Origin of the sequence: Nocardia coffeae (assembly GCF_019890715.1) — a bacterium.
GTDB lineage: Bacteria > Actinomycetota > Actinomycetes > Mycobacteriales > Mycobacteriaceae > Nocardia > Nocardia jiangxiensis.
On the sequence record NZ_JAINZY010000023.1, the window covers coordinates 57672 to 101785 of the forward strand.

Sequence of the window (44114 nt, forward strand, 5' to 3'; positions counted from 1 at the left end):
CGGCCCGCTGGAGTCATCGACCGAGCAGCGGGTTCGAACAGCCGATATCGAACGGCTGAAGGTGTGGACCGGGCGCGTGCTGAGGATGGCGACTCTCGACGAAGTGCTCGTCTGAGAGCTTGACCCAGATGCCGAAGAAGCTCGTCATGACAACCGCCCAAATGCTCAGAGCCGAGGGCGAAGCACGGGGTGAAGCACGCGGCCGCGCTACTCGAGTTGCTGACCGAGAAGTTCGGCCCACTGGAGCCATCGATCGAGCAGCGGGTTCAAGCAGCTGATATCGAGCAGTTGAGGCTGTGGTCGCGGCGGGTGTTGCGGGCAGCCACCCTCGAGCAGACTCTCACCTGAGGGCTTGCGGCGCTGCGGCCGGGTCGAGCGGCGATTTCAGGGGACGAACAGAAGCGGCTCAGCGGCGGGCGGGGCCGAGTAGGTACTGGGTACAGCGGAAGATGGCGATGGTTCTCGGGGTGTCGGATTCGGCGGATTTCGCGGTTACCTTCGCGTCCCAGAACTGGGTGCTGCCGCCTCGGTGGGCTGCGGTGGCAAGGGCGGTCACGGTTTCGCCGTCGAAGGCGGTGCCGAGGTGGTTGGATTTCAGTTCCAGGGTGGTGAAGCCGGTTTTTCCCTCAGGGAGGGAGGCCAGGCATCCGTAGCCGCAGGCGGTGTCGGCCAGGGCTACGACGGTGCCTGCGTGGATGGTGCCCGCGGGGTTGAGCATGTCCTTGCGGACCAGCAGGGTTGCTTCGATATCGGGGTTCGGGCCATCCCCGACGTGGCGGAAGCGGATGCCCAGAAGTCCGGGCAGGCCCGGGAGGGGCAGGTCGACGGCCTGGTCGTCGGGCACGGTTACACCATCCTTCGTGGGAGGCCGGGAAGATCAGCTTACGCCGGCGCGGGTCGTGGAATCGGAGGCCGCGACGGGATGGCGAGCCGCGATCACCAGCTCGCCCACCCGAACATGTTGGGTATCAGGCAGATCCACGGAACGGCCGAGTACGGCCGCGAACACCCGGGCGATCCCGGGCAGTTCCGCGAGCGGGACCTCGAGCCGCGGACCGATCGGTCGGCGCGCAGCCGCCTGCACCGGATGTGGTAGTTCACCGGGCAGCGGCCGGTGCTCGACCAGTTCGGCGATGACGTCACCGCAGTAGCGCAGGCGCGCCCGACGGCCGGGCAGGATCGCTTCGACAGGCTCGAGCACCTCGGCGCCGATACCGTCGGCGATCGCGATCTGCCGGTCCAGATCGGGCACGATCAGGGAGAATCGGGTCGCGCGCTGCATCGGCGTGAAGGGGCGTTCACTCGCGATCAGCAGAATTCCACCCACCGCGGCCAGTTCGAGACCGCCGAAGTCGGGGATCGGCATGCGCAGATCGGCCCGACAACCTTGCAGCGCTTCGTAATCGGCGATCTGCCGTTCGAGCCGCGCCAACGGAACCAGGACGCGGGACAGGATGCGGGAACTCGGCAGCCGGGACGAATCCGGCACGGTGCGGAACCAGCGATCGGGAATCATGTGACGGTCCATTTCTCGGCTCGCACCGGCAGGTCACGAAGAACGAGATCGGCGGTGTCCGCGAGCCGGTCGGAACTGCCGAAGTGATCGGGGATTCCGGTGACCGACACCGACAGCGTGTCACCGAGGCGAATCATGCACAGCGACAACCGGAGTCGCGCCCGGCCGGGCACCACCCCCGGAACGCTCATCGTGCGGACGAACACCTTCGACGCACCCTGCCCGTCCAGCGCGCGCGCGACCGAATCCCCCGCCGCACCGAAATTCGATGCCACGACATCGGTGAACTGCGCTCCGGGCGTCTTCAGCGCGGCAGCCAGCCCTCGCGGCAGATGATGCCAGATCGACTGCGGCACAAGCGTTATGTCTTCCGGACTCGAGCGTTCCAGCCGCTCCCTCGCCAGGACGCGGATCTGCCGCGCGGTGGATCCGCCCGCCGCGATCCGCATCGGCACCACGACGAGCGCGTTGGCGGACAGGTCGCCGGGGCCCGCACGCAGACTGACCGGAATCCCGATATCCAACGGTCCGTCGCCGATTCGATCGACCGCCGTCCGATACAGCCGCTCGGCGAAGGTGATGAACAGACTGTTCACGGTGCCGCCCGACGCATCGGCCGCCGCCTGCCAGTCGCGCGCCGACACCGTACAGAATGCTGTCGAAAAGAACTGTGGCGCAGCGCCTTCAGTCGCAACGCGGCCAACTCCTCGCGACCGGATCGCCTGCACCAACGAGGCCCGCAAGCTCGCGTCCCGCCGCACTCTGCCCGTCCAGCGAACGGTATCGCGCAGCCCGCCGACCAGCTGATCGGCAATATCCGCCACATCGTCGGCGCACCGCGGCCGATCCGGCAGACTATCGGTCTCCGGGTTCCCCGCGGCCTCGATCGCACGCAGCAGACCCACACCGTCCACCAGCGAATGCGGCACCGTCAGCGCGACGACCGACCCCGCCTCGGTGGGCCGGTAGGCCAACGACCAGAGCCGATCCGCGTCGAGCGGCACCCGCACCTGCTGATCCAGCCAGTCCAGGATCGGCGCGCCGGGCCCGGGGTCCATCACGATCGGCCGCTGCGCATTGGGTGCGGCCGCCCACCAGCGACGCGCACCCGGAACCAACGGTGCACTCGGCCGACGACTGAGCACCCCACGATCGAGCCGCTGCCAGAACTCGTCCACACGCGCACGATCCAGCCTGCGCGGCAGCGCCCACACGAACTGGATCCGGCGCGTGGCCCCCACCGATCGCGCTGCCGCCGCGAGCATTTCGTCGGTGGGGTTGAGCCTGACCAACCTGCTCATGATTCCTCCCCCTCGACCGAAACCCGGTCGCCGAGAGCGAGTTCCGCGATCGCGGGCGCCGCCTTGAATCCCGCCCCGTTCCACCCTGCGACCACGGTCAGCCCCCGAGGCTCCACGCAGTGCCGCAACGGCGGGTCCGCGGGGTCGGGTCGGGCGACGTCGTAGGCGGTGATCCCGCCGACCAGCGGTGCGTCCGCGGCTTCCGGCAGCAATTGCGCTATCGCCGTGCGGATCTCGTGCACATCCGCATCGGAGATCTCGTGCCGGATCTCGGCCGGTACCCCGAAGATCTCCTGTCGCCGCCCGATCAGCACGAGCTCGGGATCGCGGCAGGGCCGCACCCATGTCCCGCTGACCCGATCGACGATCGTGGGCAGACCGGCTGTCCGGTCACTCCCCAGCCGGAGGTAGCAGTAACCGATCCTGCGGGTGCGCAACGGATGATCGACTCCGGCGGTGGCGGCCAGACCGGTGGTGCTCGAACCGGCCGCGACCACCACCCGGGACGCGGTGATCGACCGGCCCCCGCCGGTCACCACGCCACCGATCCGCCTCTGGTCGACCACGAGACGATCGACCCGGTCGGTCACGAATTCCACGCCCCGGTCCGCGAGCTCGGTCCGGGCCGTGGCCAGCAGCACCGGCGCGTCGACCCAGCCCGCACCATCCTCGAATACGCCGATCACGTTGGGCGGCACGGTGATCTGCGGCCACCGCTGCCGCATGGCACGGGCGGCGTAGAGCATCGTCCGGGCGCGGATATGGGTGGGCAGCGCCTGGCTGGAGTACTGCAGGGTCAGCGCCCCGGTCCGGTGGAAGGCGGCGCATGTCTGGGCCGATTCCCGCAGCCGATCGAAGCCGGCCGTCGCCAGATCACCGAGACGGCCACCGAGATCGAACCGCCGGATCAGGCCCCCGGAGGCCGCCGACACCGCGGTGGCGGCGGAACCGGGGTCCACGACCACCACGGTGTCGCCCCTGTGCACGGCCGCGGCCGCCGTGCACAGTCCGACGATCCCGCCGCCCACGATCACGGTGTCCGCGTTCATGACACGCTCAGCAACCCGTTTCGAGCGGGAACGGGCTGCTCGAACGCATCCGCGCGCAGGCGGGCGCGCATCGACTCGGCGATATCGTTCGCCCGCGCCGACAACACCGCCAGCGCCCCGGCATCGCCCATGCCGTGACTCGCCTCGCACACGCCGTTCAGATACACCGACAACGAGCCCTCGGCACTGGCGAATTCGAGCGAGTAGTCGCGGTGGACGACGGGCGTGCCGTCGGCCTCGCACGCGATCCGGTGCCGGACCGAACGCAACAGCGGGTGGCTCAACTCGTCGTCCGGACCGGTGCCGAAGTCCCGATATCCGGTGGCGAGCACGACGGCATCGACACCGAGCGAGGCGGTGTCACCGTTGTTGACGTCCGCCAGGGTCAGCAGCAGAGCTCCGTCGCCCTGCCCGACGACGGTCCGCACCTGCGAGAACGGCATCAGCGTGAAACGATCCGAGCCACGGTGCTCGTAATCGCGCTGGACCGTGGTCAATTGGTCGATGACGTCCTGATCGCAGGCGCCGTAGTTGACCGCCCGCAACTGCTCGCGCAGCCGCTTCTTGGTCTCCAGCGGCAGCGGATGGAAGTAGTCGATGAACTCCGGCAGGAAGACCCGGCGGGAGAACGGGCTGGTGTCCTTGAGCCGAAACCCGATGCCGCGCTGGATGGATACCACCCGGCCGACATCCGGCCGCGCCAGCAGATCGAGAATGATCTCGATGGCGCTCTGGCTCGAGCCGACCACCGCGACGGTGCGGAGTTCGACTCGCTCCTGCGCCAGTCGTCGCATCGTCGACAGATATCGGCCCGCGTGGAAGATCCGCGGACTGTCGATCGCGAAACAGCCCGGCACGTTCGGGGTGCGCCCGGTCCCGACGATGAGATGCCGGGCGTGCCACATGCGTTCGGCGGTACGGACTTCGAAGCATTCGCCGCCGTGGCGCTGCACCACCTCGACCGCGCGCACCTCCTGCCCGTAGGTCACCCGATCCGCGAAATGCGATGCCACCCACTGCAAGTAGCCCGCGTACTCGTTGCGCAACGCGAATTTGGCGTTGTAGTGGAGATAGTCGGTGAGCACCCCGCGACCGTGCAGGTACCGGACGAAGGTGTACTCGTGTCCCGGATCGCGCGGCATCACCAGATCCCGGAACGGATTGTTCTGGATGTCCGCGCCGGTGAGCATCTGCTCGCTCTGCCACTCGAATTCCGGTGCGCGCTCGATGAAGTGGCAGTGTTCGAGCAGGCCGTTGTCCTGCGCCGCGATCGCGGTGGACAGGTTGGCCGGCCCGAATCCGATGCCGAGCACCGGCTGCATCGGGGCGTGTTCAACAGTAGCCATGACGTCGCCGATCAGACCGTCTCGTACAGCGTGTTCGCCGGTTCCATCTGCACGATGTCCTGAATCTCGTTGTCGCCGTCGACATGTACGACCGTGGAACGGTGCGTCTGGATCTCCTGCTCGGTCAACTGCGCGTAGGAGATGACGATGATCTTGTCGCCGGGCTGCACCAGGCGCGCGGCCGCGCCGTTGACGCAGATCTGTCCGCTGCCCGGCGCACCGGCGATGGTGTAGGTCTCGAACCGCTCGCCGTTGTCGATGTCCACGATCTGGACGAGTTCGTGCACGCCGATGCCCGCCGCTCCCATCAGGTCGAGCGCGATGGTGATCGAACCGACGTAGTGCAGATTGCTCTCGGTGACGGTGGCCCGGTGAATCTTCGAGTTCATGAACGTGCGAAGCATGTGAAAGTCCTTGCGAGATTTCGGAGATGATCAGACGGCAACGGGATCGGAAACCGCGAGCCGGGCATCGAACAACGACGCCACGGTGGCCGCGATGTCGGGAACGATCGGATCGGCCAGCGTCGCCAGGGCGTGCAGGAACCGCACGGCACCAGCCTGTTCCTCGATGCGGGACATGTCACGGGTGGTGTAGCCGAGTAGGAGCACTTCGATGTGCAGGGCGAACGCCTCGGCTGCGGCCTTGGTACTGAAGGTGTCCAGGTCGTATGCCTCGTCGAAGCGGCCGGTCGAGGCGGTCAACGCCGTGGTCCACCATTGTTCGGGGTGCGGGAAGTCCCGCGCGTCCAAGCGCGGCGGCACGGCGGCGAAGGCCACGGCCAAGCGGCGCAGCGGAGTGTCGAACCGCTCGTTCAGGGTGTCCCGCGCCGATTCCATGGTGAATTCGGCGTGCTGGAAATCCGGCGCCTTCAGCGCGAGGACGAACCGGGCGCGGTCACGGCCGACGTCGGCGAGGAACTGCCGCGCCCAGATGACATCACCCTTACTGGTGGAGAATTTTCGCCCACCCAGCTGCAGGTAGTTGTTGGTGATCGTGCGACGCGCCGGCGGTTCGGCGATCCCGGCCCGCCGCGCCAGCGCGGCCAGCGCGGTGTAGACGAACGCGTTGTAGAAGCCGTTGTCGATGCCGATGAACTGTACGAGTTCGGACATACCGGGCGCGGGGTCGGTCAGCCCCAGCCAGTACAGATGCCCGACGAAGATCTCCGGCCAGGCGTTGATCGTGCCGGGGACACCGTCCCATTCGACCGGGATCCCCCACTCGATCGGGTACGTCATCGGAATCGACGGCAGCGGGGCGGCCAGGGTCTTCTCGATGATGCGGGCCAGCGATGGCCGGCCCGCGCGGTGCCGGGTGAGCAGCTCCTCGCTGATCAGCGCCCGGTGCCGCTCGAGGTCGAGCATCCAGATGCGCGCCGACCGGTACTCCACCTCGCGTTCGGCATTGTCGAGCAGCTGGCCGGGCAGGTTGTAGAGGCCGCACGCCTCACACACCCCGGCGCGGGCGTGCGCCAGGCAGTGCGGGCAGCGTCCGGTCATGAACGCCTCGGTCAGAAATGCCTGTGCCGCAACGTCATAGGGCAGGTCGACGGTGCGCAGATCGAATGCCCCGCTGCGCCAGAGACCGGTGCAGAACTCGCGGACGAACTCCTCGTACGGGGCGTCGGTCATCGTGTACCCGGTGACCGAGATCCCGGCGAGCTCCAGCGATGCCGAGGTCTGCTCGAACGCGTGCGCGATGAGGGCGTTCGGATCCTCGCCGAGCCGCCGCGCGGTGGTCACCACGTAGGTCTGGTTGTCGTCGGTACTGCAGGCGAACCGGACCTCGTGCCCGCGCCGACGCAGAGCCCGCGCGCAGACGTCGCTGCTGAGCACCGGTCCCGCGAAATGCCCGAGGTGGAAGTCACCGTTGGGCGTCGGCGGCGAGAACGTGGACCCGAAGAGTTCCCCGCTCATGCTGCGTCGATCGGGCATGAGCGGGGGGCCTGCGTGGTGACGCTTCGCTGCCGCCTCCGGCCCTGACCCGCTCATGCTGCGTCGATCGGGCATGAGCGGGGGGCCTGCGGGGTGACGCTTCGCTGCCGCCTCCGGCCCTGACCCGCTCATGCCTGCCGCTCCTCGGGCTGCAACCAGTAGATGCTGACGAAGTCCAGCGGCGCGTCCGTGCTGGTGTTGGTGACGATGTGGTCCTGGCCGTGCGGGATGTACACGACGTCACCGGGCGCGATCGGCCGCTGCTCGCCGTCGATGGTCACCGTCCCCACGCCGGAGGTGAAGATGAATGTCTCGTCGGTGGCGTGATGGTGTTCCTTGCTGGACTCCTGCGGGCGGATCGAGACCAGGGAACTGTTCCACGGCGGCACGACGACGTCCTGCCATGGATACAACCTGCGCAGGTCACAGTTGTTCTCGCGAGTGATCACATCGGTGTCGGCACTGCGGAAATGCATGGAATCGGTTTCCTCTCCTACTTTTTCATTTCTCCGACGCAAGGCTCGGATCACCGAGCCGCAGGATTCGTTCGATGACGTGTGGTTCGAAGGATTCGGCAGGGACGTTGTGCGGGCCCTTGAATGTCGCGAGCCGCGAACCGGCCAGAATCTCGTCCTTCGGCCAGGTTTCGGCGTAGGCCCTGCGACGTCGTCGTCCGAACGGCCCGAAGGTCAGCCCCATCGCCGTGCGGACCTTCGCCGACAGCAGCAGTCTGCGCATGCGGACTTCGCGTTCGGCGATGTAGTCGGCGAAGATGTCCTCGGTCCACCGCGAATGCGCCACCAACGCGTCGCGCACCAGTCGGGCATCGCGCAGTGCGATCGAAAGCCCTTGTCCGATAACGGGATCGCTCCAGCCCGCGGCATCGCCGATCAGAACCGCGCCGGGCCGGGTGATGACATCGCACCAGGAGTCGTTCATCGGGAAGAACGCACACGGTGTGCGCGGCGTGGCCGGTCGCGCATTGCCGAATATGGTGGCGCTGTCGGGTATGCAGTCGAATCGGAACGCCGCGAGGAAGTCCGCCGCCGCGGTGGGGCCCGAGAAACGCCCCTTCTGCTGCGGCGAGTGCAGCAGGTACAGCCGCGCCCGGCCGTTCGCCCGAGGGTAGACGAAGTAGAGCAGATCACCTTCGGTCCCGATACCGCTGGTGTCCTGGCGCCACCCGTCGATGCCGTCGGCGAGCAGTCCGCCACCCAGCGAGTTCGCGGGGGTCTGGGTGAGCCGGACGCCCAGCTGCCGACGCGTCGCGGACACCCGCCCGTCCGCACCGACGACCAGCCGAGCGGTACGCAGCCGGTCGCGGCCCTGGGCCCGGAAATGCACCTGCGGCTTCGCGCCCGCCGCCACCTGGGTGTCGGTCACACCGCGAAGCACCGTCGCGCCGGCGGATTCGGCGGCCGCCAGCAGGGCCGCGCAGGCCTCGGGATGACCGACGTCGAGCACTCCGGGAATACCCTCGAGCATCGACCCGACATCCAATGCCACGGCCTCGGCGTGTTCCGCGGTCACCGTCTCGTCGTAGGCGACGAATCGGTCGGCATAATTGCCGCCCGCAGCCTCGAGTATTTCGAGGACCTTCAATTCCTGCGCCTCGCGCAAACCCCAGCAGTTGATCACCTCGCCGCGCACGCGATCCTGGTGAATCGCCTGTCGCTCGAGTACCGTCGTCTCGATTCCGAAAGAGGCCAGCGCATAGGCGAGAGCGGATCCCGCCATGCCGCCACCGACGATAATCACATCCGTATCAGTGATTGCCCCATAACATCTTTCGTTCATCTGAAATTATCCTCCGGGCTTTATCGGCCGTTCGATTTCTCCACGCTACCCAGCCCGGGACATTGGACACCACAGCGGATCCTGACATCCGACGTCCTAATTCGGCCATTCGGTATGATTATGAATGGCATTTTCCTGATCCCCGACCATGAATCGGTCACCGCAGCGCCACGAACAGGGCAGACAGGATGATGCGAACAACAGCAGCGAAAAACCCGAGAAAGGCGTACCGCGCGAGGCCCGGCGTCCGTGCGGTGAATCTCCGAAATTGGTCACGCATGCTGTTCGACATCGATATTCCGGATACGACGCACGGAAACGCTATTCGGCGGCACACATCCGGCATGTGATGCAGGCCACATCGGGTGATTGTCCGATGTCCGCTAAGCTATTGCCAATCGATCGGTGTTTTCTGCTTGGGGGCAATCCATGACCGAATTCGCGAGCATCAGCACAATCGCCCCCGAGGAGGAGCATCCGCACCGTGTGGCGATTGCACTCGCACCCAAAATGTCCCTTTTGGAAGTTGCTTCCGCATACGAAGTCTTCTCCGCACCGGCGGCGAGACCGCACTACACGGTGAAGACCTGTGGAACCCCCTCGGTCCATGTCGGCGCCTGGTTGCGCGCCGACGTCGACGACACCTTCGACGGCCTGCTTTCCGCGGATACCGTGATCGTGCCGGCGTGCAGCGACGAGAATCGAAGCCAGCCGGATGTGCTCGTCGACGCGGTACGCGCGGCGCACGAGTCCGGAGCGCGGGTGGTGTCCATTTGTACCGGGGCCTTCACGCTCGCCGCGGCCGGAATACTCGACGGCCTACGGGCGACCACGCATTGGCGGCACACCGCCCGGCTGGCCGCGGAGTATCCGCGGATCACCGTCGATCCCGAAGTCCTGTACATCGACGAGAAGACGGTTCTGACCTCGGCGGGAAAAGCCGCAGGCATCGATCTGTGTCTGTATCTGGTGCGCAAGGACGTCGGCAGCGGCGTCTCCAACGCACTCGCGCGCTACCTGGTCCTGCCGCCGCATCGCGAAGGCGGGCAGGCCCAGTTCATCGCACCCATCGAGAGCGACGAGGACGACGAGACGATGACCCGGGTGCGCGACTGGCTGATGTCCTGCCTGGACATGCCGCTGACGATCTCCGATATGGCCGCCCACGCGCACATCAGCCCGCGCCAGCTGCACCGCCGATTCGTCTCCACGACCGGATCCGCGCCATTGCAATGGCTGCACTCCCAGCGCGTCTTCGCCGCCCAGAACCTTTTGGAGACAACCGATCTGAGCATCGAGCAGATCGCGTCGCGGACCGGGATGGGCACCCCGGCGAATCTACGCCGGCATTTCGTCAAACACGCGGGAGTCGCCCCGGACGCCTATCGGCGTACCTTCCGGGGCGCGGCGATGATCTGAGCGGGCGAGCCGCTCACCGCTCGACGACCAGGCGGGGGCGAATCGAGAAACCCGCGGCCAGGGCGCGGCGGCTCAACAGCGGAGTCAGCACCTGCACCCGGGTGGACGTCGCGGGCGGCGCCAACTCGGTGTAGCCGCGTTCGCCGTCCCAGGCATAGGCCGTGCCGGACCAGAGCAGCACGTCCCGGTCCTGGTACCGGATGAACGTCCCGGCGGGAAGCTCGCCGACCTCGACCTGGTCCGGCGCCGATCGCCGCTGCCGGTGCAGCAGCGTGTCGATCGCATCCACGGTCGTGCGCGCGCCGAATGTCGCCGTCTTGTACTCCCGTAATCGGTGGAACTGACACTCACCGCAGGGACGATGACCGGCCGCCAGAGCCACGGCCTCGTCGTAGAAGAACAGCTCGGTGTATTTGCGGCCGGGTTCGCGAAAAACCCGCTCCCGGCCATTGAACGCGAGCTTGCAGTAGATCCAGTGGGTATTCGCCCATTGCCTGCGCCCCGGAAGTTCCGACACGGGACCACCGCGGTTGCCCATCCAGGCACCCCGGAACCCGGCGGTGACGATCTCACCGCCGGGCAGCACACGATTCCGGTGCGGCAACGGCTAACCCCGTCCGCCCGAAGCGTTCCGCGCGGGATGCCGGACCTCGGTCGGTACCGGCGGAACCGCCGCGGCGGGCCCGGGAACCTTCGGGTCCAGCACCCGCTGCGCCCGGATCAACCAGCCGAAGCACAGCGCCGCCAGCAGGGCCGTGTAGAGCAGCAGCTGCACCGGAGTTCCCCAGGGGGCCAACAGCGCCAGCACGAACGACGCCGCGAAGCCGATGTACGTCAGTGCCTGATACACCGCGGTCAGACCGCCCAGCCGGGCCGGATCGGCGATGCTCTGCACCTCCAGCAGACCGCACACCTGCAGACATCCGTACGCGACGCCCAGCACCAGACTGCTGATCAAAGCCACTGTGGGACTGGCGAAACGCACCGCCGCGACCGCCAGCAGCAGACCCGCGACCACCAGCGAGAAACCCGTCAGGATCAGGTACTGCCGCCCGTGTGCGGCGATCGCCTTGGCCGGTTTCTGCACCAGAATGCCCGCGCCCGCGTTGAACGTCGTCACGATCGCGGCGAACAGCATCGCCCAGCTGCGCGTGCTGTCGTGGATGATCGCCGGTACGTACGCCAGGATCACCGCGACCGGAATGAACACCCACGGCGCCAACGGTGCGACGATCATCAGGAACCGCCGATCCCGGACCTCTCGAATCCGCAGTGCGGCAAGGATTCCCGCGTCCGGATTCTTGGTCAGCGTCTCCGGGGTCCGGACCACCAGGATCAGCGCGAGCCCCGCGAGCAGCAGATGCGGGATGTAGGGAACGATCGTCCGGTCCGGCGCCCACTGCGCCAGCACACCGGCGACCAACGGACCGAGTGCGAACCCGATGCCCATGGCGACGGTGAGCCTGCGCGCGCCCTGGGTGACGTCGTGGGATTCGGCGTTGGACAATTCCTTGAGCCACGCCGCACCGCTGCTGAACGCCGCGCCGCTGGCGACACCGGTGATCAGACGTCCGGCGATCAGCCAGCCGATTCCCCACGGACCGGCGATGAGCAGCAGCGATGCGAGCAGAGCGGCGAGCATCGTCGGGATCATCACCGCCTTGCGGCCGAAGCGATCCGAGAACGGACCGCCGAACAGCAGACCCGGCAGCAGACCCGCGGTGTACGCGGCGAAGGTCAGCTGGGTCATCGTATTGGTCAGGTGCAGCCGATCCTGATACACGAGTAGCAACGGCGTGAATTGCTGTGCGCCCCACCCCGCGGCCGCCACCGCGGCCGCGGGTTTGATCCACTGGCGAGGGATCGCCGAGGCACCGATGTCTGAGGTCTGCATGAACATCGCTCCTTGCCTTGATGATTCACGTTTTTCGAGGTTGACAACGAGCATCACCGGCTGGATCCGCCCGGACAAGTGGCATGAATGCCATCATGCGAACGGATCTGGCCGTCTTCGGCGATTCGACACGGCTCATCGGCCCGGCCACTGCACCCACAGCTGTTTCGGGCCGCGGAAGGAGATGTTGCGCGGGAAGGTGAACTCCTGTGGGAGCAGCGTCATCTCCGGCGCGCGCTTGGTCAACTCCTCCAGGATGACCCGGCCCTCGACCCGGGCCAGCGCCGCGCCCAGGCAGAAGTGGATGCCCTTCCCGAATGCCAGATGCGCCTTCGCGTCGGCCCGGCGGATATCCAGGACTTCGGGATCGTGGAAGTGCGACGGATCGTGGTTCGCGGCGCCCAGCAGCAGCAGAACCGTTGCGCCCTGGGGTATTTCGACTCCGGCAACGGTGACCTCCCGGGTGGTGCGGCGTCGCCAGGCGATCACCGCGCTGTCGTATCGCAGCATCTCCTCCACCGCCCCCGGAATGAGTGACGGGTCGGCGCAGATCTCCTCCCACAGCTGCCGGCGCGACAACAATCGACGCAGCGCACTACCCGCCAGACTGGTGGTGGTTTCGTGTCCGGCGAAACTCAGACCGAACGTGACATTCGCGATCTCGTATTCGGAAATGCTCTCCGGATTCTCCCGGTGCGCCGCCAGCAGATAGCTGGTGAAATCGTCCGCGGGATTCTCTTTCCGGAATTCGACGAACCGCTGACAGTATTCCCAGTAGCTCACCATATTGTTCGCGACCTCCGCCTGCTCCGCGACGGACGGCGCTCCCCAGCTGAATTCGATCCGGTTGCCACACCACGCCTTGATCCGATCGGCATCCTCCTCGGGAAAGCCGATCAGAGCGGAGACGACGAAGGCGGGCAGCGGATAGCTCAGCGCGGCGACCATATCGACCGGGCCGGGCTCGATCCGGTCGATGAGTTCGATGGTCTTGGCCCGCACCCGGGGCTCGAGCGCGGCGATCCGGCGAGCGGAGAAGCCCTTCATGTTCAGCGCCCGGATCCGCGTGTGCATCGGCGGATCGCAGTCCGACATCACGGCGGTGGTGGTGAATTTCTCCACGAGAATCTTCTTGGTCTCGGGAGCGAGATCGAATACCGGCTGCTGCTGGATGGTGGCCGAGAAGACCGACGGATTGCGGAATACCGCCTCGATATCCTCGTATCGGGTCAGGACGTACATATCGAGCCGGGGTGAATAGAAGATCGGGCCCCGATCGCGCACGGCGTTCTGATGGGCATACGGATCGTCGAGATACTCTTCGGAAAGGGGATCGAAGTCCGCATCGATGGGACAGGTACGGACATCAGGCGTGATGGTCATCGTGTGAAACCTTGTCGAATCGCAATCGGATACAAGAAAATGGTCTACCGCGGCAATACATAAGTCAATTGCAATTAATCGGATGACCACATAAAATTTCTTCATGTCCCTCAGCTTGCGGAAGCTGCAGTACTTCACCGTGGCCGCGGAAACCGGCCAGATGACCGCAGCGGCGGCCGAGTTGCACGTTTCGCAGTCCTCGATATCCATCGGCATCTCCGAACTCGAACGGGATGTCGGCACTCAACTGCTGGTCAGGCACAAGTCGCGGGGACTGACACTGACCACCGCCGGTCGCGAGCTGCTCCCGCACGCGCGGGCGCTACTACTACGAGCGGACGAACTTGTGTCCGCCGCAAGGCATTTCGGCGAATCGATCGGCGGCGATTTCACCCTGGGCTGTTTCACCACGATCGCCCCCTTCGTACTGCCCGAACTCGTCACCCAGCTGGCCACGACGAATCCGCCGATCGCCCTGCACTTCCGCGAGGGCTCCCAGGACGCGCTGCAGGAGGCCCTGTTGGCGGGCCAGTTCGAACTGGCGATCCTCTACGACACCGGTATCTTTCCCGGCATCCGGTGCACGGAGTTGTACGCAACCCGTCCGCACGCCATCGTTCCGGGCAATCATCCCCTGGCACAACAGGTCTCGATATCCCTGGCGGATCTGGCCGAGGAACCGATGATCGCCCTGGACGTCGACCCGAGCATGGGCTACTTCACCGGCCTGCTCCGCGCCGCGGGCATCGAGCCCCGAATCCGCCATGTCACAGGACAATTCGAGATGGTCCGCTCGCTGGTGGGTCGCGGCCTGGGCTACTCCCTGCTGATCCAGAAACCCGAGGTCGACTTCTCCTACGAGGGCGAACCCGTCGCCGCGAAACCTCTCTCCGACCCCATCGCCGCCCTGCCCGTGGTCCTGGCCCAGGCCGAGGAAGTTCAACTGACCAGACGAGCGCAGGCGGTGGTGTCCTACTGCCGGGAGGTGCTGTCGCGGACACATCGCCTGGGAGTCGTCCTCGACGGCGACGAGTAGCCCTCTCGACCCTCATCTCGCGGAACTCATCGCGTCCGCACATCGGCATCATCACACCACAGCACCCACGCTGACCTCGTACTTCGCGGAATTTCTCTCGGAGGCAAGCGATTCGGCCGAGAATGTTATCGGGCCGAACGGAACCACGAGGAGTCTCGATGACCAGATACGCGCATTTTGTGGGCAGTGTTCCGAAGGAGTTGATGACCGGGGACGGCGCGGTACTGCGCTGGTTCGCCGACAACAGCGGCGGCCATCCGACCGGGCTGCCCTGCGATCTGGACCCGGAGTGGATCATCGAGTACCTCCTCGGCCGCGCCGAACACGATGACGTCTTCGAGATCGTCCGCGCCGGCGAGTACGCGGACTACAGCGACTTCCCCAGCTACGGCCTGCGCCCGGGTGCGAAGCTGGAGCCGCGGCACGTATCGATGGACCGGTTCGACCGCATCGAATCCGTGGTCGCCGCCTTCGACGCACTACGCGCCGATCGACCGGAGTTAGCGCAGACGAAACTACAACTGAGTCAACCCAACCCACTGGATCTTGCGATGTTCGTATTCGCCGGCGCAGCGGTGTCGGCCGGATTCCCGCTCGGGCAGGCGCTGCGGCGATCGAATCTCATCGTGGCCGCCCTGCGGGCGCTGCCGGTGTTCACCGAAGCCGCGCTCGAGGAGATCGCCGCGGTGAACGATCGCTACGGCGACCGAGTGATCTGGCAGGTCGAATCGCCGTTCGCGCTGCTGGGCATGGTCAAAGCCGAACAGCTGAGCGCGAAGTGGGCGGCCGCGCCGCTGCTGGCCCGTCAGCTCGCCGGGCTGCTCGGCCGAATGCACAACGTCGGGGCGAACAGTGTCGTCCACCTCTGCTACGGCGATTACCAGCACAAGTCGCTACTCGGCCCGCGGTCGCTGGCCCCCGCGGTCACCCTGCTGAACCACACCGCGCAGCACCTACGCATGCAGGGCACTCCCCTTCCCGCCGTGCACATTCCGTGCGCCTTCGGCAGCGAACCGGCTCCGCAGGATCCCGCGTTCTACGCACCGCTGCGTCGCCTGTCCCCGGAGTGGAGCCTCATCGCCGGCGTGGCGTCCTCGACGCCCGACGCGGACAGTGCCCGCGCGCTACACCTGTTCGAGGAGGCGGCCGGCCGCACCGCCTACGGCGTCGCGACCGCATGCGGTCTGGGGCGCTGCAGCGTTGCCGAGGCAGAGCAAGCCGCAGCCACGATGACGCGGCTGACCACCGAGGCATCGGTCGGGTAACGGGCGAGCCCGTCGCCCTCATCGCTGCTATGTTGCTATGCGTGGGCGAGACACCAAGTACCGCACGAGAGTTCATCGCCCCCTGCGAAGATGTCGCCTTCGCAATCGGGCACACAGCCGGTCTCGTGCTACCCACGTGAGCGCATCGGTCTTCCGCGCTCGACCCAATTCTCGTCGTATTTCCCGTTCATCGTCCGGAGTCACGTCTTTGACCACACCGCAAGCACCTGTTCCCGACCCGTACACGACGGCGACCGGCGTATGTCCCGTCCAGCACGGCGCACCCTCGGATGACACCTCGGAGATTCGTTTCCGTATGGACACATCGGAATTCGTCACCGAACCGCACCACACCTACGACCGGATGCGCCAGCAGCACTCCAGCCTCGTCCCCGTCGAACTGGCTCCCGACGTTCCGGCCACTCTCGTCATCGGCTACAGCACCGCGGTCCGCATTCTCAACGATCCCGACCATTTCCCGTCCGACCCACGCGCCTGGCAGAAGTCCATCCCCGCGGATTCGCCGGTCCGCCCGATGATGGAGTGGTATCCAGCGGCCCGCTACAACAGCGGCGCGGCGCATCAGCGCTATCGCGAACCCTCGGTGGTCGCGATCGATCACATCGACCAGCACGCCATCCTGAGCATGGTCGAGAGGGCCGCCGTACCGCTGATCACCACGTTCTGTCAGGACGGCTCGGCCGATCTCGTGATGCAGTACGCGTTTCCGCTGGTACTCGAGGTACTCAACCAGATGTGCGGCTGTCCGGCCGATATCGGCACGCGCGTGGCCCTCGGGATGGCCGACCGCTTCGACTCCGACCGCGTCAAGGCCAAACAGGGCATGGTGGATCTCCGGGGTGCGCTCATGGAGTTGATCGCGCTCAAGCGCGAGCAGCCCGGCAACGACGTCACCTCGCACCTGGCTCATCACCCCAACGGCCTCGACGACATCGAGGTGTTCGCACAGCTGATGAGCTTCTACGGCGCGGGTTTCGAGGCGCAGCGCACGTTCATGGCCAATGCCCTGCTGCTCATCCTGACCGACCCGCGATTCCAACCCGAGAGCGGTCGCAACTTGTCGACCACCGACGCGCTCGACGAGGTCCTGTTCAACAACCCGCCGATGGCGAACTTCTGCACAACCTATCCGCGGCAACCGATTCAGATCGACGGCGTCTGGCTACCGGCCGATCAACCGGTACTCATCAGCCTCGCCGCATGCAACAACGATCCGCGCATCCGCGGTGACAGTGCCAACAGTATCGGTAACCGCTCGCACCTGGCGTGGAGCTCGGGCCCACACGTCTGCCCTGCCAAGGATGTGGCCTACCGAACCGTCGAGAGCGCCATCGACCAACTCTTCGACCGCGTGGGTGAAATCCGGCTGGCGATCCGCCCCGAAGAATTGGTCTGGCGGCCGGGCCCATTCCACCGGGCTCTGACCGCGATGCCGGTGATCTTCACGCCGCTGCGGCCGAACCAGGTGGTCTGAGACCCGCGACACTGTGAACCCAGGAGCCCGGGTGGAGCGTCGAACTCACCTCACCGGGACGCTGGGCGCCGCCAATTGCGTGCGGTCGCCGTCCGCGCCATGGGCCAGGGCCGCTTCGACATCCTCGTGTGGAGTTCCGAGCCGGACCGCGCTGATCGTCTCGAGGCGCTGGTACTGCTGGGCGTCGAGTTCGAGTTCGAGCGAGCGGAGGTACTGCTCGAGGTGGTCGACCGAGCGCGGTCCGAGGATCGGGACCAGGGCCGTCGCGGTGCTCACGGCTCGGTGACGCAGCCAGGCCAGGGCGACCTCGACGCCGGTGGAATCGAGCTCCTCGGCGATGGCGAGAACCGTGTCGACCACTGCGGTCTGCTGCGCATCGCGTTCGACCGTGCCGCGCGGGCTCAGCCGTCCCCGGCCGCCCGTCCGGTACTTGCCGGTCAGCAGGCCACCGGCCAGGGGCGAGTACAGCAGCGCGCCCAGCCCGTGGGCCTGTGCCATCGGCAGCAACTCGCGGTCGGCGGAGCGCTCGGCCAGGCTGTACTCGGTTTCGATACCCACCAGCGGGGCCAGACCGCGCTGATCGGCGAGAACGGCAGCTCCGGAGACCCGCCAGGCCGGGAAGTTCGACAGGCCGCCGTGCACGATCTTGCCCGAGCGGGTCAGATCGTCGAGCCCTTGCAGGATCTCCTCGATCGGGGTGACCCCGTCCGGGAAGTGCGGCATGAAGACGTCGACGTACTCGGTCCGGAGTCGCCGCAGACTCGCCTCCACCGAGCGGATCATGATCTTGCGGCTGTTGCCGGTGGTCGCGGGACGTGGATTCGCCTCCCGGGTGCCGCTGTATTTGGTGATCACGACGAAATCGTCGCGACGCGATTCGAGCAGTTCGCCGAGCATCGTCTCGGCCTGCCCGTTCTGGTAGATGTTCGACGCGTCGATCGTCGTCCCGCCGGCGTCGGCGAAGGTCTCGAAGATCAGACGGGAGGCCTCGGGACCGATACTCGGCGCTTCGATCCCGAAGTTCGATGTGCCGAGCGCGAATTCGGAGACCCGCAGGCCGGTCCGACGTCCGAAGGTCCGATACCGCATGAAACGCTCCTTCTCGGAAAGGGTTGTGACGAGCTACGATGACCCAACCTACCAAATAAATGGAGCGCTCCCTCTCTTATGCCCAGAGTCAGCCGAGAACACCTGGATGCCCGCCGCCAGCAGATCGTCGACGCGGCGCGCACATGTTTCGCCGAACAGGGTTTCGCCGGGACCTCGATGACCGACATCATCACCGAGTCCGGCCTGTCCAACGGCGCTATCTACCGCTACTTCACCAGCAAGGACCAGATCGTCATCGCGGTCTGCGAACAGGCGAGCAGCGCGTTCCCGAGCGCACTCACCCCAGAGGCCGTCACCACCTTCCTCGAACACGTGCGAACCCTGGCCAGGGAAACGGGCCACGCCAAACTGACCGCACAGATCATGGCCGAGGCAGCCCTCTCCCCCGCTCTCTCCACGATCGTCCAAGACCAACTGACGGCCCTGCGCAACGCCGTCATCAACCTCCTGCCCCAGGACGACATCCAGGACCCCGACCAGATCGCCGAAGCATTCGTAGCCATCTGCAGCGGCTACAACCAGCAACTGGCCATCCGCGGCGACCTCGACCCCACCCCCTTCACCAACGCACTGCTGGCAATCCTCGACCGGCGAAGACCAGAACAACACTGCTGATCCGAGACAACGGAACCTGAACCTGGATTCGGCTCGAGGCGCGGCGGCGCGGCGATAAGCTGTGCGCGGAGAAAGATGAGCTGATGCCCGGTATCCACGAGGTCGGCGGACGCACACGCGACCGATGACCGACGACGAAGCACTGTGCACGCGCCGCGAGGTCGTTACGCCTCTCGCGGCGGAGTTGGAGGCTGCGGGTTTCGAGGACGCGGTGGAGGTCGGCCGCGGCGGGTTCGGCGTGGTGTACCGGTGCTGGCAGGTGATGCTGGAACGGACCGTCGCGGTGAAGGTCCTCACCGACAGTTTGGATGCCGACAGCAGGGCGCGCTTCCTTCGCGAACAGCGGGCGATGGGCCGGTTGACCGGGCATCCGAACATCGTGACCGTGCTCGAGGTCGGTTCCACCGCCGGCGGGAGCCCTTATCTGGTGATGCCGTACCACTCGGCGGATTCGCTGGAAGTGTGGATCCGCAAGCACGGACCGATCTCGCCGGAAGGCACGCTGTCGATCGGGGTGAAGATCGCCGGAGCACTCGAGAGCGCTCATCGTCTCGGTATCGTGCACCGCGACGTGAAGCCGGGAAACATCCTGCTCACCGAGTACGGTGAACCGGCGCTGACCGACTTCGGCATCGCGCACATCACCGACGGGTTCCGGACATCGGCAGGCACACTGACCGGATCACCGGCATTCACCGCGCCCGAGGTTCTCGAAGGCGGCACACCCGGCCCCGCCTCTGATGTGTACGGCCTGGGCGCCACACTGTTCTGCGCACTCACCGGCCATGCGGCGTTCGAACGCCACGATGGGGAGAACGTGATGACGCAGTTTCTCCGCATCACCACCGAGCCGATTCCGGATCTCCAGCAGAACGGTCTTCCCGACGACGTCGCGTCACTCGTTTCCACGGCGATGAGCCGCGATCCCGACGCCCGGCCCACGGCCGCGGCGTTGGGCGAGGCTCTGCGCCGGAGCCAGCAGCAGAACGGTTTTCCGGTGGACGAGATGGCGCTGCCCGCCGAGCCCGGCCGCCCGTCCGGCGACCGGACGGCTCCTGTCCCGCCGCAGCCCCCGGCAGCGCTGGGGGCGCCGGGAAGCGGCCGGGGCCGCGGCAATCTGCCGTCGGAGTTGACCAGCTTCATCAACCGGCGCAGCGAGCTGGCCGAGGTCAAGAACCTCCTGTCCTCGTCCAGACTGGTGACACTGACCGGCATCGGAGGCGTCGGGAAGACCCGCTTGGCGCTGCGTGTCGCCTCGACCCAGCAACGCGACTTCGCCGACGGAACATGGTTGGTGGAACTCGCCGACGTATCCGATCCGGCACTTCTGGTCGACGCGGTCGCAGCCGTGCTCGGCCTGCGGGATATGCCGGGCGCATCGTTGCTCGACGTGGTGATCCATTTCTCGAGCTCCCGGGAAATGCTGCTGATCTTGGACAATTGCGAGCACCTCGTGGATGCGGCAGCGAAACTGGCCGACACTTTGTTGCGCAATTGTGCGGATCTGCGGATCCTCGCCACGAGCCGCGAAGCGCTGAACATCGCCGGGGAGTCGGTGGTTCGAGTGCCGCCGTTGACGGTCCCCGACCAGAAGCCCACGCTGGCGCGGATGCCCCGGTTCGACGCGGTCACGCTGTTCACCGACCGTGCCGTCGCCGCCCTGCCGGGATTCGTGCTCGATGAGGAGAACCAATCGGCCATCGCGCAGATCTGCGCCCGCCTCGACGGCTTGCCGCTCGCGATCGAACTGGCCGCGGCTCGACTGCGTTCGATGTCCCCGACACAGATCCTGCAGCACCTGGACAACCGCTATTCGTTACTGACCCACGGAAGCCGTGCCGCACCCACCCGGCAACAAGCCTTGAGATGGTGTATCGACTGGAGCTACGGGCTGTGCACCCCGGCCGAACAACAGCTGTGGGCCCGCTTGACGATCTTCGCCGGAACCTTCGAAATCGACGCTGCCACACAGGTATCCGGTCCCCTGCACACGCTGGAGAGCGTGCTCGACGTGCTGTCCTCGCTGGTGGACAAATCGATTCTGGTCCGAGAAGAAGCCGGCGCCGTCGTGCACTTCCGAATGCTCGAAACACTGCGCGAATACGGTCGGGAGAAGCTGCAGGAATCCGGCGAATACCAGGAACTGCGGCGGCGACACCGGGATTGGTATCGAGAGCTGGTATTGGAGGCCGACGCCGAGTGGCTCAGCCGTCGGCAACCGTACTGGTTCGCTCGCCTGGATCGGGAGAAGCCGAACCTTCGCGAGGCACTCGATTCCTTCCTCTGCGACGAGTCCGCGCAGGCGGCCGACGCGGCCCTGCAAACCGCTGTCGCATTGCACGGATTCTGGTTCTTCGGCGGACTCTACGGCGAAGGCCGATCGTGGATCGAGCGCGCGCTGGCCCGTCCCGACGCCGGCCCGATACCGAACCGGGTACGCGCGCTGTGGGTCGAACTCCAACTCGCCTCCGCGCATGGCGACTTGGCTACCGCCGAAACAGCATTGGCGAAGGCACGGGTGCTCGCGGAACAGGACCCGAGCCCCACGATCCGGGCGCACATCGATCACGCCGACGGCACTTTCGCACTCCTGAGCGGCGAGGTCGACCGAGCGTGCTCGTTCCTCGACAGCGCCGTGCGCCGACTCGAATCACAGCGGGAATCCGAGCTGTATGTCAGCTGCTTGGCCTATCTCGGGTGGGTCTGTGAAATGCGCGACGACCTGGAACAGGCGAGTGAATACTTCCGGCGAATGGTGGCCGTCACCGAGCCGTCCGGCGAGCTGGCCTATCGCAGTGCCGCCCTGCGCGGAATCGGCGTGCAGGCGTGGCAGCAGGGCGATCGGGACCGTGCGCAGCAGTTGATCGAGACCGCGCTGCGCCTGAACAGCGAGTTGAACAGCCCGGTCAGCGCCTCTTTCGTGCTTCAGTCCCTGGCATGGGTGGTGGCGGATATCGATCCCGAACGGGCCGCGGTGCTGATGGGGGCAACCGACACCATGTGGCCGGCCACGAGCAGCGCCACGATCATCTCTCCGGATATGTCGCCTTTTCACCAGAGATGTGAGCAGACAGCGCGTCGCGCACTCGGTAACCGAAAATTCGGCACGGCATTCCGCCGCGGCCAGTCGATGGGTATGGCCGCCGCACTCACCTTCGCACTCGGAGACGACCGCACCACTGCGGCACCACACCCTGCCGTACATCTGACCAATCGTGAGCAGCAGGTCGCCGACCTGGTCGCCCAAGGGCTCAGCAACAAGCAGATCGCCGCGAAACTCGTGATATCCCAACGCACCGCCCAAGGCCACGTCGAACACATCCTCGCCAAGCTCGGATTCAACTCCCGCGTGCAGATCGCCGCCTGGGTGATCGAGGACACGGACAGGCAGCACACCTGAGGTGAAACATCGTTCGCCCGAGGTCAATTCGTGCGTTCGAAGGGCACGGTCCGCGGCACTCCGGCAACGCCGGGCAGTATCAGCTTCCCGTTGGTGTCGAGGTAACCCGACCGCTTCGTCGGCATCGGCAGCGCGGGGTCCGGACACGGCACGTCGGTACCGTCACCGCAGATACCCCCGTTGAAATACGAGCGCTTCAGGTGATCCGCCGGCCACGGATCGGAATGCGTGCCGATCCATTGCGCGGGCACGTTGTAGAAGAAGAAAAAGCATGCGCTGACACCGGCGAAAACCGCGAGGAACCGGGCCAGTTGCTGCCGCGCCGATCCGCCACGCAGATGATCGAGTCCGCGCTCGACGACGGTGCGTCCGTCTTCGTCGGTGAAGAACCGCAGACAACACAGGCCCGCCTGGACCGCACCCCACATCAACCCCTCGTACACGGGCCACTGGTGATAGGTGCCCGCTGCGAAGGAGACGGATCGAATCGCCCCGGGATACGTGTAGAGCCCGAACGGCAACATGAAACCCGCTTCCATGACGAAGTCGAGCACGAAGGTGAAGGCGTAGGTCACCACGATGAGCCGCAGATTGGTGATATTCGGCCAGCGCGAGGAGATCCTGCGCATGACCCAGCAGCCGAATATCGTGATCATCAGAACTCCGACCGCGTAACCGGGCGCATTGATCAACAGCGGCTCGGAAACCTGGTGGCCCGGCTGCTCGGGCGAGACCCACCCCGGAATATCCGATGACCACGACCCGCGATTGAACAGCCAGGTGTTGTAGGTGCACCAGGTGTTCAGGTAATTCAGCAGCGGGTCCTGGAAGAACATCAACCCCATCGACACCAGCAACATGCCGTCGAGGGTGATCCTGCGCTCCCGGCGCCACGGCCGGACGATGAACCACCAGATCGCCACCGGCAGGCCGATACACACCACGACGGCGTTCATCGTGAGGAAGGCCTTCATGTACATCGGCGGGCTGGTCGGCCCGCCGGGCACCCGCTGGAAGTACGGCCCGGTGATCCACCGGACCCACACATACACCTGGAGACCCAGAAGCAGCCCGCCCGCCGTCGCCCAGACCTGCACTCGCTTCACCCGCAGCCGATCCCGCGCAGCCGATCGAGCCTCGGCAGATGGCGCTGCTGAGTCGAGTTCCCCTGTCACCGAGGACTTTTCGTTCGACAGCTCGCTCATGATGCCTCCCGTATCCACATCGCTCGCACGCGCTACCGCCGCCAATATACCAACTAGTATCTGAGCATCCATCTGGTATTCGAGATGCAATATCGAAACTCGAGCCGTGGACATCGGACGCATCGGACGACTGGGATGCCGTCGTCATCGGCGGCGGGGCGGCGAGTCGCCCGACGGCTCAGCACTGTCAGTTCGATGCAATATTTCGACTCATCGCGATCACAGCCGACCAGGCGGTAGAGTGAGCCATACCACAAACCAGGACTCGAGCATGAGTGCAATCGACTCGCCGAAAACTCAACGCACCGCGATCTCAGAAGTCACATCCGAGCTGGCAGACGCCGGATTCTCCGGCGCCGAGGAGATCGGGCGCGGCGGGTTCGGCGTGGTGTACAGGTGCAACCAGGCCGCCCTGGATCGGACCGTGGCGGTCAAGGTGCTCACCGCCGAGGATGCAACGAACATGCAACGATTCGTCCGAGAGCAGCGGGCGATGGGCCGACTGACCAGGCAGCCCAATGTCCTGGGTGTGTTGCAGGTCGGTACCACCACCTCGGGGGTGCCTTATCTGGTCACGCCCTACTACCCGCACGGTTCCCTGGACGCCCGGATCCGCCGGCACGGTCCACTGTCGGCAGCCGAAGCGCTGCGAGTGGGCGTCAAGCTGGCCGCGGCCCTCGAAACCACACATCGGCTCGGCATCCTGCATCGCGACATCAAACCGAGCAACATCCTGATCACCGACTACGGTGAACCGGCCTTGACCGACTTCGGGATCGCGCGCATACCCGGCGCGTTCCACACCACCGCCGGCACGATCGTCGGGTCGCCCGCATTCACCGCGCCGGAAGTGCTGGCCGGCGAGGCACCGACGCCCGCGGCGGACGTCTACGGGCTCGGCGCCACGTTGTTCGCCGCGTTGACCGGGCACGCGGCCTTCGAGCGGCGCAACGGTGAGCAGGTGGTGGCCCAGTTTCTGCGGATCACCACCCAGCCGACGCCGAACCTGCGCGGGCAAGGCATCGACGAGGACCTCTCGCAGGTGATCGAGCACGCCATGAACCGCACCCCCGAGCAGCGGCCCTCCGCGGCGGCGCTGGGCGCGGAGCTGCAGCAGTTGGAGGCCGGACACGGGGTGGCGGTCGACGAGATCGCGGCACCCACCACGGTCCCCCCGACCACCGACCGACCGACCGCGCAGGAGCCCGATCCGCTCGGGCCACCGGTCGGCAGAAAGGGGTCCCTGCCCCACGAGCTGACGAGTTTCGTCGGCCGGCGCACCGAGTTGACCGAGACCAAGACACTGCTCGCGAGTTCCCGACTGGTGACGCTGACCGGAATCGGCGGAGTGGGCAAGACGCGTCTGGCCCTGCGCGCCGCGCTCGGGGCTCAACGAGACTTCCCCGACGGCGTGTGGCTGGTCAAACTCGGGCAGCTGCGCGACGGGGCCCTGCTGCCGGGAGTGATCGCCACCGCCATAGGGCTACGCCCGCAAGGGAAACCGGTGCTCGAGGTTCTGATCGACTACCTGGAATCGCGGCGGCTACTACTGGTGCTCGACAACTGCGAACAGATCGTCGATGCCGCGGCGCAGATCGCCGACGCGATCCTCACGGCGTGTCCGAGACTCCGGATCCTGGCCACCAGCCGCGAGGCACTGAACATCGGCGGAGAGGCAACGCTACAAGTACGGCCACTGACCGTTCCCGAAACGAATCGGGACCCATCGCTACGAGGTGCGCCCCGCTACGACGCGGTCGCTCTGTTCGTCGAACGGGCCGTCGCCGCAGTTTCGGGTTTCATGCTCACCGAGGACAACATCGCCGCCGTGGCAGAGATCTGTCGCCACCTCGACGGGCTGCCGTTGGCCATCGAATTGGCGGCGGCTCGACTGCGCACACTCGCACCCGAACAGATCCTGGCGCGGCTGACCGATCGATATGCCCTGCTGACCGGCGGCAGCCGTAGCGCGCCGAGTCGCCAGCAGACGCTGCGCTGGTGCATCGACTGGAGCTACTCGCTGTGCACACCGCCCGAACAACAGGTCTGGGCGCAATTGTCGGTATTCGCCGGTAGCGTCGAACTCGATGCCGCAGAACAGGTTTGCCGCGACAAGTTCGCGGCCGGGGGCCTACTGGACGTGCTCACCGCGTTGGTCGACAAGTCCATCCTGATTCGCGAGGAATCCGATGGTGTGGTGCGGTTCCGGTTGCTCGGGACGATCCGCGAATACGGCCGCGACAAACTCGAACACGCCGGTCGATACCTGGAATTCCAGCGCAGGCACCGGGATTGGTACCGCAAGCTCGCCGAGCGCGCCGACGCCGACTTGATCAATCCCCGCCAGCTCGGCTGGATCGCCTGCCTGCACCGCGAACAATCCAATCTCCGCGAGGCGCTGAACTTCTGCCTGACCGACACCGAAGCCGAACCGGACGCCGCACTGTCGTTCGCGGCCGCCCTGCAACCGTTCTGGCTCTCCCACGGACTGACCGGCGAGGCGAGGCACTGGCTCGACCGCGCCCTCGCCGCCGGACCGGCGACCCATACCGTGGCGCGCGCGATGGCATTGTGGCGCGCCAGCCTGATGGCCGACCTCCAGGACGATCCCAGCGCGGCGTCCGCACTGGTCACCGATGCGCGGACACTCGCCGCAACGACCGAGGACCCGATCGTGCACTCGCTCGCAGACCTCGCCCGCGGCATGCACCGGGTCTTCGCCGGCGCACCGGCCCGCGCCAGCGCACCCCTGCACAGCGCCCTCGACACGTTCACCGCGCAAGGCGACGTCTACGGGCAGATCTGGTCGCTTCTCGGACTCGTCTGGGCGCACGAATTGCAGGAGGACAGCGCAACCGCGATCGCGTACCAGGAAAGGGTCCTCGCGATCACCGAATCGTGTGGCGATTCGGTACACCGGTCATATGCCTTGTGGGTAACCGCGGTGGCCACGTGGCGCCAGGGCGACCAGGACCGCGCACTGCGACTGCTCCGGCAAGGGTTACAGCTGATCAAGGAACTGAAAGACGCGCTGATGGCCGAGATGTCCGTGGAGACACTGGCATGGATGGTGGTGTCCCAGGGCCGCGTTCGGCGGGCCGCCATGTTGCTGGGCGCCGCCCAGGCGTTGTCGCGGTCGACGGGCACGCCCCCGGTGCTGTTCCCGAGCCTGGCCGTCCACCATGAGAACTGCGAACGAGCAGCACGTGATTCGCTCGGCCGCAAAGCATTCGACACCGCCCACCGCGAAGGCGCCGCAATGGATATCGACGCCGCGATCGACTACGCCCTGGAAGTGCGACGCTGGACCACACCTCGCGGCCCGCTTCCCACGGCCGAGCTGACCCCCCGGGAGCAGGAGGTGGCCGACCTCGTCTCCCAGGGCCTGACCAACCGGGCCATCGCCGCCCACCTGAGCATCTCCCAGCGCACCGCCCAGGGACACGTCGAACACATCCTCACCAAATTCGGATTCACCTCACGCGCCCAGATCGCCGCGTGGATCGCCGAACAGGGCCGCCCCGCGCCGGTGCGCCGACCGTTCGCAGCCAGTTCCACCCGTGCCGTCATCCGAAACGGCGTACCGAGCGATGGCGCCGACGTGCGCGGAGAGTGACCCCGAAGCGGCGACCGCGCTGTCCGTCAGGCTTCCGGGATTTCGACGCCGTAGTTCTCCCGGGTGATGTCGACCGGGTCCGGGCCGGCGCGCTCGAGACGCCGATCGCGCGAACCCGGCCATCGGCGTACAGCTTCTCCAACGCCTTGTACGCCTCACCGTTGTTCAGGGTGAGGTTCGAAAGTAGCCGCATCCCTGAAACCTGCGTGCCGTGCGAGGGAGGTACTGCGATTACCTGGAAGCCCCGTGACTCCCACAGCCTTGGCCCGAGGCGTGTACTCGGATACGGACAACGGATCGATACTTCTGCGGAAAGGGTTCGACACCATGGAGAGACTGATGAATCCGGCATCTCGCAAGGGCCCTGCCGAGTCGTTCACCGGTGAGGTGTGGTTCGACCAGATCTACCGGGGCGAGGAGCCCTCGCGAGCAAGAGTGAACGCCGTGCATTTCACCCCCTGCGCTCGCACCGCCTGGCACACCCACGCCGTCGGGCAGACGTTGCACGTCACCGAGGGCATCGGCCTGGTGGCCACCCGCGACGGAAAGGTGATCGTGATGCGTCCCGGCGACACCGTCCACACCCCGCCGGGCGAATGGCATTGGCACGGCGCGACTTCCGAGAACTTCATGACCCATCTGGCGATCTGGGAGGGCGCGGGCGACCCGAACGTCCCCGAGACCACCTGGGGTGAGCAGGTCACCGACGACGAATACCGGCGCGCCGACCACCAGCGCGATCGGTCCTGACCGCACGTTTCGAAGGAGAACTCCATGGCACTCACCGAAACCGCCCGCGCCAACCACGCCGCCCTGTTCCCCGGACACGTCTCGACCCTGCGGAACACCGACCCCGAACTGATCGAGATTTTCGACAATTTCGCCTTCGACGAGGTCCTGCGCTACGGCGAGCTCGATACCCGCACCCGGCTCATGACCCAACTGGCCGCACTCATCGCCATCCCGGCGCTCGGCGAGTACCGAGTCATGCTCGGGGCGGCGCTCACCGTGGGCGTCACGCCCGTGGAAGCCAGAGAGATCGTCTACCAGGCCGTTCCCTACGTCGGCATGGGCAAGGTATTCGACTTGCTGCACGCCACCAACGACGTGCTGGCCGAGCACGGCCTCGACCTCCCCCTGCCCGGCCAGTCCACCACCTCGCCCTCGACGCGCGAGCAGGAGGGGCTGGCGGTCCAGCAACGAATCGTCGGCAAGCAGGTCGTGGACGGGATGTACGCCGCGGCAGCCGACGACGAGGTGCACATCCAGCACTACCTGTCGGCGAACTGCTTCGGCGATCACCTCACCCGCACCGGCCTGGATCTGAAAACCCGTGAACTGCTGACCTTCTCGATGCTCGCCGCGCTCGGCGGCTGCGAGGCCCAGCTACGCGGCCACGTCACGGCCAACCGCACGGTCGGCAACGACCGACCCCTGCTCCTGACCGTGCTCACTCAACTCCTCCCCTTCCTCGGCTACCCACGCACCCTCAACGCCCTACGCGTCCTCGACGACACGGCGCCCGCGGCGTGAATCGCTGTCGCTCAGGGGTAATGACAGCCCCTCCCTCGTTGGCGGCCACGGGCCCAGCGTCGGATGCGGGCACCGCCCTGGGCTACAGCGTCGCCGTGGCCGAGCCACTACCGGCGCGGTGGAAGCGCGACGGGACAGCGGCTTCCGGCTGCTCATGGCCCCGCCGGGCAAACACCACCATCGGTTGATCCGGGCTCAGGAGGGAGGCGCCTGTGGCGGGTAGGGCGTGCCGTAGGGAGCTGGATTCGGATGTTGGGGCGGCGGTCCCTGCGGCGGATACGGCGTGCCGTAAGGAGCTGGATTCGGATATTGAGCGGGCCCCTGTGATGGATACGGTGTGCCATAAGGGGCGGAGTGGACGTGGCGTTCGGTCGAGGCGATTCCGCTCACGGCGCTGACGATCAGCGCGATGAGCAAGAACGGTATCGCCGCCAGATATGCCATGCGGAAACTGGTCGCATCTGAAATCAGCTGAGCGACAACGGGTGCGATCAGCGCTGCCAGGACACCGAGCGCCGCCGTCACCGCAGCCGCGATACCTCGCCGCGCGTTGAGCCGAAGCACCAGCGCCGCGGTCACTCCGGCGGCCGCACCCGTACCGAGCCCGTCGAGCACGCGTCCCGGCAGCAGCATGGCGCTGCCGGCGGCGAGCGCGGTCAACGCGGCGCCGATGAGCATGAGCACGATCGCGGGCAGAGTCACCGCCGTCGGGAATCGTGCACCGAGCACAAATCCGAGTCCAGCAGCGGCTATCGCCGCGACCAGGTATGCGACGACGCAGGTCAACAGCACCGCTTGACCGGACATGTGGAATTCGAACTGGATCGCCGACTTTCCGTCGGTCCGGTAGACCGCGGTCAGCATGGCAAGGCCGATGATCGCGGCGAACCCGGGCCCGATCAGCGTCCACCCTGCGCGGTTGCCAGTCGGCCGTGCCTCGGTCCGTTGCGGCGGCATTACGTACATACGCATACCGTAATCGGCTGTGGCCCACCTGACCAGAATCAGGCATCACGAAAACGGTTGTGCCTGTTATCATTCCGCCCGGGTCGACCTGGACGGCGCCGTCGCTGATGCAGGCAGCATCCGCGGCAACCGATGTTCCGCACTCCGCCCTTTCCATGGCGCCCGAGCTACGTAACCGAGTAGCTCACCATGAGGCGCTTCTGCGAACGGGTCTTCCTGCTCGTCTCGATGACATCATCAGTCCGCTCGCGAACTCGGTGAGCACGTGTACGACAACGTCGAAGTCGGCGAGTTGCACCCCCCAGCGCCTTCGGTCGATTCGGTGAAGCCCGGGTGATACGCGTGCGCTCCCAGCTCGCGCGTCGGCGTCAGGAACGAAGGGTGCGCAGACCGGCGCGGATTTCGCTGACCAGGATCTCGGGCTGTTCGAAGGCTGCGAAGTGCCCGCCCTTGTCGGCCTCACCGTAGTGGATCAGATTGCTGTAGGTGTCTTCGATCCAGCTTCGCGGCAGGAGTGGGATGTCCCTCGGGAAGACGGTCACCGCGACCGGGAGCGTCAGCTTCGGGCCGGCGAAAGTGAGCGATTTGTTCTCCCAGTAGATGCGGCCGGAGGACGCCGCGCTGTTGGTGAACCAGTAGAGGGATATCGCGTCGAGCATGTCGTCCACGCCGAGGGCGTCCTCGGCGAGCCCGTGGTTGTCGGTCTTGGACTGGAACTTCTCGTAGATCCAGGCTGCCTGACCGGCGGGAGAGTCCGCCAGGGCGAATCCGACAGTCTCCGGCTTCGTGCCCTGAAGGTGGTTCGACCCACCGAGCTCGCCGGTATAGCGGGCGAGGGTCTCCACGGCGTAGCGCTGTTCGGGCGACAAGATGTCGGGTATCTCTGCGGGAAAGGCGTATTGGGTGTTCAGATGAATTCCGGCAAGCCCCTCGGGTTGCATGGCCCCGAGGGCGGTAGTGACGACGGCACCCCAATCGCCGCCTTGCGCAACCCATCTCGGGTAGCCGAGACGCTTCATCAGCTCCACCCACGCGTCTGCGATGCGCGATACGGTCCACCCGGTTTCCGTGGGCTTCTGGGAGAACCCGAACCCGGGCAGCGACGGGACGACGACGTCGAAGGAATCGGCGGCGTGTCCTCCGAACGACACCGGATCGGTCAACGGGCCGATCAGCTTCAGGAACTCGACGATCGAGCCCGGCCATCCGTGCGTGAGTATCAGCGGCATCGCGTCGGGATTCTCGGACCTGACGTGGATGAAGTGGATGTCCAGCCCATCGATCTCGGTCAGGAATTGGGGGAAGCGATTGAGTTCGGACTCCAAGCGCCGCCAGTCGTAGCCGCGTTCCCAGTAGTCGACCAGCGATCTGGCGTTCTCTACGCGAACCCCTTGCGACCAGTCGCCCACCGTTTCCGGATCCGGCCATCGAGTACGGGCCAGTCGCTGCTTCACGTCATCGATCTCCGAATCCGAGATCGAGACGGTGAACGGGCGGACAAGGGTCGAGGTCAGCGGCGTCGGTGCGGTCATTGCCTTCTCCTGAGCTTCGAAGCAGCGCAACTCTTCATTGCACACTGGTGTGCAATCTAATTCATTGCACACCAGTGTGCAACGATGGTGTCGTGCCCACCGAGTCCTCCCGTGTGCGCTCGATGAACGAGACACGCGATCGCATCCTCGACGTCGCCCTCGATGTGCTGGGCGAGAACCCCTACGCCGGAATGGGCGACATCGCCTCCGCCGCCGGCGTCGTCCGTCGCACGGTCTACGGCCATTTCCCCTCGCGCCTCGACCTGGTTCGAACACTCACCGAGCGGGCCGTCACCGAAATGACAACCGTGCTCACCGAAGTCGACGCCTCCGACACCGAAGCGGACGCGACGTGGGTCGAATTCATCACCCGCCTCTGGCCGGTGGCGCACCGGTACCGAGTGTTGTTGGCACTGCGCCGCGGCGAGTACGGCGAGGCGATCCACAGCCTGCTCGGGCCGGTCGACGAACTCCTCGCCGACCTCGTGAAACGGGGCCAGGACAGCGACGTATTCGCACAGCACCTACCAGCGGGCATTCTGAGCCAGGTTGCCTACGGCACCGTATTCGCCATCGCGGACAGCGACCTGTCGAATGGGACCCGCGGCGCCCGAGCAGCGACGATCACGAGCCTGCTGATGCTGGGAGTTCCCGAGACGCGCGCAATCGCTCTCGTGAGCGACCAGCCCTGACCCGCGGCGCTCTGACCTGCCAATCGACGAGTGGGCGCAGAGGGGATCGAACCCCCGACCGCTGGTGTGTAAAACCGCCACATATCGTCCGGCGCGTGCCGCGGCGTACACTCAGTCCAGGTCAGAGGCTATTTCGTGTCCGCCATGTGTCGCCTCGTCCATCGTGTTCGTGCCTGTCTTGGGACGCTCCAGGGACACTGTGGGATTCGAGTAATGGCATACCGACCTGCACATTCACGCTCGGCACCTCTTTACTAGCGCGACAGGGGTTCGGGTACCGGCCAGAGTGCGGTGCGGGGCGACGGCGAGTCAGCGCGGCCTTCTCCGGCACAATCATCTTTGACCGCGAGGTCCATCTGCGGGAGAAGACCCTGTGGCGGATGCTGTATGAAATCTGCGCCCGTGCAGAGGAACTGCTCCAACTCAACATCGACGACCTCGACATGGCGGGCCGGTGCACCCGGGTGAGGTGCAAAGGCGCCGAACCCGCACCCGGCGCCGCAAGCGCCACCCACCACGAACACGTCCTGGAAACGGTCTACTGGGACGCCAGCACCGCGCGGCTACTGCCCCCGGCTGATCCGCAGCCGCACCCGCGGTGGAGTCCACTTCTTCTTACTGTCGGCCCACCCTGGCGGGCACCTTGCGTCGAACCGCTTCCGCCCCAACTGAGTCAGTGTGGCCAGCGTCTGGACGTCGAATTCATCACCGATCTTGCCGTCGATCAACTCCCTCGGCTACACCGGCAGCCTGAACCTGCTGCACAAGTAGCTGAACCAGGGCCGGGGTTGGAGGCGATCGGATCAGCCTGTCTCCGCGACGACTGACCTCGCGGATCATGAGCCGACCCGAAGACCTGCCATCCAGACGGCGCGCTCACCTGTCCGAACTCGTCGATGCCTGTCGTGAGATGAGCGACTTGGCCAGCCTCGTCGGTGAATTCGCATCGATCATGAGCGAGCACCGAGGCGCAGATCTTGATGGCTGGATGAAACAGGTCCGCGAGGCCGGGCTCGTCGAGCTCGACCCGTTCCTGCGCGGCCTCAACCAGGACCACTCCGCCGCGGTTGCCGGGGTGCCCCTGCCTTACAGCAACGGCCCGACCGAGGGACTCAGCACCATAATAGTTACGTGGAATCTGATCATGCCGATCCTCTTCGGCAACCCCGGGATACGTCGCAGTAGGCGTCCACCGCTCAGCTGTGCCATCGTCATGACCCATGGTCGCCGCACACAACTGCGTGACAACCTTCGCCTCGTCCGATGTGAGAGCGGTTGCGCGCCTTCCGGGTTCGAGTTCCCGCATTCGAACGGTCAGGGCCTTCAGGTCTCGTGCGGGACCTACGGTGAGCCCGCCTGTTGTCACCAGACGACACAGCGGTTTCTGCTCCAACGCGAACCACCGATTGAACAAGTGGGCGAGCCCTCCGTCATTGGCCAGCTTGTTCACCGTGGTGTAGGCCCCGACATCCGCGCTTCGATGCTTGCCCGACACAAGTTCCATAGCATCCCCACTACATACGACCCAGTCCTCATGCCACTCGCACAGGATGTAGTCGTCGCAGGTGGGATCTAGTAGCCCCTGCTCGTCGAGGGCATCACGGTACAGCGAGAGCCCGTCTGCGGCGGCCATGGCCGCCTGCCACTCGTACAAGTCAGCCGTGGTGGCGCCAGCGTCGTCAAGCTGGACAACAGCAGCGAGGCCGTCGAGGTCATCAGCGCGAGTGGGTATCTCCCAGGGGCGAAGGACTTCCGGAGTCGCTCCCGCCCTTCCGAGCTTGCCCGCCTGGCGGCCATCAGGTCTCAGGGCTGGATCCTCCGGCGGCACCCCCACAACTTTACGGCTAATCAGCTCGCCTCGTCGGAAATGTCGAGCCGAAGGAAGTGCAACCTTCTGATCACTCCGGTCGGTTGAGTATGACTGCCTCGCAAGACATTCACTGCCTTGACAGCGGAGCACCATCGCCCCCTGAATCGCCCTGGCTGAAATCGAGACCTTAGCCAGATCCGATGCCTCATAGTCTCATTACGCCGCCAGCCGCCGACCACAGCATCGGACAGGTATCGCTGATGCCAACTGTGCACCAGAACTATCGAAAACTGTTGGGCGCCAATCTAACCCACCGAATGGCGATCGGACTGGCAGAACGCGTCGTCATCCAGTTGCTCGAGCCGTGGTGGCTCACTATCTGGGCGTAGCCAGCGGTCTGACAGCCCACCCACCGACTGCGGCATACTGCCGTCACTACGGTCTCACACGCACCGTGCACCTCGCAGTCGAGTTCAGGATCGGTGGGCCCAACTGCACGAGACAAGGGACCGTCGATCGACGTCACAGTTCGCGGACACAGACAGAGAGTCGCTGTTACAGCTCCAGTTCGCTGAGCGCGGTGATGTGATGCCGAGTCAAGCACTGCCCGTTTCGACCAGTGCTTGCCGGTAGTCGAGCAGGTGGAATCTGCCATATTCGCCCGACATGCCGACTTCAGGACTCCTAGCGCCCTGCGGACAGAATGTTCCACCGGACTCCTGGGTTCTCGACAAGCGACCGTCAGGAGTGTTCCATTGAGAGGCATTGGATCTACGCTCGGCCACACAGCGCAAGCATCGATCACAACGAGGGACGCGCCCGTGCACCATGACATCTCCTGCCCAACTTGCAGCAGCTCAGACTCGGTCCAGAGTATTCCAGCGCTGAATTCTGCTGGTGTGTCAACGCTTTCGGGCACCGACTACTTCTCTGGCATCGGCTTCAGCTCGAGTGGTGTGGTCCCCGTACTCGGCACTGCAGTCACCGAACGCACCCAGACCACCCAACTGGCTGCTGCGACACGATATACCCCACCGTTGGTGTCGACGGCACGTCCAATGGTTCTGGGCTTGCTGATGACGGTTCCAGCCCTCGTCGTATTAATCACGATGGTGAGTTACCTTTTCGCCCACCCCGGCGTGGAGCACCCCACCGTCACCGACACGATCACCGGCATCGTGTTCGGTTCGGCTTTTGTCCTCGCGGTCGCCAGTCCTGCCGTCATAGCGTTCGGGCTCGTCCGCAGTCGTGTGCGCCGCAACAGCCTGATCTCCCGAGGGCGGCCTGCGGCGTATGCGCTGTGGAGCGCTGGAATGTACTGCCACCGCTGTGGTTATTGCTACTGGCCGACTACACCGGATCCTCGCATTCCGACTCGCCAGTCGTTATCCACGAGCCAATTCCGATGGGCCGTATGGAATGCCGGAGGCTACGCCCATGTCTGAGGCTCCGTCACCGAGCCGCTCACGCCGGCGGCAACATCGATTAAGTCGTGGCCGACAATTCACCGCCCAAACCAAACGGTCCAATCCTGACTGGTGCCGACGCTGGACAGCGTGACCGAGTTAGGTCAGCGTGATCCACGTTGCGAGAAAATCAGTCGGGCCTCTCACGGGCGGGCATCGTCCCCTTCCGCGCCCCGTGTCCGAGCTCCCTTGTGCGGCCAGTCTCCCCTAACGGATCCGAGTCCTCGGACTCATGTACGCCCGACGCGCCGACCTGTTCCGAGTCTGTATCAGGTTGCGAGTTGCCGGTTTTGGCCGCTTCCGTCCTGCCGGACGCGGAGACCAGCTGTCGCGCACGTTTCGTGCTGATTTCGAGCAGCTCGGCGATCTCGTTGTCAGTGTGGCCTTGTTCTTGAATTGCAGCTGCTGCCGCTGCCTGGGCCTGTTCGTGGTCGGCGATCTCGTTCGCGGCACCGACGGTGACATCCTGGATCCTGCGTTTGAGGTCATCGATGTCGGTGTCACGGCGCTGTTGCACGAGCCCGATGGCGTGCCACGCGTTGATGTAGTCCCGCACTGCGGCAGTGACGATCTTTTCCCGTTCACGCACCGCGGCTCGGTGGTCCAGGGCTCTGCGGCGTGAGCGTTGCAGGCGTGCGGCCACTTCCGGGGATGACCCGCGACGTACTCGCGCGGCGCGGGGGCGGCGATTTTCGTCCATGACGATCTCCTGACACGTGTGAAACCGGTCAGTCCCTCGCACTCACTACCATACCTGGCGCCGCTGGCCTGAGGGCATTGCGCGGACAGCTTTCTCGATTCCGCTGAGTAGCAGCAGCGTTCTGCCGCCTGATCGAGGGGTTCTGGCTGGCCGCCGCGGCGTCCGGACATAGACGGCTTCCAAGCGAAGTCGATCGTCCCGCCTGCTCAGCGCGCCCGCACATCCGTCAAATTCGCACCGGCGCCAGAAGCCACCTCCTGTACCGAGAAAGGAGACATCCGTGACTTGTGAGTGTGAACCGTCAGCCCTCGGCGACATGCATGATCTGTTCGGCACATCGAATCCATGGTGAACACTGTGTTCGCGCAGCGAGAGTGTATGGAGGATGAGATCCGCCAAGCACAGGAACGTCACCCTGCGACGCGGGATCTGTTGTGGCACAGCGATGGGTTGTGTGTGCCGACTCATCGGGTGATGTCGACCGAGTTCGTGTATCGCAGCCATGTGCGTGAGTTGCTCGAACGTGTTGCCGCAGGGTCCGATCCCCGGCCGGGCACCGCGGCCGAAGTTGCCGCGGCGATGATGACCACCAGCCTCGCCGCGCCGCTCAACAGCACTGGCGTGGGGTTGCATCTGCGGATGTGGCGGAAGGCCAGTTTTCCTCCGCTCGGTGACTCGACGCGCGATTACTACGAAGATGCCGTCGGCCCGCTGATCGACGATGCTGAGACCACGACTCGTCGCAAGCTGGCAGTCGCTGCCCGCAGGCTGGGCATCATCAGCTGCAGCGGGCACCACGACCCGGACTGCCAATTCACCGCTCTCGGCCATTGAACGCTCACGCGTCGCACTCAGCTCGGGCGCTGGCTTCACTCTGACCCGCTTCCGCGGCGTGGCCGCCGCGTGCTTTCGAATGTTGTTGGCGCCGTGACGGATTCCTTCGTCGCGGCGTTCGTCGTTTCTGTACCCGTTTCAGGAGGCGATCCTCATGCCCTATCTGTCGGTGTCTCTCGCGCCGCCGTGCGCGCTATGCGGATCCCGAACTGCCGGTGTCCGTCACGACACTGCTGAAAACGAAATAGCCTGTACCGCATGCCTTTCCAGGATGTCATGGTGTGACCGGTGCCGGGCACCGAGCAGTGCACTGGTCGCGACCTCCGATTCGGGGCACTGGTGCGGTGCCTGTGTGGCCGGGGTCGCGACATGCGCGCATTGTGGCCGCTACAGCGACAACCAAGTCCCTGCGGTCGGCGCGGTCACGGTGTGCGCGGTATGCGCACACCGCCATTTCGAGCGGTGTAACATCTGCGCCCTGTGGGCATCGGCGACCCGCTACGTGTCCGGCGGGCGACGCGTCTGCCAGGGTTGCGCGGCCGGATTCGTCGCGTGTGAGGCGTGCGGCACGCTGCTGCCGGACTACAGCGTCTGCGACGCCTGTCAGTCGGGTGCGGAGGTATGGAACTACAGCTACAAACCCGATCCCCGATTCCACGGCGAGGGGCCGCTGTATCTGGGGATGGAGCTGGAGATCATTGTCTCCCAGCGTCATCGATATCGGGCAGTGTCCGCGGTGGCCGACGCGGTCGGGCGTTTGGCGTATCTGAAGAACGATTCCTCGATCGAGCCCTCGGGGTTCGAGCTGGTCACCCACCCGATGGACTACACCTTCGCGATGCGCGAGTTCCCGTGGGCGTTGCTGGGCGAGCTGTCAGCACTGGGTTGTGTGTCCGATCGGCGGGTCGGGTTGCATGTGCATGCCTCGCGTGCTGGATTCTCCTCCCCCGCGCACATCTACCGGTGGGCGACGTTCCTGTACCGCAACGAGATCGCGGTGACCGAACTCGCGGGCCGCCGGTCTCGGTATGCGCGGTTCTCCACACAGGCGCGGACCCGGATCAAGGACACCGCCAAAGGGCAGCCCCACGGCACCGATGTGGACCGCTACCAGGCTGTCAACCCGCATCCCCGTCACACCCTCGAGGTGCGGGTGTTCGCAGGATCTCTGGATCCGGTCCGGGTGCAGGCCGCGCTGGGTTTCGTCACCGCGTCGATCGAATACACCCGCGGTCTGAGCTCGCACGACATCGCCCGCCATCACGGCTGGGACTGGCCCCGATTCACCGACTGGGTGCACACCCGCACCGGGGACTACGCGGCCCTGGCCCAGCGTCTGGGGGAGGTGAGCCTTGCGTGTGCCTCCTGAGTTTCTTCCCCGGCGGGGTGGCACCGGATCTGTCCGCTCTGGCGATCGGCGCGAGTGTCAATCGCGACGGTCACGGGTGGGCCATGCTCACCCGCACGCGGATCATCACCGGGCACGGTATGAACGCCGACGAGGTGCTCGCCGAATTCGCACGCGCCCGAGACGAACACCCGCACGGGCCCGCGGTATTTCATTCCCGGTGGGCCACCCGCGGGATCATCACCGTCGGCAACTGCCACCCCTTCGCGTTAGGCCGCGATGAGCGAACCTGGCTGGCGCACAACGGAACCCTGCCCCAGCGCGTGCATCCAGGCCCTTACGATCCGCGGTCGGATACCCGGATCGCTGCCGAGGACTTTCTTCCCGCTCAGCCGTTCGGGTCGGTTGATACCCGACGCGGATTCCGGGGTCTGGAATCCTGGCTCGGCCGTAGCAAACTCGTGCTGCTGACCATCGACCCCGCCTACGCCCATCGCTCGTACATGTTCAACGAGCACCTCGGGACCTGGGAGTCGGGAATCTGGTACTCCAACACCAGCTACCAGGCCCGCCAGCCCACGCTGTGGCGCGGGCCGTGCCGGTACTGCCGCACCCGAGGCCCCGGACCCGGGAGCCGGTATTGCGGCCGGTGTGGCTGGTGCTTCGTGTGCCTGGCCGACTTCGCCGAATGCGACTGCTACGCACAGCATTCGCGCCGCCGCTCACGCGCCTTCGGGCCAAGCGCGCTCATCCAGCCCCGACTGCCTTGAGTCCGGCCTGATCCGCGGGCCTCCGGTCCGGTCGTGCGCCGATCGACCCGTTCGCACTGTTGACCACGGCCCCGTACCCGAGCTGTCTCGGGTGGCGGGGCCGTGGTCATTCCCCTTTGGAAGGAAGGCGATCCGTCATGCCCGTGTCCGCTGATGTGCAGTGCCGCGGTTGTCCTGCCGTGCTGCCCGATGATCCATCCCATTCAGGCTGGTGCCAGGACTGCGGCAGTTGGCGGGTATGTGAGGAGTGCGAGCGGCCGACCGAGGACCTCTACACCACCGTCAGCTGCACCGAACTGTGCGAGGACTGCTGCGCGGGCTACTCGTTGTGTGATCGCTGCGACCGGTACGACGAGACCACCTACACCCTCGACAACGACGACATCGTGTGCGACGGCTGCTCCACTCATTACGACGAATGCGGCAACTGCTACAGCCTACTCGCAGACAGGCACACCAACTGCCAATCCTGCGGCCACGCAAACGGATCCGACGACCGGATCCACGACTACTACTACAAACCCGCACCCCGATTCCACGGTCGCGGGCCGGTATTCCTCGGGTTCGAACTCGAGATCAAAACCCCTCCCCGGGTCCTGAGCGCGTGCGTTGATCTGGCCCTGGATCAGCTCGGTGGCCTGGGCTATCTGAAGGAAGACTCCTCGATCGGGTGCGGGTTCGAACTCGTCACCCACCCCATGGACTACACGTACGCGTTCGAACGATTCCCCTGGAGTCTGCTACCTGCTCTGGCCGGCGAGGGGGCGTACACCGACCGTCACGTCGGATTGCATGTGCACGTGTCCCGGGCCGGGTTCTGCTCCCCCGTGCACGCGTATCGCTGGTTCAAGCTGCTGTATCGCAACCAGGCTCGCGCCACGGTGCTCGCGCGCCGGGATCCGTCCTCATGGGCCAGTTTCGACCTCCGAGCCCGCTCGCACACCGCCGACATCGTCAAGGGCGACCGCGGGTTCGGACGCTTTCAGGCGATCAACGCCGAGCCCGAGCACACCTACGAGGTGCGGATCTTCGCCAGTTCCCTACGCCCGCAGCAGGTTCAGGCCGCGCTCGGGTTCGTCGACGCCACCGTCGAGTACACCCGCACCCTCACCAGCGGCGATATCGCGCGCCGCCGTGGCTGGGAATGGACCGCGTTCACCGCGTGGCTGCGCACCCGCCCCGACTACGCCCCGCTGCTGATCGAACTGGAGGACCTGGCATGTGCATCCTGACCTACCTCACCCCCGGCGCCGCACCCGACCTCGACGCCCTGCTCGGCGGGGCGCTGGCCAACCCGCACGGCCACGGCTACGCCGTCATCGCCGGGCACCGCATCCTGGTCGGTCACGGCCTGGACCCGCGGGCAATGATCAGCGAATTCGCTGCTGTGCGTGCCGAACACCCCGAGGGTGCGGCGTTGTTTCATTCCCGGCTGGCCACCCACGGCACCATCGACCCGGCCAACACTCACCCGTTCCTTGTGGGCGGAGACGAGCGAACGGTCATCGCGCACAACGGAATCCTGCCCGACAGCATGCACCCCGTGCCCGGGGACCTGCGATCGGATACCCGCATCGCCGCCGAGGAATTCCTGCCGCGCCAACCGTTCGGGTCGCTGGACTCCGACACCGGCCGCGGCCTGCTCGAACGATGGCTCGGAACCGACAAAATGGTGCTGCTCACCGTCGATCCGGCCTACCAGCAGTCCGCGTACCTGTTCAACGAACGCTCCGGCTACTGGTCCGATGCGGGGATCTGGTACTCGAACCTGTCCTACCGCACCCCGCCTGTGCTGTACGGCAGCGATTACAGCATCGAGGACGAGGTGTACTGCCTGGACTGCGGCGAATACGACCCCGAACGCCCCGGCGCACACTGCACGTACTGCGGATTCTGCGCCGAGTGCTTGCGCACCTTCCCGCACTGCGAATGCCGCGACGTGCGCGGCCGTGACCGGTACGCCGACCTGGATGAACACCTCACCGCCTGACCCACCCATCGACGCGCACAGCACCGCTCCTGCAGGAGCGCGCGCATCGCTCGTGCACTTCGTTCACCGACAGGAGCACCCCTGTGCAGTCGATCGACACCACCGAGGCACACGATCCGGCGCGGCGTCGTGCGTGGGCACTGCTGTCCCGCGTCTGGCTGTCTTCGCCGGGAATGGTTGCCGAACTCGTGAATACCCACGGCCCTGTCGCTGCGGCGGACCGCATCGTGAGCGGGGTGATCGATGCCCGTTACGGCCCGCGGGATTGGGAGCGCGCCGAGAACGACTTGTTCCGGACCGCGGTGATGGGGGGCCGTTTGCTCACTCGCGACGACCCGGCCTGGCCCGCGCGCCTGACCGACCTCGACCTCCTTGGCGCGGATGTTCACGCTCCGATCGCGTTGTGGGTCCGTGGTCGCGAGCAGCCGGACCTGTTCGCGTCCAGCATGATCGCGGTCGTCGGGGCCCGTGCCGCGACCGGCTACGGCGAGCATGTCACCTACGACTTCGCCGGGGGGCTGGCCCGCCGGGGCTGGACGGTCCTGAGCGGTGCCGGGTTCGGGATCGATGCGGCCGCCCACACCGCGGCCCTGAGCGCGGATGCTGCGACAGTCGCGGTGCTGGCGTGCGGGCTCGATCGCCCGTATCCGGCCGCGCACGAGCGACTGTTGGGCCGGATCGTGGAGACCGGGCTGGTGATCTCGGAATACCCGCCCGGCACTCCGCCGGTGAAATCCCAGTTCCTGGCAAGGAATCGGATCCTCGCGGCGCTCTCGGCCGGGGTGCTGGTATGTGAGGCCGGGCTGCGCAGCAGCACCACCAATACCGTGGGCTGGGCCACCCGACTGGGACGTCCGGTCACCGCAGTACCCGGCCCGATCACCTCGGCCGGGTCCGCGGGCTGTCACGACATGATCCGCACCAGCCGGGCCCGACTGGTCACCAACATCGAGCAGATCCTGGATGCGATCCCCGGCTGAGGACCGCGGGGCTCGCTGTCCCTGTGCGTGAATTCGCCCAAGCCCCTGTCGGTCTCGGGTCTCGGCTCCACCGGCTGTCCAGGTCATCGACAACACCGCGGTCCTCACTGCCGTAGCTACTCCGCCTCGTTCCGGCGGTCTGGGCCGTCGCGGTCCCGGGCCCGTGTCACAGCCGCTTCCCCTCGTCGCCTGACAGCGCCCCTGCCTGTTCGCCCTGCGAAACCGGCAGGGGCGCTGTTGTCCGTACTCCCTTGTCCTGAAAGGCGATTGCTCATGCCTTCTGCACCGGCCATGGTGCGTTGCTCGGCGTGCTCGACTGCCCTGCCGCCCGAGGATCCGCCCACCGACCACCCGCTGTGCGCCACCTGCACCCAGACCCCGTGGTGCGACGGCTGCTCACAGCCTGCGACCGAACAGCATCTGACCGTGCAGGACGGGGTGCTGTGCGGCGACTGCATCACCGCCTGGTCGCTGTGTGGGCGCTGTGACCGCTACACCCACGACCCCCAGGACACCGTCGGGGACGGGCCTGTGTGCGATGGCTGCGCCACGGACTACTCCCGCTGCACCGACTGCTGGCTCCTGGCGCAAGAACTTCGACAGCTGGACAACGACACCAGCGTATGTGCGGAGTGCGCCTTGGACTACCGCGCCTGCGACGAGTGCGATCAGCTCATCGTCGGCTACGCCGACTACTGCTCGGACTGCACCCCCAGCAGCAGTGACCACGTCCACGACTACAGCTACAAACCCACCCCGCTGTTCCACGGGACCGGACCCGTGTTCCTGGGCCTAGAACTCGAACTCAAAACCTCCGGCGCGGACTGCCAGGACTGCGCCCTCATCGCCACCAGGAAATTGGGGCGCCTCGGATACCTCAAGGACGACGGCTCGATCGGGTACGGGCGCGGGTTCGAGATGGTCACCCACCCCATGTCCTACCGATACGCGATCGAGCAGTTCCCGTGGGATCTGCTTCCCCAGCTAGAGGAGCGCGGCGCGTACATCGACGGGGATGTCGGGATCCATGTGCACGTCTCCCGCGCAGGATTCGCATCGCCGGTGCACGTGTATCGGTGGATGAAGTTCTTCTACCGCAACGAATCCCACATCACCGAAGTGGCGCGGCGGGCCTCGGACGAGTGGGCCGCGTTCGCGCCCCAGGCGCGAGCGGGGATCGTGGATTTCGCCAAGGGCAACGACGACTACGGGCTCGGGAACGGCGGCCGCTATCAGGCGATCAACACCCTGCCCGAGCACACCTTCGAGGTGCGGATCTTCGCCAGTTCCCTTATCCCGCAGCAGGTTCAAGCCGCCCTCGCGCTCATCGCCGCATCGGTCGAGTACACCCGCACCCTCACCAGCACCGACATCACCCGCCGCCACGGCTGGGAATGGACCGCATTCGTCACCTGGCTGCGCGCCCACCCCGATTACGCGCCGCTGCTGGCCGAACTGGAGGACCTGGCATGTGCATCCTGACCTTCTACAAACCCGGCATCACCCCCGACCTCGACGCCCTTGCTGCCGGGGCCGATGTCAACCCGGACGGGCACGGCTACGCCGTCATCGCCGAGGACCGGATCCTTACCGGTCACGGCCTGGACCCCGACGAGGTGATCGACGAATTCGCTGCCGTGCGTGCACGATTCCCGCACACTCCGGCGTTGTTCCATTCCCGGCTGGCCACCCACGGACACATCGGCACCGACAACTGTCACCCCTTCCACGTCGGTGGTGACGAGCGAACGGTACTGGCGCACAACGGGGTACTGCCCGCGACGGTGCAACCCCTCAACGGTGATCTGCGCTCGGACACCCGGATCGCGGCCGAAGATTTCCTCCCGCGTCAACCGTTCGGGCCGCTGGACTCGTGGGTCGGGCGTAGCGGGCTCGAAACCTGGTTACGCACCGACAAAATGGTGCTACTCACCCTCGACCCGACCTACCGGCACACCGCCTACATCTTCAACGAACACCTCGGGCACCACAGCGACGACGGGATCTGGTACTCCAACACCACCTACCAGTGGACCCTGAAATCCCACTGGCACAGCGCATCCGGACCGAACCTCCTGGACGAGGCGTACTGCGGGTTGTGCGGCGACT

The 44114-nt window shown here is 65.9% G+C and carries 40 protein-coding genes (1 of these 40 only partly in view); 21 read left to right on the forward strand and 19 right to left on the reverse strand.

Annotated features, from left to right (window positions below; translation table 11 throughout):
- On the forward strand, positions 1 to 115 hold the 3' end of the coding sequence (locus tag K7711_RS44095) for an Rpn family recombination-promoting nuclease/putative transposase (RefSeq protein ID WP_222978596.1). Its footprint begins 875 nt before the window's first position; the window shows 115 of its 990 coding nt (coding positions 876-990); its start codon lies beyond the left edge, outside the window; it ends in the stop codon at positions 113 to 115.
- Positions 116 to 189: 74 nt separating this feature from the next.
- The gene (locus K7711_RS44100; protein ID WP_222978597.1) at positions 190 to 348 is read left to right on the forward strand and encodes a hypothetical protein; all 159 of its coding nucleotides are present in this window, start codon (positions 190 to 192) and stop codon (positions 346 to 348) included.
- A 58-nt stretch (positions 349 to 406) separates the two neighbouring features.
- Here K7711_RS44100 and K7711_RS44105 read toward each other — a convergent pair whose 3' ends face one another.
- From K7711_RS44105 to K7711_RS44145, 9 genes are all read right to left on the reverse strand, one after another.
- The gene (locus tag K7711_RS44105; protein WP_308015211.1) at positions 407 to 844 is read right to left on the reverse strand and encodes a PaaI family thioesterase; all 438 of its coding nucleotides are present in this window, start codon (positions 842 to 844) and stop codon (positions 407 to 409) included.
- Positions 845 to 877: 33 nt separating this feature from the next.
- Complete coding sequence (locus tag K7711_RS44110) at positions 878 to 1516, reverse strand: VOC family protein (protein WP_222978598.1); 639 nt, start codon at positions 1514 to 1516, stop codon at positions 878 to 880.
- Positions 1513 to 2817: a hypothetical protein gene (locus tag K7711_RS44115; protein WP_222978599.1), complete on the reverse strand. Its 1305-nt coding sequence runs from the start codon at positions 2815 to 2817 to the stop codon at positions 1513 to 1515. The genes K7711_RS44110 and K7711_RS44115 overlap by 4 nt, the downstream gene beginning before the upstream one ends.
- The gene (locus tag K7711_RS44120; protein ID WP_222978600.1) at positions 2814 to 3866 is read right to left on the reverse strand and encodes an NAD(P)/FAD-dependent oxidoreductase; all 1053 of its coding nucleotides are present in this window, start codon (positions 3864 to 3866) and stop codon (positions 2814 to 2816) included. Before K7711_RS44120 ends, K7711_RS44115 begins: the two co-directional genes overlap by 4 nt.
- Positions 3863 to 5212, reverse strand: a complete 1350-nt coding sequence (locus K7711_RS44125; RefSeq protein WP_222978601.1) for a SidA/IucD/PvdA family monooxygenase — start codon at positions 5210 to 5212, stop codon at positions 3863 to 3865. The genes K7711_RS44120 and K7711_RS44125 overlap by 4 nt, the downstream gene beginning before the upstream one ends.
- A gap of 11 nt (positions 5213 to 5223) precedes the next feature.
- Complete coding sequence (panD, locus tag K7711_RS44130; protein ID WP_222978614.1) at positions 5224 to 5616, reverse strand: aspartate 1-decarboxylase; 393 nt, start codon at positions 5614 to 5616, stop codon at positions 5224 to 5226.
- Positions 5617 to 5646: 30 nt separating this feature from the next.
- The gene (locus K7711_RS44135) at positions 5647 to 7131 is read right to left on the reverse strand and encodes a class I tRNA ligase family protein (RefSeq protein WP_222978615.1); all 1485 of its coding nucleotides are present in this window, start codon (positions 7129 to 7131) and stop codon (positions 5647 to 5649) included.
- Positions 7132 to 7277: 146 nt separating this feature from the next.
- Positions 7278 to 7625 (reverse strand): cupin domain-containing protein, encoded by a 348-nt coding sequence (locus tag K7711_RS44140; RefSeq protein ID WP_222978616.1) that lies wholly within the window; start codon positions 7623 to 7625, stop codon positions 7278 to 7280.
- 25 nt (positions 7626 to 7650) lie between these two features.
- On the reverse strand, positions 7651 to 8946 hold the full coding sequence (locus tag K7711_RS44145) for an FAD-dependent oxidoreductase (RefSeq protein WP_268929804.1): 1296 nt from the start codon (positions 8944 to 8946) through the stop codon (positions 7651 to 7653).
- A 429-nt stretch (positions 8947 to 9375) separates the two neighbouring features.
- On the opposite strand from K7711_RS44145, the gene K7711_RS44150 reads away from it, so the two are divergent.
- A complete protein-coding gene (locus K7711_RS44150; protein WP_222978622.1) occupies positions 9376 to 10365 on the forward strand; it encodes a GlxA family transcriptional regulator in 990 nt (329 codons plus the stop codon).
- Between the two features lie 13 nt (positions 10366 to 10378).
- Here the strand turns inward: K7711_RS44150 and K7711_RS44155 are convergent, their stop codons facing one another.
- From K7711_RS44155 to K7711_RS44165, 3 genes are all read right to left on the reverse strand, one after another.
- The gene (locus K7711_RS44155) at positions 10379 to 10969 is read right to left on the reverse strand and encodes a hypothetical protein (RefSeq protein WP_222978623.1); all 591 of its coding nucleotides are present in this window, start codon (positions 10967 to 10969) and stop codon (positions 10379 to 10381) included.
- Positions 10970 to 10972: 3 nt separating this feature from the next.
- Complete coding sequence (locus K7711_RS44160) at positions 10973 to 12259, reverse strand: MFS transporter (protein ID WP_222978624.1); 1287 nt, start codon at positions 12257 to 12259, stop codon at positions 10973 to 10975.
- A 135-nt stretch (positions 12260 to 12394) separates the two neighbouring features.
- Entirely contained in the window at positions 12395 to 13642 is a 1248-nt protein-coding gene (locus tag K7711_RS44165; RefSeq protein ID WP_222978625.1) for a cytochrome P450, read from the reverse strand.
- Between the two features lie 103 nt (positions 13643 to 13745).
- Between K7711_RS44165 and K7711_RS44170 the strand changes: the two genes are divergently transcribed.
- From K7711_RS44170 to K7711_RS44180, 3 genes are all read left to right on the forward strand, one after another.
- On the forward strand, positions 13746 to 14678 hold the full coding sequence (locus tag K7711_RS44170) for a LysR family transcriptional regulator (RefSeq protein ID WP_222978627.1): 933 nt from the start codon (positions 13746 to 13748) through the stop codon (positions 14676 to 14678).
- Positions 14679 to 14836: 158 nt separating this feature from the next.
- Positions 14837 to 15943, forward strand: a complete 1107-nt coding sequence (locus tag K7711_RS44175; RefSeq protein WP_222978630.1) for a hypothetical protein — start codon at positions 14837 to 14839, stop codon at positions 15941 to 15943.
- A gap of 316 nt (positions 15944 to 16259) precedes the next feature.
- The gene (locus tag K7711_RS44180) at positions 16260 to 17438 is read left to right on the forward strand and encodes a cytochrome P450 family protein (RefSeq protein ID WP_235748746.1); all 1179 of its coding nucleotides are present in this window, start codon (positions 16260 to 16262) and stop codon (positions 17436 to 17438) included.
- A gap of 45 nt (positions 17439 to 17483) precedes the next feature.
- On the opposite strand, the gene K7711_RS44185 is transcribed toward K7711_RS44180, so the two are convergent.
- Positions 17484 to 18527: an aldo/keto reductase gene (locus K7711_RS44185; RefSeq protein WP_222978641.1), complete on the reverse strand. Its 1044-nt coding sequence runs from the start codon at positions 18525 to 18527 to the stop codon at positions 17484 to 17486.
- Between the two features lie 78 nt (positions 18528 to 18605).
- Between K7711_RS44185 and K7711_RS49480 the strand changes: the two genes are divergently transcribed.
- The gene (locus K7711_RS49480) at positions 18606 to 19163 is read left to right on the forward strand and encodes a TetR/AcrR family transcriptional regulator (protein ID WP_372460262.1); all 558 of its coding nucleotides are present in this window, start codon (positions 18606 to 18608) and stop codon (positions 19161 to 19163) included.
- A 124-nt stretch (positions 19164 to 19287) separates the two neighbouring features.
- Positions 19288 to 22563 (forward strand): protein kinase domain-containing protein, encoded by a 3276-nt coding sequence (locus K7711_RS44195; RefSeq protein WP_222978650.1) that lies wholly within the window; start codon positions 19288 to 19290, stop codon positions 22561 to 22563.
- A gap of 23 nt (positions 22564 to 22586) precedes the next feature.
- Here K7711_RS44195 and K7711_RS44200 read toward each other — a convergent pair whose 3' ends face one another.
- Entirely contained in the window at positions 22587 to 23768 is a 1182-nt protein-coding gene (locus K7711_RS44200) for a spirocyclase AveC family protein (protein WP_222978652.1), read from the reverse strand.
- Between the two features lie 271 nt (positions 23769 to 24039).
- Between K7711_RS44200 and K7711_RS44205 the strand changes: the two genes are divergently transcribed.
- The 3 genes from K7711_RS44205 (at position 24040) to K7711_RS44215 (ending at position 28917) form a co-directional block, all read left to right on the forward strand.
- Positions 24040 to 27384, forward strand: coding sequence for a protein kinase domain-containing protein (locus K7711_RS44205; protein WP_222978655.1), 3345 nt, complete (start codon positions 24040 to 24042; stop codon positions 27382 to 27384).
- 339 nt (positions 27385 to 27723) lie between these two features.
- A complete protein-coding gene (locus K7711_RS44210; RefSeq protein ID WP_235748747.1) occupies positions 27724 to 28134 on the forward strand; it encodes a (R)-mandelonitrile lyase in 411 nt (136 codons plus the stop codon).
- A gap of 24 nt (positions 28135 to 28158) precedes the next feature.
- Entirely contained in the window at positions 28159 to 28917 is a 759-nt protein-coding gene (locus tag K7711_RS44215; protein ID WP_222978668.1) for a carboxymuconolactone decarboxylase family protein, read from the forward strand.
- A 195-nt stretch (positions 28918 to 29112) separates the two neighbouring features.
- On the opposite strand, the gene K7711_RS44220 is transcribed toward K7711_RS44215, so the two are convergent.
- Together K7711_RS44220 and K7711_RS44225 are read right to left on the reverse strand one after the other, a co-directional pair.
- Positions 29113 to 29889 (reverse strand): hypothetical protein, encoded by a 777-nt coding sequence (locus K7711_RS44220; RefSeq protein ID WP_222978669.1) that lies wholly within the window; start codon positions 29887 to 29889, stop codon positions 29113 to 29115.
- A gap of 362 nt (positions 29890 to 30251) precedes the next feature.
- Positions 30252 to 31415, reverse strand: a complete 1164-nt coding sequence (locus tag K7711_RS44225; RefSeq protein ID WP_222978670.1) for an epoxide hydrolase family protein — start codon at positions 31413 to 31415, stop codon at positions 30252 to 30254.
- Between the two features lie 92 nt (positions 31416 to 31507).
- Here K7711_RS44225 and K7711_RS44230 point away from each other — a divergent pair, with 92 nt between their 5' ends.
- Positions 31508 to 32107: a TetR/AcrR family transcriptional regulator gene (locus tag K7711_RS44230; RefSeq protein WP_222978671.1), complete on the forward strand. Its 600-nt coding sequence runs from the start codon at positions 31508 to 31510 to the stop codon at positions 32105 to 32107.
- 563 nt (positions 32108 to 32670) lie between these two features.
- Here K7711_RS44230 and K7711_RS49485 read toward each other — a convergent pair.
- Together K7711_RS49485 and K7711_RS44240 are read right to left on the reverse strand one after the other, a co-directional pair.
- Entirely contained in the window at positions 32671 to 32835 is a 165-nt protein-coding gene (locus tag K7711_RS49485; RefSeq protein ID WP_222978672.1) for a PIN-like domain-containing protein, read from the reverse strand.
- Entirely contained in the window at positions 32832 to 33935 is a 1104-nt protein-coding gene (locus K7711_RS44240) for a DUF4297 domain-containing protein (RefSeq protein ID WP_222978673.1), read from the reverse strand. The genes K7711_RS49485 and K7711_RS44240 overlap by 4 nt, the downstream gene beginning before the upstream one ends.
- A gap of 881 nt (positions 33936 to 34816) precedes the next feature.
- On the opposite strand from K7711_RS44240, the gene K7711_RS44245 reads away from it, so the two are divergent.
- Complete coding sequence (locus K7711_RS44245) at positions 34817 to 35362, forward strand: hypothetical protein (protein WP_222978677.1); 546 nt, start codon at positions 34817 to 34819, stop codon at positions 35360 to 35362.
- A 151-nt stretch (positions 35363 to 35513) separates the two neighbouring features.
- Here K7711_RS44245 and K7711_RS44250 read toward each other — a convergent pair whose 3' ends face one another.
- A complete protein-coding gene (locus K7711_RS44250; RefSeq protein ID WP_222978678.1) occupies positions 35514 to 36083 on the reverse strand; it encodes a hypothetical protein in 570 nt (189 codons plus the stop codon).
- A 504-nt stretch (positions 36084 to 36587) separates the two neighbouring features.
- Here K7711_RS44250 and K7711_RS44255 point away from each other — a divergent pair.
- From K7711_RS44255 to K7711_RS44290, 8 genes are all read left to right on the forward strand, one after another.
- Positions 36588 to 36917 (forward strand): hypothetical protein, encoded by a 330-nt coding sequence (locus K7711_RS44255; protein WP_222978679.1) that lies wholly within the window; start codon positions 36588 to 36590, stop codon positions 36915 to 36917.
- A gap of 352 nt (positions 36918 to 37269) precedes the next feature.
- Positions 37270 to 38286: a hypothetical protein gene (locus tag K7711_RS44260; protein WP_235748748.1), complete on the forward strand. Its 1017-nt coding sequence runs from the start codon at positions 37270 to 37272 to the stop codon at positions 38284 to 38286.
- Complete coding sequence (locus K7711_RS44265; protein WP_222978680.1) at positions 38274 to 39035, forward strand: class II glutamine amidotransferase; 762 nt, start codon at positions 38274 to 38276, stop codon at positions 39033 to 39035. Before K7711_RS44260 ends, K7711_RS44265 begins: the two co-directional genes overlap by 13 nt.
- 137 nt (positions 39036 to 39172) lie before the next feature.
- Positions 39173 to 40267: a hypothetical protein gene (locus tag K7711_RS44270; protein WP_235748749.1), complete on the forward strand. Its 1095-nt coding sequence runs from the start codon at positions 39173 to 39175 to the stop codon at positions 40265 to 40267.
- Positions 40255 to 41025, forward strand: a complete 771-nt coding sequence (locus K7711_RS44275) for a class II glutamine amidotransferase domain-containing protein (RefSeq protein ID WP_222978681.1) — start codon at positions 40255 to 40257, stop codon at positions 41023 to 41025. Before K7711_RS44270 ends, K7711_RS44275 begins: the two co-directional genes overlap by 13 nt.
- A gap of 83 nt (positions 41026 to 41108) precedes the next feature.
- Positions 41109 to 42005, forward strand: coding sequence for a DNA-processing protein DprA (dprA, locus tag K7711_RS44280; RefSeq protein WP_308015212.1), 897 nt, complete (start codon positions 41109 to 41111; stop codon positions 42003 to 42005).
- Between the two features lie 273 nt (positions 42006 to 42278).
- On the forward strand, positions 42279 to 43487 hold the full coding sequence (locus tag K7711_RS44285) for an amidoligase family protein (RefSeq protein WP_235748750.1): 1209 nt from the start codon (positions 42279 to 42281) through the stop codon (positions 43485 to 43487).
- Positions 43475 to 44114: class II glutamine amidotransferase domain-containing protein (locus K7711_RS44290; protein ID WP_222978683.1), on the forward strand; the 640-nt coding region annotated here is incomplete at its 3' end. The genes K7711_RS44285 and K7711_RS44290, both read left to right, overlap by 13 nt.

Bases quoted from the DNA above. Each gene is read 5' to 3' on its own strand.
- K7711_RS44175 (WP_222978630.1), top strand. From the start codon at position 14,837: ATGACCAGATACGCGCATTTTGTGGGCAGTGTTCCGAAGGAGTTGATG.
- K7711_RS44225 (WP_222978670.1), bottom strand. From the start codon at position 31,415: ATGACCGCACCGACGCCGCTGACCTCGACCCTTGTCCGCCCGTTCACC.
- K7711_RS44180 (WP_235748746.1), top strand. From the start codon at position 16,260: ATGGACACATCGGAATTCGTCACCGAACCGCACCACACCTACGACCGG.
- K7711_RS44120 (WP_222978600.1), bottom strand. From the start codon at position 3,866: ATGAACGCGGACACCGTGATCGTGGGCGGCGGGATCGTCGGACTGTGC.
- K7711_RS44115 (WP_222978599.1), bottom strand. From the start codon at position 2,817: ATGAGCAGGTTGGTCAGGCTCAACCCCACCGACGAAATGCTCGCGGCG.
- K7711_RS44110 (WP_222978598.1), bottom strand. From the start codon at position 1,516: ATGATTCCCGATCGCTGGTTCCGCACCGTGCCGGATTCGTCCCGGCTG.
- K7711_RS44215 (WP_222978668.1), top strand. From the start codon at position 28,159: ATGGCACTCACCGAAACCGCCCGCGCCAACCACGCCGCCCTGTTCCCC.
- K7711_RS44140 (WP_222978616.1), bottom strand. From the start codon at position 7,625: ATGCATTTCCGCAGTGCCGACACCGATGTGATCACTCGCGAGAACAAC.
- K7711_RS44200 (WP_222978652.1), bottom strand. From the start codon at position 23,768: ATGAGCGAGCTGTCGAACGAAAAGTCCTCGGTGACAGGGGAACTCGAC.
- K7711_RS44125 (WP_222978601.1), bottom strand. From the start codon at position 5,212: ATGGCTACTGTTGAACACGCCCCGATGCAGCCGGTGCTCGGCATCGGA.
- panD (WP_222978614.1), bottom strand. From the start codon at position 5,616: ATGCTTCGCACGTTCATGAACTCGAAGATTCACCGGGCCACCGTCACC.
- K7711_RS44285 (WP_235748750.1), top strand. From the start codon at position 42,279: ATGCCTTCTGCACCGGCCATGGTGCGTTGCTCGGCGTGCTCGACTGCC.
- K7711_RS44210 (WP_235748747.1), top strand. From the start codon at position 27,724: ATGAATCCGGCATCTCGCAAGGGCCCTGCCGAGTCGTTCACCGGTGAG.
- K7711_RS44275 (WP_222978681.1), top strand. From the start codon at position 40,255: ATGTGCATCCTGACCTACCTCACCCCCGGCGCCGCACCCGACCTCGAC.
- K7711_RS44150 (WP_222978622.1), top strand. From the start codon at position 9,376: ATGACCGAATTCGCGAGCATCAGCACAATCGCCCCCGAGGAGGAGCAT.
- K7711_RS49480 (WP_372460262.1), top strand. From the start codon at position 18,606: ATGCCCAGAGTCAGCCGAGAACACCTGGATGCCCGCCGCCAGCAGATC.
- K7711_RS44170 (WP_222978627.1), top strand. From the start codon at position 13,746: ATGTCCCTCAGCTTGCGGAAGCTGCAGTACTTCACCGTGGCCGCGGAA.
- K7711_RS44195 (WP_222978650.1), top strand. From the start codon at position 19,288: ATGACCGACGACGAAGCACTGTGCACGCGCCGCGAGGTCGTTACGCCT.
- K7711_RS44205 (WP_222978655.1), top strand. From the start codon at position 24,040: ATGAGTGCAATCGACTCGCCGAAAACTCAACGCACCGCGATCTCAGAA.
- K7711_RS44270 (WP_235748749.1), top strand. From the start codon at position 39,173: ATGCCCGTGTCCGCTGATGTGCAGTGCCGCGGTTGTCCTGCCGTGCTG.
- K7711_RS44145 (WP_268929804.1), bottom strand. From the start codon at position 8,946: ATGAACGAAAGATGTTATGGGGCAATCACTGATACGGATGTGATTATC.
- K7711_RS44220 (WP_222978669.1), bottom strand. From the start codon at position 29,889: ATGCGTATGTACGTAATGCCGCCGCAACGGACCGAGGCACGGCCGACT.
- K7711_RS44250 (WP_222978678.1), bottom strand. From the start codon at position 36,083: ATGGACGAAAATCGCCGCCCCCGCGCCGCGCGAGTACGTCGCGGGTCA.
- K7711_RS44160 (WP_222978624.1), bottom strand. From the start codon at position 12,259: ATGCAGACCTCAGACATCGGTGCCTCGGCGATCCCTCGCCAGTGGATC.
- K7711_RS44135 (WP_222978615.1), bottom strand. From the start codon at position 7,131: ATGAGCGGGGAACTCTTCGGGTCCACGTTCTCGCCGCCGACGCCCAAC.
- K7711_RS44165 (WP_222978625.1), bottom strand. From the start codon at position 13,642: ATGACCATCACGCCTGATGTCCGTACCTGTCCCATCGATGCGGACTTC.
- K7711_RS44185 (WP_222978641.1), bottom strand. From the start codon at position 18,527: ATGCGGTATCGGACCTTCGGACGTCGGACCGGCCTGCGGGTCTCCGAA.